This window comes from Mesorhizobium sp. B2-3-12 (assembly GCF_006442205.1).
Lineage (GTDB): Bacteria > Pseudomonadota > Alphaproteobacteria > Rhizobiales > Rhizobiaceae > Mesorhizobium.
Genome location: NZ_VFVR01000005.1, coordinates 171,121 through 227,055, shown reverse-complemented (window position 1 = coordinate 227,055; position 55,935 = coordinate 171,121). Strand labels below are relative to the sequence as shown.

The following is a 55,935-nucleotide window of genomic DNA, read 5'->3' as shown; positions in this document are numbered from 1 at the left end:
GCCACCGTCTATGCCTGGTCGTCGGCCGAGATCATCGGTTTCGGGCCGATCAAGGAGAACAACCGGCTGGAGCGCATGCTGTTCTGGCCGGACCGCAAGAGCATCGGTCTGAAACAGGTACAGGCGGCGCTGTCGGACAAGGATCCAGCGGCCACCGATCCGGTGCAGCTCGCCGGCAAGAGCGTCGCCATGCAGGGGCTCGGCGCGCTGGAATTCGTGCTTTACGGCGACGGTGCCGATACCTTGACGGGCAAGGACGAACCCTATCGCTGCGCCTATGGCGCGGCCGTTGCCGGCAACATCGAAACCATCGCCGCCGACGTCAGCGCGGCCTGGGACAAACCAGACGGCTTCGCGGCGCTCTGGGCCAATCCGGGGCCGCAAAATGCGCTCTATCGCGATGGCAACGAGGCAGTGACCGAACTCGTCGGCGTCTTCATCAACGAGCTGGAAATGGTCAGGGATGTTCGCCTCAAGGGCTTCCTGGGCGTCAGACCCGACGCCGACAAGCCAAAACAGGCGATCTACTGGCGTTCGCAAAACACCGCCAATGCGCTGGCTGGAAATCTGGCCGGCATCGATGCGCTGTTCCAGGTGTCGAAGCTTGGCGACGCGTTGCCCGAGGACGCGCGTTGGATGGCGGAATCGATCCATATCCAGCTGCTCAACGGCGTCGCCACCGCCAAGGCCGTCCAGGGTCCGGTCGACAAGGCGCTCGCCGATCCGGCGCTGCGCGAAAAATTCGAGCATTTCGCCCTGATCACCTCGAGCCTGTCGACCCTGATCGGCACCAGGCTGACCGCCGAATTCGGCCTGACCGCCGGCTTCTCGTCGCTGGATGGGGACTGAGCATGAAGAGATTGCTCATCGATCGCCGCGATTTCCTCAGGGCCGCCGGCATTGGCTTTGCCGCCGCGGTGACGCCCTCAGCCTGGGCGAACACGCTTGCGGCGGATGCAGTCTTCGCCACCGCCTTCGTCAAGCGCGACGGCAGTTTTGGCGCCGCCGTCCTCTCCGAGGCCGGCAAGCTCCTGCATGCGATCGACCTGCCCGATCGCGGCCATGACGTCACCTTCGATCCCATATCGAAGCGTTCGGTGGTTTTCGCCCGCCAGCCCGGCACCTTCGCCGTCGTTTTCGATCACACCGGGCGCGACGCCCCGCTGACCATAGCCAGCATCGCCGGCCGGCATTTCTTCGGCCATGGCGTGTTCTCGCCCGACGGCGCGTTGCTCTACGCCACCGAGAACGATTTCGACAACGCCGCCGGCGTCGTCGGCGTCTATGACACCAGGGCGAAATTCAAACGCATTGGCGAATTCCCGACTTATGGCATGGGGCCGCACGAACTTCTGCTCCTGGGCGACGGCAGGACGATCGCGGTCGCCAATGGCGGCATCGAGACCCATCCTGACTATGGCCGCGCCGAGCTCAACATCGCCACCATGAAACCTTCCTATGCGCTGGTCGACCGGATCACCGGGGATCTCATCGAAAAGCATGAACTGCCGGCCGCACTGCACCAGCTGTCGATCCGCCACATGGACACGGACCGATCCGGCACCGTCTGGTTCGGTTGCCAGTACCGGGGGCCGGGCACCGATCGTCCGCCGCTGGTCGGCCGTGCCGCGCGTGGCAAGGATCTGGCCTTGCTCGACATGCCCCGGGACGTGCTGTCAGGCTTCCGCAACTATATCGGCTCGGTCGCCGCCAACCCCGTTGCCGGCACCGTTGCCGTATCCTCGCCGGAGGGCAATTCGCTGGTCGTCATCGATGCGGGGAGCGGCCGGGTCGTGTCCTCCAATACGCTGGTCGACGTCTGCGGCGTGGCTCCCGACAGGGCCGGGTTCATGGCCACAACGGGCTCGGGCGAGATCATCGAAGGCGGTGGCGCCACGCGGTCGGAACCGGACTATGTCTGGGACAACCACATGCTGCGCATAGATGAGGCAGCATAAGCGTTCCTGCCGGCCAAACCGAAGCCGCTTAACAAATTGTGCACTATACCCTTGCGGTTGCGCGCCGTGGCGGGCACAGGAATGGTTTTTAGAACCGGTCGTTTCATGAAAGTTCTCGCCATCGACTGTGCCGCCAGCCTCTGCGCCGCCTGCGTCTACGACGCGGTGTCCGGGCGGGAGCTTGGCCGCTCGGTGCTTGATCTCGGCAAAGGCCATGCCGAGCACCTGATGGCCGTGATCGCCGATGCGATGAAGGCAGGTGGGTTGGCTTATCCCGATCTTGGCGCCATCGCCGTCTCCGTCGGCCCCGGCTCCTTCACTGGCCTGCGCGTCGGTGTCTCGACCGCGCGCGGCCTGGCATTGGCGCTCAAGGTCCCGGCAATCGGGGTAACGACGCTCGAAGCGCTGGCCGCCGAGGCGGCCGCCGCGTTTCCGGCACGCGCCGTGCTGGCGGCGCTCGACGCCGGGCGCGAGGAAATCCATGCCGCGCTTTATGATGAAATGTCAGTTTTGACTTACGGACCGGCCGTGGCCGCGCTTGCCAACGCGGCGGCCATGGCGTCGGAACATTCCGCGGTGCTCGCTGGTACGGCGGCGGCGCTGATTGCTCAATCGGCCGGCCGACCTTTCGACATTGGACCTCGGACGGCCACCGCCGACATTCTCACCTACGCCCGGCTTGCTGCCGCAAAGGGGCAGGGCGAAAGGCCGAAACCGCTCTATTTGCGCGGCGCGGACGCCAAGCCACAGGCTGGATTTATACTTTCGAGGCAAAAAAATTAATGCGCATACCTTTTCTCCAATCGCGCCGCCGGGACTACGCGCTCGAGCCGCTCAGGATCACCGATAGCCCTGCGGTCTCGGTGCTGCACCGCGAGGATTTTGTCCGCCCGTGGACCGACGGTGAGTTCGCCGCCTTGCTCGAACAGGACACGGTGTTCGGTTATGCCGCGCGTGAAACGGGGCAGGGCGCCAAGCCGCCTGTTGGCTTCGTCCTCGCCCGCCTGGCCGCGGGCGAGGGTGAAATCCTGACCGTCGCGGTGGCGCGGTCGCATCGCCGCCAGGGACTGGGCTGGCAGTTGATGGACGCGGTGTTGCGCGAACTGCATTCGCAGCGCGCCGAAGCCTTGTTCCTCGAGGTCGACGAGACCAATGCCGCGGCGATCGCCCTCTATCGTCGGCTTGGTTTTCGGGAAGTCGGCAAGCGCCCGGATTACTACAAGTCGCCCGATCGCGGGCCGACCGGCGCGCTTGTCATGCGCCGCGATCTTCGCTAGCGAGGGATCGGGTAGGGCCAGGACATATGATCGGAAAAATCAGGATTTTCCTGGCGCTGGGCCTCGTCGTCGCCGGCTCGCTGGTTCTCGTGCCGCTGCAGATCCTGTCGATGAAAACCGGCTGGTGGCCGGAAACCGTCATCCTCACGATCTGGCATCGGCTGATCATCCGGGCGCTCGGCATGCGTATCCACGTCAGGGGCGCACTCTCCGACAAACGCCCCTTGCTGGTGGCCTCGAACCACATCTCCTGGACCGACATCATGGTGCTGGGCTCTTTTGCCGATGTGAAATTCATCGCCCGGGCCGACATGGAAGGCTGGCCGCTGATCGGCATGCTGTCGAAATTGCAGCGCACCGTCTTCATCGAGCGCGAACGCAAGCGCTCCTCGGGCGACCAGGCGAGCGAGATCGCCAATCGCATGGCCAAGGGCGACGCCATGGTGCTGTTCGCCGAGGGGTCGACCGGTGACGGCAATGTCGTCCTGCCCTTCAAGAGCACGCTGTTCGGCGCCGCCTCGATGGCCATCTCGGAAGGTGCCGCGCAGGAAGTGTTCATCCAGCCCGTTGCGATCGCCTATACGCGCCTGCACGGCGTGCCGCTTGGCCGCCGCCACCGCCCGATCGCGGCCTGGATCGGCGACGAGGACCTGATGCCGCATCTCAAGGTGCTGATGGCCGAGGGTGCGCTCGACGTCGAGGTGCATTTCGGCGAACCGATCGCGTTTGCCAAGGGCTCCAACCGCAAGGAAACCTCCAGGCTGATGGAAGCCCGGGTGCGCGAGATGATGCAGGCCGCCCTCGCCGATCCGCTCCCGAGCCGCTAGCTCCCGGCCATGCGCCGGCCGACACATGCCGAGAATCGTCTGTTTTTTGTCACGGAAAGGCGTTAGAAGCCGCCGGATGGACTTGAACACGATTGAAAGCGACGACATCGGCACGGTGGCCGGACAGCCGGCGGTGCGCGCCACGGCGGCGAAGAAGGTCTTCATCAAGACCTATGGCTGCCAGATGAACGTCTATGATTCACAGCGCATGGCCGACGCGCTGGCCGCCGACGGCTATGCCGCGACCGATGCCATCGGCGAGGCCGATCTGGTGCTGCTCAACACCTGCCATATCAGGGAAAAAGCGGCCGAAAAGGTCTATTCCGAACTTGGCCGCATCCGTGACATGAAGGCCGAACGCGCAGAGGCAGGCCGCCAGATGCTGATCGGCGTCGCCGGCTGCGTGGCGCAGGCCGAGGGCGCTGAGATCATCCGGCGTTCGCCGGCCGTCGATCTGGTCATCGGTCCGCAGACCTATCACCGTCTGCCCGACGTGCTGGCCAGGGTTCGCGGCGGCGAAAAGATCGTCGAGACCGAATACGCCATCGAGGACAAGTTCGAACATCTGCCGCAACCCAAGCGCGCCGAGGTGATCAAGCGCGGCGTCACCGCCTTCCTCACCGTCCAGGAAGGCTGCGACAAGTTCTGCACCTTCTGCGTCGTGCCCTATACGAGGGGCTCGGAAGTGTCGCGGCCGGTGGCGCAGATCGTCGCCGAGGCCGAACGCCTTGTCGAGGCCGGGGTGCGCGAGGTGACGCTGCTTGGCCAGAACGTCAACGCCTGGCATGGCCAGGGCGATAATGGCGAGGAATGGGGCCTTGGCCGGCTGCTGTCCAGGCTCGCCGAAATCCCCGGCCTGGCGCGGCTGCGTTACACGACCAGCCATCCGCGCGACATGGACGACGAGCTGATCGCGGCGCATCGCGACCTGACGGCCCTGATGCCCTATCTGCATCTTCCGGTCCAATCCGGGTCGGATCGTATCCTGAAGGCCATGAACCGCAGGCATACGGCCAAGGACTATCTGGCGCTGCTCGACCGCATCCGCGCCGCCCGCCCCGATATCGCGCTGTCGGGCGACTTCATCGTCGGTTTCCCCGGCGAGACGGAGGCCGATTTCGAGGCGACCATGGATCTGGTGCGCCAGGTGAACTACGCGTCGGCCTTCTCGTTCAAATATTCGCCGCGTCCCGGCACGCCGGGCGCCGACATGCCCGATCACGTGCCGGAAGCGGTCAAGGATGAGCGCTTGCAGCGCCTCCAGGCCCTGCTGTTGAAACAACAGCAGGATTTCGGCTCGAGCCTGGTCGGTAGCACCATCGACACGCTGATCGAGAAGCCCGGCCGTCAGGCCGGCCAGAAGGTCGGCCGCTCGCCTTGGCTGCAGCCCGTTATTGTTGATGAAAACGCCGGTGAAATCGGTGACATTATCAAGGTGCGAATCACGAAGACGGGCTACAATAGCCTGTTCGCCGAATTGGCCTGATGGTCTCGGCAGATGAGGAGAGACGGTTGAGCGCAGCGGAGCTGAAGAATCTGCCCCCGGTACCGGCATCCGGGGCTTCTGACATGGCGCACATCGTTCTGACTTTCGACAACAACAAGCTTGCCAGCGCCCTTTACGGCCAGTTCGATGAAAACCTCGCCCGGCTCGAGCAGAAGCTGGGCGTCGATATCCGCTCGCGCGGCAACCAGCTGACCATCAAAGGATCGGCTTCCGCGGCCGAACAGGCGCGCCGTGCCTTGGACAATCTCTACGGCATCCTGCAGAAGGGCGTCGATATCGGCCAGTCCGATGTCGACGGCGCCGTGCGCATGGCGATCGCCGCCGATGATCAGCTCACGCTGCCGACGCTGGAGCGCAAGGGCAAGGTCTCCGCCGCCCAGATCGCCACCCGCAAGAAGACCATCTATGCCCGTTCGCTGAACCAGGACGCCTATATGCGGGCGCTGGAGCGGTCTGAACTGGTGTTCGGCATCGGTCCGGCCGGCACCGGCAAGACCTATCTGGCGGTGGCGCATGCGGCGATGCTGCTCGAGCGCGGCATGGTCGAGCGCATCATCCTGTCGCGGCCGGCCGTCGAGGCTGGCGAACGGCTGGGCTTCCTGCCGGGCGACATGAAGGAGAAGGTCGATCCCTATTTGCGCCCGCTTTATGACGCACTCTATGACATGATGCCGGCCGACAAGGTCGAGCGCGCCATTGCCGCCGAGGTGATCGAGATCGCGCCGCTCGCCTTCATGCGCGGCCGCACCCTGGCGCATGCCGCGGTGATCCTCGACGAGGCGCAGAACACCACGCCGATGCAGATGAAAATGTTTCTCACCCGTCTCGGCGAGAACTCGCGCATGATCGTCACCGGCGATCCCACCCAGATCGATCTTCCGCCAAGCACCAAATCGGGCCTGGTCGAAGCCTTGCGTGTCCTCGACGGGGTAGCGGGCGCGGTCACCGTGCGCTTCAACGATGTCGACGTCGTTCGCCATCCGCTGGTGGCCGAAATCGTCAGGGCCTATGACCGGGACGCCAAGCTGGCGCGTGGCCTCGGTGCCGAGAATTGATCTTGACGATGCGGCTTGATGCCTGAGAACAACACATCCGGCGGCGGGAGCCATCCGGTTCCCGTCGAGATCGATATATCGGTCGAAGCGGGCGACTGGCCCGACGAGGCAATCCTGACGCTGTTGGTCGATCGCGCGGTTGATGCCGCCTTTGCCGAGATCGGCGTGACGGGTCTTTCCGAACTCAGCATCGTTTTTTCCGACGACGCCCATATTCGCACGCTGAATGCCGCCTGGCGAGGCAAGGACAAACCCACCAACGTTCTGTCTTTCCCGGCTTTTCCGCCTGCAAAAGGCGGCCCACTGCCGCCGATGCTGGGCGACGTCGTGCTCGCCGCCGAAACCGTGGCGCGCGAGGCGGTACTGGAAGACAAGCCGATCGCGAACCATATCTCCCATCTCGTGATCCATGGCCTGCTGCATCTCATGGGCCATGATCACGAGACCGACGTCGAGGCCGAGGAAATGGAAGCCATCGAGCGCGCCGCGCTTGCAAGGCTTGCCATTCCCGATCCCTACGCGTAACTAAAAAAGACCAATTGACCGGACGACGATGAACGACAAACCAGAGACTGCCGCCCGCCCCGATGCCGGCAGTGCGATCAAGGCTTCCGACACGTCGGAAGAGGGATCAAGTCCGAGTACTATTACCTCTGGTGGTGCCAACGCCGGCAGCGCCGCCATCGAGCCGTCGCCTGCCGGTCCCTCCCTGTTCAACCGTGTGCTGGGCCTGTTCCGGCAACGCAACGGCACCAGCCTGCGCGAGGAGATCGCCGGCGCGCTCGCCGAGACGACGAGCGACGTCGAATCCTTTTCGCCCGGCGAGCGTGCCATGCTCAACAACATCCTGCGGCTGCGCGAGGTGCGCGTCGAGGACGTCATGGTGCCGCGTGCGGATATCGAAGCGACCGAGATCACCACGACGCTCGGCGATCTGCTTGGCATGTTCGAGCAATCCGGGCATTCCCGCATGCCGGTCTATTCCGAGACGCTCGACGACCCGCGCGGCATGGTCCATATCCGCGACGTGCTAGCCCACATCACCAAGCTGGCGCGCGTCAGGAAGGGCCGCACGACCCGCAAGACACCCATCGCCACGCAGCTGGATCTTGCCCAGGTCGATCTCGCGCGTACCATCGGCGAGCTCAACCTGATCCGCCAGGTCCTGTTCGTGCCGCCGTCGATGCTTGCCTCCGACCTGATGGCCCGCATGCAGACGACGCGCACGCAAATGGCCCTGGTCATCGATGAGTATGGCGGCACGGACGGCCTCGTCTCGCTCGAGGACATTGTCGAGATGGTGGTCGGCGACATCGAGGACGAGCACGACGAAGACGAGCCCATGATCACCCAGACCGGCGACGGCGTGTTCATCGTCGACGGCAAGGCCGAGATCGACGAGGTCGCCAAGATGATCGGCGAGGATTTCGCCGCCGGCGAGCATGGCGAATATGTCGACACCATTGGCGGCATGATCTTCAACACGCTCGGCCGCGTGCCGGCGCGCGGCGAGGTGGTTCAGGCCATTCCCGGCTTCGAATTCCATGTGCTGGACGCCGACCCGCGCCGCGTCAAGCGCGTGCGCATCGTGCAGAGCCAGAAGGGCGAGCGCCGCCGGCGCGCCACGGCGCGCACCGAACAGGCCTGAAAAGCCGCGGCGCCATGACGGTCGAGGATCCGTTCAAGCATCCGGTCCTCGGCTCTGGCGTGTTCTACCGGAACCCGCGTGCGGCGCTGGACTGGCTCGAGGCAGCCTTCGGCTTCGAGCGCAGCATGGTGGTCACCGATACCGATGGGAAAATGGTCCATGCCGAGATGCGGTTCGGGGACGGCTACATCATCGTCGATTCCGAATGGGCCGATTATGTCGCAAGCCCGGCATCGGTCGGCGGCAAGAACACGCAGTCGGTCTATATCAGGCTGAAAGACGGCCTGGACGCCCATTGCGAGCAGGCGCGGGCGGCGGGCGCCGCCATAATCCAGGAGCCGACGGACCAGTTCTATGGCGAGCGCCAGTATCGGGCGCGCGATCCCGAAGGCCATGTCTGGACTTTTTCCCAGACCTCGCGTTCGGTGTCCCGCGAAGAAGCCGAAAAAATGGCTGGCCTGCGCATAGAGGGCTGGCATCGGTAGGGCGGCGGAAAGCCGCGTTCATCGCGCGTTTGGAGCACGCGGCGCGGCCTGCTAAATCTTGGCTCCTGATTCGCGCGACTCGGAAATACGCATGGAGCGCCTTGCCGGCCGGATAATTCTGCTTTGGGGTTGGCCGCGTGCGCTGGTGGCGTTTCTCGCCGGGGCGCTGGCGGTGCTGGGCCAGGCGCCCTACGATTTCTTCGCCGCCTGTTTCATTTCGTTTCCGCTGCTGGTCTGGCTGCTCGACGGTGCGACCGGCGAAGCCTCCGGCAGCCTGTTGCGCCGCCTGCGGCCGGCTTTTGCCGTCGGCTGGTGGTTCGGCTTCGGCTATTTTCTCGCCGGGCTCTGGTGGATCGGCTCGGCGCTGCTGGTCGAGGCCGACGACTTTGCCTGGGCGCTTCCCTTCGCGGTGGTCGGCATTCCCTTCGCGCTCGCTTTTTTCTATGGCTTCGCAACCATGTTCGCCAGGCTGCTGTGGAGCAGCGATATCGGCCGTATCGCGGCCCTTGCCTTCGCTTTTGCGCTGGCGGAGTGGCTGCGCGGCTTCCTGTTCACCGGTTTTCCCTGGAATGCCATCGGCTACGCGGCGATGCCGGTACCGCTTTTGATGCAGAGCGTCTCGGTGACCGGCATGATCGGCATGAACGCGCTCGCGGTTTTCGTTTTCGCCCTGCCGGCGCTGCTGGCGGCGCGCCGGCATCTTCGGCTCGGCGCCGCACTGTTTGTCGTGCTCGCGGCCGCCCATGCCGGCTTTGGCTATGTCAGGCTCACCGCCCCGGCCGCGCCCGCGAGCCGCACACTCGATGTCCGCATCGTCCAACCGGCCGTCGACCTGTCGGAAAAGTGGGATGCCTCGGTGCGCGACCGCATCTTCGCCACCTTGCTGGGCCTGTCCGCCAAGGCGCCGGATCCGGGTCACGGGAAGCCGCAACTGATTCTCTGGCCGGAAACCTCGGTGCCGTTCCTCTTTACCGAGCGCCCCGACGCCCTGACGGCGCTGGGCGACATGCTGGGCGACGGCCAGATGCTGATCGCCGGCGTCGTGCGCGAGGAGGGCGGCTCGGCGGCCAGTGCCGACAGCCGCTATTACAATTCCGTGGTGGCGATCAACGACAAGGGCGAAATCGCCGATGCCGTGGACAAGGTCCATCTGGTGCCGTTCGGCGAATATCTGCCTTTTGCCGATCTGCTCGGCCGTTTCGGCATCGAACAGCTCGTCGCCGGGCCGATGAACTTCACGGCCGGCAACGAGCGTCACGCCATCACGCTGCCAAGCGGCATCCGTGCCCTGCCATTTATCTGTTATGAGGTGATCTTTCCCGATCTTGTGGCAGTTGACGCTACGTCATCGCAGCTTATTGTGAACGTTACCAATGATGCGTGGTTCGGCGACACGCCGGGACCGTATCAGCATTTCAGGCAGGCCCAGATTCGCGCGGTGGAGAACGGATTGCCTTTGTTGCGTGCCGCTAACAACGGCATCTCGGCCGTTGTCGACCCACATGGCCGCGTCGTCGATGCGCTGGCGATCGACGCGCGCGGAGCCATCGATGTGAAGGTGCCTGTTTCCGAACAGACGGTCGTTTCGTCCCGCCAGCGGCGCATTAACGGAATGCTGATCATGTTGCTGTTTGCGCTGGTAGGGGTCTTGTTGAACGTAAGGCAAAGGCTACGGGTGAATTGACAGTCGGCACATTAGAAACTCATACTGTACCGCCTGAAAATTTCTCGAAGCTGGTGGATCGTTCTGTTGGGGCAGTCGCCTCCGGCTTTGTTTGGGCGGGAAAAAATCACAAAGCCGAAAAAATTCGGCGAGGAAAAAATGACAGAAGAAAACAAGAAGAAACCGAATCCCATCGATATCCACGTTGGAAGCCGGGTCCGGCTTCGCCGCAATATGCTCGGAATGAGCCAAGAAAAGCTGGGCGAGAATCTCGGCATCACCTTTCAGCAGATCCAGAAATATGAAAAGGGCACCAATCGCGTCGGCGCCAGCCGCCTGCAGGCGATAGCCTCCATACTCGGCGTGCCCGTCGCCTTCTTTTTCGAGGATGCGCCGGGCCAGGAGCCGGTTGCCGGCCGCGGCTTTGCCGAAGACAGTTCCATGGCTTTCGCCGTCGAATTCTGCGGCAGCCCCGAAGGGCTTCAGCTCAATCGGGCTTTTGTCAAGATCGCCGACGTCAAGGTGCGTCGCAGGATCATCGACCTGGTGAAATCGCTGGCCGAGGACGATCTCGACTGATCCGCGATGCGCTTCGCACCGGCGGCGTGCGCCGCCGGTGGCACAAAATATCGCCTCCGACATTCAGGCCAGACCCGCGGCAACGCTTGACGAGCAGCGCTTTGCCCCGCTAACACGTGGCGCGCCAAATCGGCAGCCTGCCGATCGTTTTTCAAGAGGGGACACCCGTGACGCGGCAGAACTACTTCTTCACCTCGGAATCCGTTGCCGAGGGCCATCCCGACAAAGTCTGTGACCGGATCTCCGACGAAATCGTCGATCTGGTCTATCGTGAAGCCAAGAAGACCGGCATGGACCCGTGGAAAGTCCGTGTCGCCTGCGAGACGCTGGCGACCACCAACCGCGTCGTCATCGCCGGTGAAGTGCGCGTTCCCGAGACGCTCCTGAAGAAGGACAAGGCTGGCAACATCCTCAAGGATGCCGCCGGTCACCCGATCGTCAACCCGGCCAAGTTCAAATCCGTTGCCCGCAAGGCGATCCGCGAGATCGGCTACGAGCAGGCTGGCTTCCACTGGAAGACGGCCAAGATCGAGGTGCTGCTGCATGGCCAGTCGCCCGACATCGGCCAGGGCGTCGACAACGCCGCCGACCGCCAGGGCGAGGAAGGTGCCGGCGACCAGGGCATCATGTTCGGCTATGCCTGCCGCGAGACACCGGACCTGATGCCGGCGCCGATCTACTACAGCCACAAAATCCTCGAACTGCTGGCCGCCGCCCGTCACGAAAACAATGGCGAGGCCGGCAAGCTCGGGCCGGATGCCAAGAGCCAGGTCACCGTCCGCTACATCGACGGCAAGGCCGCCGAAGCGACGCAGATCGTGCTGTCGACCCAGCATCTCGATTCGAGCTGGGATTCCAAGAAGGTCCGCAAGGTCGTGGAACCCTATATCCGCGAGGCATTGGGCGACCTCAAGATCGCTGACGACTGCATGTGGTACATCAACCCGACCGGCAAGTTCGTCATCGGCGGTCCGGACGGCGACGCAGGCCTGACCGGCCGCAAGATCATCGTCGACACATATGGCGGTGCCGCACCGCATGGCGGCGGCGCCTTCTCCGGCAAGGACACCACCAAGGTCGACCGCTCGGCCGCCTACGCGGCGCGCTATCTGGCCAAGAATGTCGTGGCGGCGAAGCTTGCCGATCGCTGCACCATCCAGCTGTCCTACGCTATCGGCGTCGCACAGCCGCTGTCGGTCTATGTCGACCTGCACGGCACCGGCAAGGTCGACGAGGCAAAGCTCGAGGACGCGTTGCGCACCGTGATGGACCTGTCGCCGTCAGGCATTCGCCGTCACCTCGATCTCAACAAGCCGATCTACGCCAAGACGTCGTCCTACGGCCACTTCGGCCGCAAGGCCGGCCGCGACGGATCTTTCTCCTGGGAAAAGACCGATCTGGCCAAGGCGCTCAAGGATGCTGTCGCGGCCTGAGGGCGGCGGCAGGACTTGCGCCGCCGATGAGCGACGAGGACAGGCCAAGCCGTGCGACCGAAGCCTTCTTCGGTCGTCGGCGCGGCAAGCCCGTTCGCCCGCAGCAGGCGGCGGCGCTGGAAAGCGGGCTTGGCAAATATCGGCTCGATCTGACGGCCGAGGCGCCGCAAGACCTGCGCATCTTGTTTGAAGCCGAGGTTTCGGCGGTTCGGCTCGAGATCGGCTTTGGCGGCGGCGAACATCTTCTGCATCGCGCGACCGAGGCGCCGACGATAGGCTTCATCGGCGTCGAGCCCTTCGTTAACGGCATGGCCAAGATGATGATGGCCGTGCGAACAACGCCGCTGGCCAATCTCAGGGTCTACGACGACGACGCCACCCAGTTGCTCGACTGGCTGGCGCCAGCGTCGCTCGACGGCATCGATCTTCTCTATCCAGACCCCTGGCCGAAGAAGAAGCACTGGAAGCGGCGTTTCGTCAGCCCGGTCAATCTCGACCGTTTCGCGCGGGTCCTGAGGCCGGGCTCGAAATTCCGCTTCGCGTCCGATATCGACACTTATGTGAACTGGACCTTGCTGCATTGCCGGTCGCATGGCGCTTTTGCATGGCAGGCGGCGGAGGCGGCTGACTGGCATCGTCCCTATGAGGGCTGGCCAGGCACGCGTTACGAGGCGAAGGCCATTCGCGAAGGCCGGCCGCCGGCCTATCTTACTTTCGTCAGGACGTAAGCCGTCACGGCAGGTTCAGAAACGGCCGATCCTGTTGAACACGGCGGGATCCATGCCGAGCTTGCGCAGGTCGTCCGCGCGCGGCTTGCGCCCGGCTTCCACGGCGCGCGATGCGGCGACGGCGCTGCCAAAAGTGGTGAAGAGATCGCCCAAGGCGGAAAATATCCTGCGGTTGGTCATGGTTTCATCCTTTCGCGCGCCAGCGCGCGCCAATTCAATTCATTTGATGGCTAAGAAGTAAGAGCGCACCGCGGGCTCTTACAGGGGGATTGCCGCATGGCGGCCATGCGCCTGGAACAACCCTGGCGCCGCCAGGCTTTGCCCGGCCGGCACTGCGGGCTTGAAACACCGGCCGTGTTCGTCTATATCAGCCTCAAATTCTTGGTCGGTATGACGAAGAGTGGGTCCACCCGGTCCCGCTCTTTTTTATTACCTGCCGGGTGCATCGGACCGAAAAGTGCGAAGCGGTTTTCGGATGGCTCCGATGCGCAAACCAAAGAACATTGCGAAGCGAACGACAGGCAATCGATGACTGCAACGGCAAGCGAAGGTGACGACCGCATCATCCGCGAAAGCGGCATCGATGCGCGCATTGCGCTGATCGTCCAGCCGGTGCTGCGCGGAATCGGTTTTCGCCTCGTGCGTGTGCATCTGTCCGGCCAGAACGGGCTGACGCTGCAGATCATGGCCGAGCGTGAGGACGGCACCATGACCGTCGAGGACTGCGAAGAGGTCAGCCGCGCGGTGTCGCCGGCGCTCGACGTCGATGATCCGATCGAGAAGGCCTATCATCTCGAGGTTTCTTCGCCCGGTATCGACCGGCCGCTGGTCCGCAAGTCGGATTTCGTGACCTGGACCGGTCATCTGGTGAAGATGGAAACGTCGGTCATCGTCGCGGATCGCAAGCGGTTCAAGGGCAAGATCGCCGAGGCCGGTGACAACGACGTGCTGATCGAGCGCGACAAGGCGGCCTATGGCGAGGAGCCGACGGTGCGCGTGCCCTACGATGCCATTGCCGATGTCAGGCTGATCCTGACCGACGACCTCATTCGCGAAGCGTTGTCCAAGGACAACAGGGAGCGCAAGGAAGCCAAGAGACGCCGCGGTGAACCGGACGACGATGTGTCCGAGGGTGCCGAACCGGACGCCGCGGAAGAACACGAACAGGAAATTTGATTGAGCTGCCGGACCCGAAAGTCCGGCGAACAGGCTCGGGAGAAAGAACCATGGTTGTAAGCGCCAACAGACTTGAACTGCTGCAGATTGCCGACGCGGTCGCGCGTGAAAAGTCGATCGACAAGTCGATCGTCATCGCCGCCATGGCCGATGCGATCCAGAAGGCGGCGCGTTCGCGTTATGGCCAGGAGACCAACATCCGCGCCGACATCAACCCGAACACCGGTGAGATGAAGCTGCAGCGGCTGATGGAAGTGGTCGAAAAGGTCGACGATTACGCCACCCAGATCGCCATTTCCTCGGCACGCGAGCGCAATCCCGACGCCCAGCTCGGCGATTTCATCGCCGAACAGCTGCCGCCGATGGATTTCGGCCGCATCGCCGCCCAGTCGGCCAAGCAGGTCATCGTGCAGAAGGTGCGCGAGGCCGAGCGTGACCGCCAGTACGACGAATACAAGGACCGCATCGGCGAGATCGTCAATGGCACCGTCAAGCGCGTCGAATATGGCAACGTCATCGTGGATCTCGGTCGTGGTGAGGCGATCATCCGCCGCGACGAGCTGATTCCGCGCGAAAACTACAAATATGGCGATCGCGTCCGCGCCTATGTATACGATGTACGCCGTGAACAGCGCGGCCCGCAGATCTTCCTGTCGCGTACCCATCCGCAGTTCATGGCCAAGCTCTTCACCATGGAAGTGCCGGAGATCTATGACGGCATCATCGAGATCAAGTCGGTCGCCCGCGACCCGGGCTCGCGCGCCAAGATCGCCGTCATCTCGCGTGACAGCTCGATCGATCCGGTCGGCGCCTGCGTCGGTATGCGCGGCAGCCGCGTCCAGGCCGTCGTCGGCGAATTGCAGGGCGAAAAGATCGACATCATTCCGTGGTCGCCTTCGGCCGCCTCCTTCATCGTCAATGCGCTGCAGCCGGCGGAAGTCGCCAAGGTCGTGCTCGACGAGGACGCCGAGCGCATCGAAGTGGTGGTTCCCGATGATCAGCTGTCGCTGGCCATCGGCCGCCGCGGCCAGAACGTGCGCCTTGCCTCGCAGCTCACCGGCTGGGACATCGACATCCTGACCGAGGCCGAGGAATCCGAGCGCCGTCAGAAGGAATTCGTCGAGCGCTCGGCGCTGTTCATGGAAGCGCTCGATGTCGACGAGATGGTCGGCCAGGTGCTGGCCTCCGAAGGCTTCACCAGCGTCGAGGAAGTCGCCTATGTCGATGCCGGCGAAATCGCCTCGATCGACGGCTTCGATGAGGATACCGCCTCAGAAATCCAGACCCGCGCCCGTGAATATCTGGAGAAGATCGAAGCCGAGCATGACGAGAAGCGCAAGGCGCTCGGCGTTTCGGACGAACTGCGCGAAATCCCCGGCGTCACCACCGCCATGATGGTGACGCTCGGCGAGGATGGCGTGAAGACGATCGAGGATTTCGCCGGCTATGCCGCCGACGACCTCACCGGCTGGAAGGAACGCAAGGACGGCGAGACCAAGGTCTATCCGGGTGTGCTGGCCAACCACGGCGTTTCGCGCGCCGATGCCGAGCAGATGGTTCTGGCCGCTCGCCTCAAGGCCGGCTGGATCACCGAGGACGAGCTTGCGGCCGAAGAAGAACCGGCTGACGAAGCCGTTGGTGCGTGAGGTGAACCCGCATCGCACACAACCCGCCCTTGGACGAGATGAACGATCGCACCTGCATCGTCACCCGCAAACAGGCCGAACCGGATGAATTGATCCGGTTCGTCGTCGGTCCGGATTCGGCCGTCGTTCCCGATCTCAAGAGAAATCTGCCCGGCCGCGGTTGCTGGGTGAGTGCTGACCGCCTACATATTGAGAAGGCGGCGGCCAAGAACCTTTTTGCCCGCGCCTTCAAGGCACAGGTGGTTGTGCCGCCCGATCTTGGCGGCATGGTCGACGGGCTGCTTTCCAGGTCCGCTCTGGGTATGCTGGGTCTTGCCCGCAAGGCAGGGGCGATTTCCCTTGGCGCTACCAAGGTCGAGAGCGCGGTGCGCGGTGGACTGGCGCTTTTCGTGCTCCACGCGACCGAGGCGTCCGACGACGGCGTGCGCAAGATCAGCCAGGCGCGGCGGGCGACCGTCCATCTCGGCGGCCCTTCCATACTTGCCTACAAACTTTTCTCCGAGGCCGAGTTGAGCTTGGCATTGGGGGGTACAAATGTGATACATGCTGCCGTCCTCGCGGGAGACGCGGGTAAGGCGGTCCAGAAGCGCATGGTTGCGCTCGACCGATATCGGGGCGGTACCCCGGACGATCTTGCAATGCTTGCGGCCGTTGCTGACGAAGATGATGCCGCAGAGGATATGGAATGAGCGATACGAAATCGGGCGACGACAAGACGTTGAGTGTTACACCGAAGAAGACCTTGACGCTGAAGCGCCCCGGCATGGAACAGGGCACTGTGCGCCAGAACTTCTCGCACGGCCGTACCAAGTCGGTCGTGGTCGAGACCAAGAAGCGCAAGTTCTCCCTGCCCGGCGACAAGCCGGAGCCGGTTGCCGCTCCGCCCGCGCCCGTCTTCACGCCGAAGCCGGCGGTCGTGGCGGCACCTGTCGTGCAGGAAGCGCCCAAGGCGCCGCCCCCGCCGCCGCCTCCGGTCGAGCGCAGCGGCATGGTGCTGAACGAATTGTCGCGCAGCGAAATGGAAGCGCGCCGCAGGGCGCTCGAAGGCTCGAAGGTCCGCGAGGTCGAAGACCGTCAGCGCGCCGCCGAAGACGCCAAGCGCCGCGCCGAGGACGAAGAGCGCCGCAAGCGCGAACGCGAGGACTCCGCGCGCCGCCAGGCCGAGGAAGAGGCACGGCTGCAGACCGAGGCGGAATCGCGTCGTCGCGCCGAGGAAGAGGCACGCCGCCGCGCCCCGCAAGCCGCTGAGTTGGCGACCGCCGACGAGGAGGAAGAGGTCAAGCCGAAGCGGGCGACCGCCGGTGCGCCGGTGCGCCGCCTGGTCACGCCCGAAGTGGCGCGCCCGGCCAAGCCCACCAAGAGCGAGGAAGACCGCCGCCGTGGCAAGCTGACACTGAATTCCGCATTGTCCGACGAGGATGCGCGGGCCCGTTCGCTGTCGTCGATGCGTCGCCGCCAGGAAAAATTCAAGCGCGCGATGCATAACGAGCCGCGCGAGAAGGTCATGCGCGAAGTGATCCTGCCTGAGACCATCACCATCCAGGAACTGGCGCAGCGCATGTCCGAGCGTGCTGTCGACCTGGTCAAGTACTTCATGAAGCAGGGCCAGATCCTGAAGCCGGGCGACGTCATCGATGCCGACACGGCCGAACTGGTCGCTACCGAATTCGGCCACACGGTCCGCCGCGTCGCCGAATCCGACATCGAGGAAGGCCTGTTCAACATCGCCGACCGTCCGGAAGACCTCGTGTCGCGTCCGCCGGTCGTCACCATCATGGGCCACGTCGACCACGGCAAGACGTCGCTGCTCGATGCCATCCGCAACGCCAATGTCGTTTCCGGCGAGGCCGGTGGCATCACCCAGCATATCGGCGCCTATCAGGTCGAGAAGAATGGTCAGAAGATCACCTTCATCGACACGCCCGGTCACGCCGCCTTCACGGCCATGCGCGCCCGTGGCGCCCAGGCGACCGACATCGCCATCCTGGTGGTCGCGGCCGACGACAGCGTCATGCCGCAGACGATCGAATCCATCAGCCATGCCAAGGCGGCTGGCGTTCCGATCATCGTGGCGATCAACAAGATCGACAAGCATGACGCCGATCCGCAGAAAGTGCGCTCGGAACTCTTGCGCCACGAGGTCTTCGTCGAATCGATGGGCGGTGAAGTGCTGGACGTCGAAGTGTCGGCGACCAAGGGCACCAATCTCGACAAATTGCTCGAAGCGATCCTGCTGCAGGCTGAAATCCTCGACCTCAAGGCCAACCCCGACCGCACCGCCGAGGGCGTTGTCATCGAAGCGCAGCTCGACAAGGGCCGTGGTCCCGTCGCCACCGTGCTGGTGCAGACCGGCACCTTGATGCCGGGCGACATCCTCGTCGCCGGCAACGAATGGGGCCGTGTGCGCGCGCTGGTCAACGATCGCGGCGAGCAGATCAAGGAAGCGCCGCCGGCAATGCCGGTCGAGGTGCTCGGCTTGCAGGGAACACCGCAGGCCGGCGACCGCTTCGCCGTGGTCAACAACGAGGCCCGCGCCCGCGAGATCACCGAATATCGCCAGCGTCTGGCGCGTGAGAAGGCGGTGGCCAGGCATGCCGGCCAGCGCGGCTCGCTCGAACAGATGATGTCGCAGTTGCAGACGAGCGGGCTGAAGGAATTCCCGCTGGTCATCAAGGGCGACGTGCAGGGTTCGATCGAGGCGATCAACGCCGCGCTCGACAAGCTCGGCACCGACGAAGTGCGTGCGCGCATCGTTCATTCCGGCGCCGGCGCCATCACCGAAAGCGACGTCTCGCTGGCGGAAACGTCGGGTGCGGCGATCATCGGCTTCAACGTGCGCGCCAATGTGCAGGCGCGTGCCGCGGCCGCGGCCGCCGGCATCGAGATCCGCTACTACTCGATCATCTACAACCTCGTGGATGACGTGAAAGCGGCTCTGTCGGGCCTGCTCTCGCCGGAACGCCGCGAGACCTTCATCGGCAATGCCGAGATCCTCGAGATCTTCGACATCACCAAGGTCGGCAAGATCGCCGGCTGCCGTGTCACCGAAGGCAAGGTCGAGCGTGGCGCGGGCGTGCGCCTGATCCGCGACAACGTCGTCATCCACGAAGGCACGCTGAAGACCCTGAAGCGCTTCAAGGACGAGGTTTCGGAAGTCCCGGGCGGCCAGGAATGCGGTATGGCCTTCCAGAACTACGAAGACATGCGCGTCGGCGACGTCATCGAGTGCTTCCGCGTCGAGATGGTGACCCGCACACTCTGAGTTCGAGTGACTTGTCGATATCGGGCGGTGGTCGAAAGACCGCCGCCTCGGCGCTATTGAGAATGACCGTTTGAGACATGCGGCACGGTTCCATCCCGCGCCCCACGCTTTCAGGATTGAGAAAAATGCCCCGTTCCACGACTTCAAGCCCATCCCAGCGCATGCTGCGCGTCGGCGAACAGGTGCGCCACGCGCTCTCTGAAACCTTGCAGCGCGGCGAGATCATCGACCCGCTGATTGAAAATTCGGTCGTTTCGGTCTCGGAAGTGCGCATGTCGCCCGATCTCAAGATCGCCACCGCCTTTGTTTCTCCGCTCGGCGCCAAGGATGCCGACGCGGTGATCGAGGCACTGAACAAGCATGCCAAGTTCGTGCGCGGTCGCGTCTCCGGCGCGCTCAGGCAGATGAAGTACATGCCGGAATTCCGCTTCCGGCTGGATACCTCCTTCGACAATTTCGCCAGGATCAACGACCTGCTGAAGTCGCCCGAAGTGGCGCGCGACCTGGATAGCGACAACAAGGAAGAAGAATAATGGCGCGTCGCGGCAAGAAGAAGGGTCGGCCGATCTCCGGTTGGGTGGTGCTCGACAAGCCGGTCGGCATGGGTTCGACCGAAGCCGTCTCCAAGATCAAATGGCTGTTCCAGGCCGAAAAGGCCGGCCATGCCGGTACGCTCGACCCGCTTGCCTCCGGCATGCTGCCGATCGCGCTCGGCGAAGCCACCAAGACCGTGCCTTACGTGCAGGACGGCGCCAAGATCTACCGTTTCACCGTTGCCTGGGGACAGGAGCGTTCGACCGATGACCTCGAAGGCCCGGTGACGAAAGAGGCCGATCAGCGCCCATCGGAAGCCGATGTCCAGGCGCTGCTGGCGAAATACACCGGCGTCATCATGCAGACGCCGCCGCAATTCTCGGCCATCAAGATTGCGGGCGAGCGCGCCTACGATCTCGCCCGCGAAGGCGAGACGGTCGACATACCCGCGCGCGAGATCGAGATCGGCCGGCTCGATATTGTCGAGCACGGACCGGACCGGACGATTTTCGAGGTCGAATGCGGCAAGGGCACCTATGTGCGTTCGCTGGCCCGCGACATGGGCCGCGACCTTGGCTGCTTCGGCCATATCAGCGAACTGCGCCGGGTCGAGGTGGAGCCGTTCACGCCGGAGGACTTCGTCACCATCGCCGAACTCGAGGCCGCCCGCTTTGGCGCCACGGTCGATGAGGATGATGCGGAAGCGGCCGACGAAGCCGAGCCGGCTGACGCGGTGGCCAAGCCGATAGACTTCGACGCCATCGACGCGCTTCTTGTCGACACCTCGGCTGCTCTCGACTGCCTGCCGCAGATCGCCATCAGCGACGATGCCGCGACCAAGATCCGCCTCGGCAATCCGGTCATCATTCGTGGTCGCGACGCACCGGTGGAGGCCGAAGAGGCCTGCGCGACGTCACGCGGCAAGCTGGTCGCCATCGGCGCCATTGAGCAAGGCATGTTCAAGCCCAAGCGGGTCTTTGCCGGGTAATCGGTCCGGCCACCATCGCGGCACAGGAACAGAGTTTGCATAACTGCGGATAGTGAAGGGCGGTTCACGAAAGCTCGTTCTGCTTTTCTTGCGTGTACATTATGTGCATAATCCGATTATGACAGACCTCCTGGAAAAAGCCGTAGCCGTGGCCCGGGACCTTTCCCCGGCCATGCAAGATGAGATAGCTCGCGCCATGCTCATGCTTGCTGCCGAGGAGGCGGAGCCGGTGCTTCTGACGCCTGATGAACGTGCGGCTATTGCGATATCGCGATCGGCTGCCGCACGCGGCGAATTTGCGACTGATGATGAAGTGCGTGCTATGTGGGCCAAGTACGATCTGTGAAGGTTCGCTTCACCAGTCCGGCCCTCGCCGATCTGAAAAACCTCGTTGACTACATCAATATTCACTCCCCGCGAGGCGCCCATCGTGTCCGGCAACGCATCAAGCTTTTGTTGGAGCGGATCGAGGGTCAACCGTTCCTTGGCAAACGAACGGACGATCCGGCCATCCGCCGTCTCGCAACCATCCCTTACCCCTATCTGATTTTCTACGAAGTGGCCGGCGAAGAAATCATCGTTCATGCCGTACGTCACGGTGCCCGAGATCCATCGTCCATGCCAGGTCAATCATAGGCATTCGACTATACATGTTTACGGCAACAACCAGGTTTCGACGAGTGGTGGCATGGCAAAGGCCGAAACGGTGAAAAAAAGCGCGCCGGTGAAGACCAGGCGGCCGCCTGTCGGCGCCTCGCCCGGCACGCTGATCGCCGATCCGGCGGCGCGGCGCTCCGAATTGCGGCTGACGTTGATCTCGTCGCAGAAATTCAAGACGATCGAGAATGCCAGCATCGACGATGTCGAGGCCAATTGCCGGAAATGGCCCGTCATCTGGCTCGACTGCACCGGCCTCGCCAACATCCAACTGATCGAGGAAATCGGCCGCATCTTCAGCCTGCATCCGCTGGCGCTCGAGGACGTGGTCAACACCGGCCAGCGGCCGAAGGTCGACTTCTTCGAGGATCATGCCTTTGTCGTCATGCGCATGATCGACGACGTCACCTCGCATCGCTACGAGCAGATCGCTCTCTTCCTCGGCGAGAACTTCGTCGTCACCTTCCAGGAGCGCGAGGGCGATCCGTTCGATCCCGTGCGCAAGCGCATCGAGAGTTCGGCGCCCAACCGCTTGCGCACACGCGGCGCCGACTATCTCGCCTATGCGCTGATCGACGCCATCGTCGACAGCTATTTTCCGCCGATCGAGGCTGCCGGCGACCTGGTCGACAGCATCGAGGACCAGATGCTGCATTCCACACACAAGCACCAGATGCGGCAGCTGCACGAACTGCGGCGCGACGCCAATGTCCTTAAAGGCGTGCTGTGGCCGATGCGCGATGCACTTGCAACGCTGATCCGCAACGACGTGGCCTATGTCACGGCCGAGACCAAGGTCTTTCTCAACGACACGCTCGACCATTCGCTCAGGCTGATCGAGCTTGTCGAGACCCAGCGCGACATGCTGACCGGCCTGATCGAAATGCATCTGTCGCTGAGCCAGGCCCGCACCAACGACGTCATCTCCTATCTCACCATCGTCTCGGTCATCTTCATGCCGCTCACCTTCCTGGTCGGCATCTGGGGTATGAACTTCGACCCCGCGAGCTCGCCGTGGAACATGCCGGAGCTGAAGGCCTACTACGGCTACCCCTTGTCGCTGCTGTTCATGGCTGCGATCGCTGTCGGACTGATCGCATTCTTCAAATGGAAGAAATGGCTTTGACCGGGATAAACTCGCCATTTGAGCGTCAAAAGCCGGCTTGTGAATTGGGCTGGTGTTTTTCGCGGAATTGCACTATATGCGCCGCAGCATAGCGCCTTGATGCTTTGCATGCACGGCCCCTGCTGGACGACATCCCGGCTGTGGGCGACCCGTTTCCTCAAACAGATAAGGAAAAACACGATGTCGATTACTGCCGAGCGCAAACAGGAATTGATGACCGAATTCGCAACCGCCAAGGGCGATACCGGGTCTCCGGAAGTCCAGGTGGCCATCCTTTCCGAGCGCATCAAGAACCTGACCGACCATTTCAAGGACCACAAGAAGGATAACCATTCCCGCCGTGGTCTGCTCGCTCTCGTGTCCCAGCGCCGCAGCCTGCTTGATTATCTCAAGCGCAAGGACGACTCGCGCTATCAGACTCTGATCGAGAAGCTCGGTCTGCGCCGTTGACGAATTGACCGGCGGGCTTTCTTCGGAAAGTCCGCCGGTCGCGCATTCTGCCAGTCGGATAGGCTGGCTAGACCCGGTTTCGAGCGCGCAAAGGGCCACTCGAAACCGCCCATGGACGGTCATGGGGCAGGATTGCAGGACGCTCGCACGCGCTTGTCGCGCCCAAATCACCCGAGCTTCCCGTTGTCTTGCCCGTGGCTGCCCGAGAAAGGAAGCCAGGCAAAGGGCATCCGCGCACCGTGAAACGGCGCGGCCCTTGCCGCTTATTAAGGACAAGACATGTTCAATCACCACAAAGTGGAAATCGAATGGGGCGGCCGTCCGCTCATCCTGGAAACCGGCAAGATCGCGCGTCAGGCTGACGGCGCCGTGCTCGCGACCTATGGCGAGACCAAGGTCCTCGCCACCGTCGTTTCGATGAAGGAGCCGAAGCCCGGCCTCGACTTCTTTCCGCTGACCGTCAATTACCAGGAGAAGACCTATGCCGCCGGCAAGATCCCGGGCGGCTATTTCAAGCGCGAAGGCCGTCCGAGCGAAAAGGAAACGCTGGTTTCGCGCCTCATCGACCGCCCGATCCGCCCGCTCTTCGCCGCCGGTTACAAGAACGATACGCAGATCGTCGTCACCGTCGTCCAGCACGACCTTGAAAATGATCCGGACATCCTGTCGATCGTCGCCACCTCGGCGGCCCTGACGCTCTCCGGCGTTCCCTTCATGGGCCCGGTCGGCGGCGCGCGCGTCGGCTACATCAACGGCGAATACGTGCTGAACCCGCATGTCGACGAGATGCAGGAATCCAAGCTCGACCTCGTTGTCGCGGGCACCGCCGACGCCGTGCTGATGGTCGAGTCGGAAGCCAAGGAACTTGGCGAAGAGCTGATGCTCGGCGCCGTCATGTTCGGCCACAAGGGTTTCCAGCCGGTCATCGACGCCATCATCAAGCTGGCCGAAGTTGCAGCCAAGGAGCCGCGCGACTTCACCGCGCCGGACCATTCCGCGCTTGAAGCCGAGATGCTGAAGATCGTCGGCGACGAACTGAGCAATGCCTACAAGAACGTCGACAAGCAGAAGCGCTACGCCGCCGTCGACGCCGTCAAGGCGAAGGTCAAGGCCGCGTTTGCCCCGGCCGAGGGCGAAGACGCCAGGTACACCTCCGAGCAGATCGGCTCCGTGTTCAAGGAGCTCCAGGCCAAGGTCGTGCGCTGGAACATCCTCGACACCGGCGCGCGCATCGATGGCCGCGACCTGAAGACGGTTCGCAAGATCGTCTCCGAAGTCGGCGTCCTGCCGCGCACCCACGGTTCGGCGCTGTTCACCCGCGGCGAGACCCAGGCGCTGGTCGTTGCCACGCTCGGCACCGGCGAGGACGAGCAGTATGTCGATTCCCTGACCGGCATGTACAAGGAGAAGTTCCTCCTTCACTACAACTTCCCTCCCTACTCCGTCGGTGAGACCGGCCGCATGGGTTCGCCGGGCCGCCGCGAAATCGGCCATGGTAAGCTCGCCTGGCGCGCCATCCGTCCGATGCTGCCCTCCGCTGACCAGTTCCCCTACACGCTGCGCGTCGTCTCGGAGATCACCGAGTCCAACGGCTCGTCTTCGATGGCCACCGTCTGCGGTACCTCGCTGGCGCTGATGGATGCCGGCGTGCCGCTGGCCAAGCCGGTTGCCGGCATCGCCATGGGCCTGATCAAGGAAGGCGAGCGCTTCGCCGTGCTCTCCGACATCCTTGGCGACGAGGATCACCTCGGCGACATGGACTTCAAGGTCGCCGGCACCGAAGGCGGCATCACATCGCTGCAGATGGACATCAAGATCGATGGCATCACCGAGGAGATCATGAAGATCGCCCTTGGCCAGGCCAAGGACGGTCGCCTGCATATCCTCGGCGAAATGTCCCATGCCCTAACCGGCGCACGCCCCGAACTTGGTGAGTTCGCACCGCGCATCGAAGTCATGCACATCCCGACCGACAAGATCCGCGATGTGATTGGTTCGGGCGGCAAGGTCATCCGCGAGATCGTCGAGAAGACCGGCGCCAAGATCAACATCGAGGACGACGGCACGGTCAAGATCGCTTCATCGAACGCCAAGGAGATCGAGGCGGCCAAGAAGTGGATCCACACCATCGTCGCCGAGCCGGAAGTCGGCGAGATCTACGAAGGCACGGTCGTCAAGACCGCCGACTTCGGCGCTTTCGTCAATTTCTTCGGTCCGCGTGACGGTCTCGTCCACATCTCGCAGCTTGCCAACGACCGGGTCGCCAAGACCTCGGACGTCGTCAAGGAAGGCGACAAGGTCTGGGTCAAGCTGATGGGCTTCGACGAGCGCGGCAAGGTCCGCCTGTCGATGAAGGTCGTCGACCAGGCCACCGGCAAGGAACTCGCCCGCGACAGGAAGGCCGAAGGCGAAGAAAACGCCGCCTGAGCGATCCGACGGAATAATGAGGCGGGCGCGGCTTAGGTCGCGCCCGTTTTTGTTTATGGAGCACGGCTATGTCCGCTGAAGCGCTGAAGACGCTTTTTCACCCGTTCGAGGCCGAGGCTCTTTCCTTGCCGAGGAGGGGCGAGCGCGTTCTCTTTCTCGGCGCCGAACCCGGCCTGCGCTTGCCGCCGGCTTTCGAGGCTACGCTCAATCTCGTCCAGGGCTTCCGACCGTATTTCCGTGCGTTGCAGGCGGCGGGCTTCATGGTCACGCCGCAATCGGCTGGTGACGGTTTTGACGCCGCGTTGGTGCTCGCCGGCCGCCATCGCGGCCAGAACGAACTGCGCATCGCCGAGGCTATGGAGCGCGTGGCAGAGGGCGGATTGACCGTCATTGCCGGTGGCAAGGAGGATGGCATCGCCAGCCTGCGCAAGCGTGTCGGCGATCTTGCACAGCTTGATGACCACCTGCCGAAATATCACGGCACTGCCTTCTGGCTGCGCCGCCCGGCTGATATGCAGGTCGCCGCCGCGCTTCGCGCCGCCAATCCCGCCTTGCTGGTCGGGGACCGTTTCCACACCGCGCCCGGCATGTTCTCCTTCGATCGCGTCGATGCGGGTTCGAAACTGCTGGTCGACAACCTGCCCGGTGATCTGCGTGGCAGCGCAGCCGATTTCTGCGCCGGTTGGGGCTATGTGGCGGCGCAGATGGCCGCCCGTTCGCCGGGCCTGACGGGCCTCGATCTCTATGAGGCCGATTTCGACGCGCTGGAGGCGGCCAGGGGCAATCTCGGCGACACCGTTGCGCAAGGCTTCTTCTGGACGGATTTGCTCGCCGAGCCTGTCGAGCGCCGTTACGACGTCATCGCCATGAACCCGCCCTTCCATCGCAGCCGTGCGGCCGAGCCGGAGATCGGCGCCGGCATGATCCGCGCGGCGGCCAAGGCGTTGAAGCCCGGTGGCAGGCTGTTCATGGTTGCCAACCGGCAACTTCCTTACGAGCCGGTGCTGTCGACGGCTTTTGCCAGTCATGCGGAGCTTGCCCGCGACGGCATGTTCAAGGTGTTTGTCGCGCGCCGGTAGTCCCGGTGCTCGGGTGATCAATGCAGATTGGCGACACGCCTGGTGTCATCGGCGGCATGCTCGGCGCCAACGCTGATCTTGAGCGGCGCCGGTCGGCCGAACAGATAGCCCTGCACCACCTCGCAGCCGGCGGCCCGCAGCAGCGTCGCCTGGCTTTCGGTCTCGACGCCTTCGGCGATGATGCTGACGCCGAGCGCCCGCGAAAGCCCGACAATGGTCGACACGACCGCGCCGGAGCTGGCGTCGGTATCGATGCGACTGACGAAGGAACGGTCGATCTTCAGCTTGCCGAACGAGAAGTCGATCAGATAGCTGAGGTTGGAATAGCCGGTGCCGAAATCGTCGACGGCGACCGAGATGCCCATCTCGGCAAGCTCTTTCAGGATGGCGGCCGCGCGGTCGCGATCCTGCATCATCGCCGTCTCGGTGACTTCGAGCTCCAACCGTGACGGCTTGATGCCGGTGGTCCGCATCGTGTCGCGCACAAGGCCGACGAAGTCCTTGGTCATGAACTGGACCGGCGAGATGTTGACGGCGACGAAACAGTCGTCCGGCAGATGGCGGGCATCGCTGCAGGCCTTGCGCAGCACCCATTCGCCGATCGGGTTGATCATGCCGGTTTCCTCGGCGATCTGGATGAACTCCATCGGCGGGATCATGCCGCGTTCGGGATGCCTCCAGCGGATCAACGCCTCGTAGCCGACGATGCGGCCGGTCGGAAGGTCGAGCTGCGGCTGATAGTGCAGATCGAAATCACCGCGCTCGAAGGCGGCGTGCAGCTCGGATTCGACCCATTGGCGATGGTCGGCCACCCGTCCCATCTCGCTGTCGAACACCGACCAGTTGCCAACCCCGCTGGCACGCGCATTCTGCAGCGCCAGGTTGGAGCGCCGCAGGATGAGGACCGGATCGACACCGTCCTTGGGCATCGCCACGATGCCGACCGACAGGCTCACCGATTGCTGGTGGCTGCTGAGTTCATACGGCTCCATCATCTCTTCGATGAGCCTCTCGACCATGCTTTCCAGGGTTCCCTGAACCAGATGGTCCGGGAGCAGTACCGCGAACTCGCCGGCCCCGATGCGGCCGATCAGGGCGCGCGCGGGCACGCAGCCGTGCAGCCGCTTGGTGAAGGCGCGGATCAGTTCATCGCCCTGGGTATAGCCGATCGCGTCGTTGATCTGCTTGAACCGGTCGATGTCGATGTCGATCAGGAACACCGGTTCCCCGGTCCGGCTTGTCGCGCATGCCGCCTCGGCGATCTTGCCGACCATGGCCGGGCGCGCCAGCAGTCCGGTCAGTTTGTCGAAATGGGTTTCGTTGAAGACGAAATCCGCCGATTCATCGATGCCGGCGAAGAAGGACATTGCCGCCACCGATGCCGCCAGGGCGCAAAGCGCGGCCATGATCGCGACCATCATATCAGTCGATACGCCGGCAAACCCGTCGCCGAGGCCGTGCTTCAGGCCCCAGATGCCGAGGACGAAACTGCCAATGCCCGAACTTGCTATCGTGAGCAGTCGGAACACCGGCGTTCGCTTCGGGTTGCTGACGGCAGGCATGAAAAGGTCCCCAGATTGGCAACTCTATAGCGGAAATCTTCTTAAAATGAGTTTCCGCGAATGAATCCAATTTTACTGGAGAGGATTATTTTCTTTACTGGGAAAGGATCACTTGACGGGACCGCTCTTCAGTCGCGCCCGCCATCCGTCTGCTTCAACTCGTCGAGCGTCGGCATCGAGACGATATGATAGCCGGAATCGACATAGTGGATTTCGCCGGTGACACCGGAAGAGAGGTCGGACAGGAGATAGAGCGCGGAGCCGCCGACCTCGTCGATCGTCACCGTGCGGCGCAGCGGTGAGTTGCGCTGCTGGTAGGAGAACATGTGGCGGGCGTCCGAAATGCCGGCGCCAGCGAGTGTGCGTACCGGCCCCGCCGAGATGCCGTTGACGCGGATGCCGCGCGGGCCGTAGTCGTTGGCGAGGTAGCGCACGCTGGCCTCGAGACCGGCCTTGGCGACGCCCATGACATTGTAGTTCGGCATGACGCGGACCGAGCCGGCATAAGTCAGCGTGATCATCGAGCCGCCGCCAGTCATCAGCGGCGCGGCATTGCGCGCCACCTCGGTGAAGGAATAGCAGGAGATCACCATGGTGCGGATGAAATTGTCCCGGCTGGTGTCGGCGTAGAGGCCCTTCAACTCGTTCTTGTCGGAAAAGCCGATGGCATGGACGACGAAGTCCAGTCCGCCCCATTCCTTGCCAAGCGTCTCGAACGTGGCGGCGACCGAAGCGCTGTCCTCGACGTCACAGGGGACGACCAGCGCGGCGCCGAGCTTGTCGGCGAGCGGCTTCACCCGGCGGCCGAAAGCCTCGCCCTGATAGGTGAAGGCTAGCTCCGCCCCATGTTCGGACAATTTCCGCGCGATGCCCCAGGCGATCGAATGATCATTGGCGACACCCATGACAAGCCCACGCTTGCCCTTCATCAATCCGTCCATGGCCGGCGATCCTTATATAAAACTTGGCCTTATGCGGAATAGCGCTGGAAAACGAGCGTTGCGTTGGTGCCGCCGAAACCGAAGGAATTCGACAGAACCGTGTCGATCCTGGCGTCGTCGATGCGCTTGCGCACGATCGGCATGCCCTCGAATTCAGGGTCGAGCGTCTCGATATGGGCGCTTTCGCCGATGAAGCCGCCTTGCATCATCAGGATCGAATAGATGGATTCCTGCACGCCCGCCGCGCCAAGCGAATGGCCGGTCAGCGACTTCGTCGACGTGATGAACGGCATCTTCTCGCCGAACACTTCACGGATCGCGCCCATCTCCTTGGAATCTCCGACCGGCGTCGAGGTGCCGTGGGTATTGATGTAGTCGACCGGCGTGGAAACCGTTGCCAGCGCCTGGCGCATGCAGCGGACCGCGCCTTCGCCCGAGGGCGCCACCATGTCGTAGCCGTCGGAGGTCGCGCCATAGCCGACGATCTCGGCATAGATCTTGGCGCCGCGCGCCTTGGCATGCTCCAGCTCTTCCAGCACAAGCACGCCGGCGCCGCCGGCAATGACGAAGCCGTCGCGATTGGCGTCATAGGCGCGCGAAGCCGTCGACGCCTTGTCGTTGAATTTCGACGACATGGCGCCCATGGCGTCGAACAGGTCCGACATCGTCCAGTCGAGATCCTCGTGGCCGCCGGCAAATACCATGTCCTGCTTGCCCCACTGGATCAGCTCGTAGCCATTGCCGATGCAATGCGCCGAGGTCGAGCAGGCCGACGAAATCGAATAGTTGACGCCATGGATCTTGAACCAGGTCGCCAAGGTTGCCGAGGCCGTCGACGACATCGCTTTCGGCACCGCGAAGGGACCGATGCGCTTGGGGCTGCCGTTCTTGAGCGTGGTTTCGGCCGCCTCGACGATGGTGCGGGTGGAGGGGCCGCCCGAACCCATGACGATGCCGGTGCGCTCGTTGGTGATATCGCTCTCGCCGAGGCCCGCATCCGCGATCGCCTGGTCCATGGCGACGTGGTTCCACGCCGCGCCCTGGCTCAGGAACCGCATCGCGCGGCGGTCGATCATGGCGGTAGGATCGAGCGTCGGCGCGCCCCAGACCTGGCAGCGGAAGCCATGCTCGGCGAAGGAATCGGAAAAGCTGATGCCGGATCTGGCGTCATGCAGCGAGGTCTGCACCTCGTTGGCATTGTTGCCGATCGACGACACGATGCCGAGGCCTGTGACTACGACACGTCTCATTCGCAACTCCTTCCAGGGATGCTGGCCAGTGGGCGGGCCAGGGCTGCGGTCAAGCGACCGCCGACTGCTTTGACAGACCGACCTTCAGGTCCGTCGCCGCGTATATGGGCTCGCCATCCGCCTTCATCCAGCCATCGGCGATGCCGAGCACCAGCCGGCCGCGCATCACACGCTTGAAATCCACGCCATACTCGACCTTCTTGACCGATGGCGTGACCATGCCCTTGAACTTGACCTCTCCGGTCGACAGCGCCATCCCCTTGCCGGGTTCGCCAAGCCAGCCGAGATAGAAGCCGGTCAATTGCCACAGGGCGTCCAGGCCGAGGCACCCGGGCATGATCGGATTGCCGATGAAATGGCAGGCAAAGAACCACAGGTCGGGCTTGATATCGAATTCCGCGCGAATGAAACCCTTGTCGAAGGCGCCGCCGGTCTCGCTGACCTCTGTGATACGGTCGAACATCAGCATCGGCGGGTAGGGCAACTGGGCATTGCCCTCTCCGAACAGCTCGCCGCGGGCGCAGGCCAGCAATTCTTCGTAGTCGTAGCTGGATTTCGAACCCGCCATCAATTTCTCCCCATATCGTCCGGGCGGTAGCGCGCCCTTGTCGTTGGTGTCCTAACACAATCTGTTTCAGGCCGGAAACCGGCGTTTGCGCTTAACCCGCCAGTCTGCCCGGGTCAATGCGCGCTATTGATCGCATTCGGGCGACAGAATATATGTCAACAGGGGTCCGGTTTCGGCAGACATTCATTTTTTGCCACTCTGGGCGTGTCTTGAAGCGGGACTGTGAGCTTGGAAGACCAGATGGACCGGGGCTGCCGGAAGGAAAATGTCGCTGTGGACAAGCGGGTACGTGAAGCCGGCCTGAGGCCGACGCGTCAGCGCATTGCGCTGGCCGACCTGCTTTTCGCCAAGGGCGACCGCCATTTGTCGGCCGAGGAACTGCACGAGGAGGCGCTGGCCGCCGGCGTTCCGGTGTCGCTGGCCACCGTATACAACGCGCTTCACCAGTTTACCCAGGCCGGGCTGCTGCGCATCCTGGCCGTCGAGGGGTCCAAGACCTATTTCGACACCAACACCTCCGACCACCACCATTTCTACATCGAAGGCGAAAACCGGATCTTCGACATCGCCAACGGCCCGGTCACGGTCACCAACCTGCCGGATCCGCCCGAAGGCATGGAAATCGCCAATGTCGATATCGTGGTGAGGCTGCGTCCCAAGCGTCCGGAATGACCGGCGGGGCCGGCACGATTGGCGAGACCGTGGTCACCGGCCAAGCCAGGGTAATCGGCTTGCGATGAAATCCCTCAGCCTGATAGTCCGGTTCGAATGGGCCATCCTGGCGGTTGCCGCAATCGTTTTCTATGGCGCGACGGGCGTTTCCTGGTGGCTCTTCGCGGTGCTCATCCTGGCGCCGGACCTGTCGATGCTGGGTTATCTCGGTGGACCTCGCATCGGCGCCTTTGCCTACAACGCCTTGCACATTCTGGTCGCACCGCTGCTGCTGTTGCTTGCCGGGCATCTCGCCGGCAATGCGGCCTGCAGCGCCGTCGCGCTGATCTGGATCGCCCATATCGCGATCGACCGTGCACTGGGCTACGGCTTAAAACTGTCAACAGGTTTTCAGGACACTCATCTTGGCCGGATCGGCCACAATCGCGAGACGCTCAGTCCTTGACCCGCTCGCCGGGATAAGCGCCCCAGACGACAGACTGGGCGAGCCAGCCAGTGTGGCCGTCGAGCGTCATTTCACACCATTGGCCGTCGCAGGACTTGATCGTTCCCATCACGCCGGGTTCGACGATCGCCACCACCCTGGCATCCTTGTCGGCGCTCTTCAGAAGATTGATCTGGCCCCCCTTGCCGCGCTGCCAGGGCGCGATGATCGCGGTGCGCCGGCCCGAAAGCAGCGACTGGTTGATCCATCCTTCCGAACCGTCGGCATCGCGCACGCGCCGCCACGTATCGAACTCCTGGATGACTTCCATCGGCAGGCCGGCCTTCATATACATCCAATCGACGGAATAGTTGGCGCCGGGGCCGACGCGCGAGTTGACGCGGCCGGATTTCAGGCTGACGAATCGCGGCAGCGGCAGGCCGCTCGGTCCGAGCGTGATCGCGCTCTGGGCAGGGGCCGCCGCGCTCTGCGCGCCGGCAAGCGGAGAATAGAGGAGAGCGCCGAGAAATGCTGCGCTGATGGCCAGGCGAAGCGACGCGAAACCAGACACTTTCGTTCCTTTCGGCGCCGGCCCGATGGCTGCGGCACCCCTTTTTCTTTGTCTTCGGCGGCACCGCTTGTTACATGGATAAATCGGCTACCGCGACCGGCTTCCAGTTTCGCCGGTCTTGGTTAAAGAGGTCTCAACGAGGGAAACAATGGCAGGCAAAAAGAAGCCTCTCGTGGTCATCACGCGAAAGCTGCCCGACCCGGTCGAGACCCGCATGCGCGAACTGTTCGACGCAAGGCTGAATGTCGAGGACCGGCCGATGACGCAGCCCGAACTGGTCGCCGCGGTCAAGGAAGCCGACGTGCTGGTGCCCACCGTGACCGACCAGATCGATGCCGCATTGATCGCCCAGGCCGGCGACAACCTCAAGCTGATTGCCAATTTCGGCAACGGCGTCGACAAGATCGACGTGGCGGCGGCGGCCAAGAGAGGCATCACCGTCACCAACACGCCCAACGTGCTCACCGAAGATACCGCCGACATGACCATGGCGCTGATGCTGGCTGTGCCGCGCCGGCTGGCAGAAGGCGCCAACGTGCTGACGGGCGACAAGAAATGGGCCGGCTGGTCGCCGACCTGGATGCTTGGCCGGCGCATCTGGGGCAAACGGCTCGGCATTGTCGGCATGGGCCGTATCGGCACGGCCGTTGCCAGGCGGGCCAAGGCCTTTGGCCTGTCGATCCACTACCACAACCGGCACCGCGTGCTGCCGGCCGTCGAGGATGGGCTGGAGGCGACCTATTGGGAGAGTCTCGACCAGATGCTGGCCCGCATGGACATCATCTCGGTCAATTGTCCGTCGACACCCGCCACCTTCCATCTTCTGTCGGCGCGGCGGCTGGCGCTGCTGCAGCCCACCGCCTATATCGTCAACACCGCCCGCGGCGACATCATCGACGAGGAAGCGCTGGTCAAGCTGATCCAGGACGGCAAGATCGCCGGTGCCGGCCTCGACGTTTACGAGCATGAGCCGGCCCTGAACGCCAAGCTCTTGAAGCTCGCCGCCAGGAACAAGGTCGTGCTCCTGCCGCATATGGGTTCGGCCACGCTTGAGGGCCGCATCGACATGGGCGAGAAGGTCATCATCAACATCCGCGCCTTCGTCGATGGCCATCGCCCGCCGGACCGCGTGCTGCCGCTCAGAACCTGAGAACCGTCCAGGCGCAGGCTCGCCATTCAATGTCACGCGAAGCTTACGAGATCGTTTTGCGCATGGTGATGGACGTCGGCCTGTCATAGCCCTCATGCGCCGTCCGTTCTGTCTCATGAAAGCCGAGCCGGGCAAAGGCGGCATGATTGGCGGTGAGTTCGATCCTTGTCTCGAGCTCGATGGCGGCCTTGCCGCGGCCGCGGGCCAGATCTTCGGCCGCTTGCATCAGCCGCCGGCCAATCCCTTGCCCCTGGCGGTCCGGGGCGACGGCGAGCTTGCCGACATAAAAACCGTCAGCCTTTTCGCGAGCAAAAAGGCAGCCGACGATCCTGTCGCCGTCGAGTGAGGCCGGTCTCCCGCAGGGCCTTGGCGCGCAGCGCATCGACTGTGAGCAGCTGAGCCGAGGATGGCGGGTCGATGATGCCGTCCATGAAGGCGAAGGCCTGCAGGATCAGGGCAAGCACCTCACCCCAGCGGTCGAAATCGGCGGGGATCCGCGTGATCGAAACTTCGGATTGTTCCAAGATCAGCGTCTCTTGTAGCGGATCGTCTCGAAACGGGCGGCTAGCGCGTCGTAAAGCAGCAGCCGGCCGACCAGCGGCTCGCCTATGCCGGTGATCAGCTTGATCGCCTCCATCGCCTGCAGCGTGCCGACGACCCCGGTCAGCGCGCCGAGCACGCCGGCCTCGGCGCAGGACGGCACCAGGCCCGGCGGCGGGGCTTCGGGAAACAGATCCCGATAGCTCGGGTTTGGCTTGCCGTCGCCGCCGTTTTCGAAAGGTTTCAGCACGGTCACCGAGCCATCGAAACGTCCGACGGCCGCATGGACCAGCGGCTTTCCTTGGGTGGCGCATGCGTCGGCCACCACATAACGCGTCTCGAAATTGTCGGACCCGTCGACGACGATATCGTACTTGGCGACGAGGGCTGGGGCGTTCTCCGCGGTCAGCCGGGATGTGTGCGTTTCGACTGATATGTTGGGATTGATGCGGGCGATCGCCGCCTTGGCGCTCTGGGTTTTCAGCATGCCGATCGTATCGGTGCCATGGATGACCTGGCGCTGCAGGTTGGACAGCGAAACCGTGTCGTCGTCGATGACGCCGAGCGTACCGACGCCGGCGGCGGCGAGATATTCAAGCACCGGCGCCCCCAGCCCGCCGGCGCCGATCACCAGGACCCGGGCCTGCTTCAGCTTCTGCTGACCCGCGCCGCCGACTTCCGGCAGCACGATATGGCGGGCATAGCGTTCGATCTCGTCGGCGGTCAGGGCGGCAGCGGTCATGTCAGGACCATATAGCGACGGAAAAACCTTGTCAGGCCACTTCGGTTGGCCCAACCGTGCCGTGGTCGACCGTCAGGAACTGGGCGCGGCCCTCCAGGCTGGAAAACAGCGCCGCATCGGTCCCCGTCATGAAGGCCTGGCAGTTCAACTCTTCGAGGATCGAGAACAATGCCGCGCGCCGGCCGGCATCGAGATGCGCCGCGATCTCGTCGAGTAGCAGGATCGGCGTCAGGCCGGACATTTCGCCGGTCAGCCGGGCATGCGACAGCACGATGCCGACCAGCAATGCCTTTTGTTCGCCGGTCGAGCAGAGTTCCGCCGGCATCCCCTTGGGCCGATGCCGGACCAAGAGATCGGAGCGATGCGGACCTTCCAGGGTGCGTCCGGCGGCGCGGTCACGGTCACGCCCATCGGCAAGCGCCCGCCGGAACCGCTCCTCGACGTCGACCGCCGGCGCGGCGGCGATCTCTGCCTCGAGATCGCCTGAAAGACCGATATCAGCCTGCGGAAACGGCCCGCTGTCGGGCAGCCTGTCGATCATGGCGGTGAGCAGCCGCACCATCTCGGCGCGTGCCGCGGCGATCGCCACGCCGGTCTCGGCCATCTGTGTCTCGATCGCCTCGAACCAACCGGCATCACGGGAGCCTTCCGTCAGCAAACGGTTACGGCCGCGCATTGCCTTCTCATAGTCGAGCGCCCGCTGGCCATGTCCGGGATCGATCGCCAGCACCAGCCGGTCGAGAAAGCGCCGGCGGTCCGCGGCCGGTCCGGTGAACAACGAATCCATCGCCGGCGTCAGCCACACGACCCGCAGCCACTCCAGCATGTCCTCGGCCCGCGCGGCGGCGCCGTTTATCCGCACCCGCCTGCCGCCCTCCGCCGTGTCGCCGCCGGAAATGCCGGTGCCGATCTCGACCTCGCCGTCAGCCCCGTCGAGCCGGGCATGCAGGGCAAAACCGCCATCGCCACCCTCACGGGCAACATCCACGTAAGGCGCGCGGCGCAAGCCGCGCCCCGGCGTCAGAAATGAGATCGCTTCGAGCAGATTGGTCTTGCCGGCACCATTGTCGCCGGAAAACACCACGGCGCCCGGCGCGACATCAATCGCCAGGGTCGCGTAGTTGCGAAAATTGGTAAGCGTAAGCTTACTTATATGGGTTTGTGCCGGCAACCGCTATCCGCCTGTGGAAGTCACCGCAACCGCGACGTTCGCTGCCGGCCCTATTGGAGCCAACGCCGCCGGCTATACCCGCATCGGCATCAGCACGTAAAGTGCGGTTTCGTCGGCCATGTCGTGGATCAGCGTCGGCGAGCCGGCATCGGCCAGCATGAATTTGGCTTCCGTGCCGGTCAGTTGCGCGGCGACATCGAGCAGATATTTGGCGTTGAAGCCGATCTCGATCGGATCCGCCGAATAATCCGCCGCCAGTTCCTCCGTGGCGCTGCCGGAATCCGGATTGTTGACCGCGAGCGTCACCTGGCCCTCGCTGATAGAGAGCTTCACCGCGCGGCCCCTTTCGGAGGAGATGGTCGAGACACGGTCGACCGCGGCGGCGAAGGTCTGGCGGTCGAGGATCAGCTTCTTGTCGTTGCCGGTCGGAATGACCCGCTGATAGTCGGGGAAAGTGCCGTCGATCAGCTTCGAGGTCAGGACGACGCTGCCGATGGTGAAGCGGATCTTGGTGTCGGACAGTTCGGTGGTCACGGCGATATCGGGATCGTCGACCAGCTTCTGCAGTTCGCTCACCGTCTTGCGCGGAATGATGATGCCCGGCATGCCCTCGGAGCCAGCCGGCGCGTCGATCTCGGCGCGTGCCAGGCGGTGGCCGTCGGTCGCCACCGAACGCAGCTTCAGCTTGCCGCCGACTTCATGCGTGTGCAGGTAGATGCCGTTGAGATAGTAGCGCGTCTCCTCGGTGGAGATGGCGAATTGCGTCTTCTCGATCAGCCCCTTCAGCGCCACCGAATCGAGGCGGAAGATGTGCGAGAAGGATCCGGCCGAAAGCTCGGGGAAGTCGGATTGCGGCAGGCACTGCAAGCGGAAGCTCGAACGACCCGACGTCACCGTCATGGCGTTGCCGTCCTCGTCCGTCTTCAGCATCACTTCGGCGCCGTCGGAGAGCTTGCGCACGATGTCGTAGAGCAGGTGCGCTGGAACCGTCGTCGCTCCGCCGCGCTCGACCTTGGCCGGCGTCGCTTCCGTCACCTCCAGGTCGAGGTCGGTGGCCTTCATTTCGAGGCTGGCGCCTTCGGCGCTGAGCAGCACGTTGGACAGGATCGGTATGGTGTTGCGCCGTTCGACCACGCGGTGGACATGGTTGAGCGACTTCAGGAGATTTGACCGTTCCAGGATAACACGCATGACGAAACAGGCTCGCTTGAATGAATGAACGGGTCTCCGGCTGCCGGCGCCCCGCGAAAGCTCTGAACAGGCTTCAGAATCTACGCAAACTGACAGGAAAAAACCAGTGAACGCAAGCCCGCGCCACCGGTTCGGGCCGGTTACGCGGGCTTTCTGGGGATAAAGCTGGCCAACCCCCCAAGCGGGCGGTTTCTGGCCGGTCAGGCTTGGTCGTTGATCAGCCTTCTCAGCAATTCCAGTTCCTGCGCCAGCGTGTTGTCATTGCCGGAAAGGTCCTCGATCTTGCGCACGGCGTGCAGCACCGTCGTGTGGTCGCGGCCGCCGAAACGGCGCCCGATTTCGGGCAGGGAGCGCGGCGTCATCACCTTCGACAGGTACATGGCGACCTGCCGCGGCTTGACGATGGTGCGCGTGCGCCGATTGGACAGCAATTCCGTCTTCGAGACGTTGTAGTGGCGCGCGACGATGCGCTGGATGTCCTCGATGCGGACCCGCTTAGGCTCGCCCGTGCGATAGATATGGCCGAGGATCTCGTCGATGCGGTCGATGGTGATCTGCGGCTCGAACGACTGGCGGAACAGGAGCTGGTTGAAGGCGCCTTCCAGTTCACGTCCGCTGCCGGTCACGGTGCGGGCGACGTGGTTGAGGATCTCTTCGGAAATGTCGAGCGATGCATCGTCGATCCTGGCCGTGGCCAGCCGCAGTTTGAGCATGCCGAGCCGCATGGCGAAATCGGGCGCCGACATTTCGAGCGCGACGCCGCCATTGAGGCGCGAACGGACCCGCGGTTCGAGCGATTCCAGTTCCGATGGCGGCCGGTCCGCGGCGACGACGACCTGCTTGGCGCTGTCGAGCAGCATGTTGATCAGATGGCAGAATTCATGCTGGATCGACTTGCCCTGCAGGAACTGCATGTCGTCGATGATCAGGAGGTCGATGTCGCGCAGCTGCTCCTTGAGCGTCAATGCGTTGTTGTCGCGGATCGCGGTGGCGAAGCGCCACATGAAATACTCGGCGGTGAGATAGACGACGCGTGACTTCGGATTCTGCTTCAGCGATTCCGCCGCGATGGCCTGCAAGAGGTGCGTCTTGCCGAGCCCGACGGTGGCATGCAGGAAAAGCGGATTGAAGCGCACCGCGCTCGACTGCGATTCCGCCACGGCCTTGGCGGCGGCGAAGGCCACGCGGTTCGAGGGGCCTTCGATGAAGGAGCCGAACGTGTAGCGCGGATCAAGCGGCGATCCCAGCACATTGTGGCGGAACTCGCTCTCGACCGGCACGCCCGGACGCGGCAAGGGTGACCGCTCCACCCTGCCTGGGCTGACCGTGCCGGCGGCCAGCGCCGTCTGCGTCTGCCGCGTCATCTTGCGCGCTGGCGCCAATTCCGGTTCGGCCTGGCTGCGCCCTTGGCGGGTTGCCGTGCGCACGACGATCTCGATCTTGAGAAGCTCGGGATCCTCGTGCTTCCACAGCTCGGAAATCAGATCGTGATAGTGGCCGTTGATCCACGAGCGCAGGAACGCGGTGGGCACGGAGATGCGGACAATGCCCTTGGACGCTTCCGCGACCTTCATGCGTCCGAACCAGCTGGAATAGACTTCGGTACCCAGGCGCGCCTTCAACTGGGCCTTGACCCGGTCGAATTTCTGTTCCGCGTCGCTGGAGACCGCCATCTCGTTTGCTCCGATCAAAGTTCCAGGAAATGGGAGGTCGCCCGTAAGCTCCCTTTCGATGCCGCTCTGCATGATCGAGTTCCTTGCCTTTCTGTACCTGTTCTTCGCTGGGGATGCGCCTCCTGCATCCTTTTCCAGCGACCGTGTCTTCGCCACGATGCCCGTTGCCGCCGCCGGCAATGAACACCGCCCACTATCCAAGGGAAACCGGTGCCGGCCCATGAAAGCCAGTCCGCGTTGGGTATGTCAGGGCAATACAACACCGTCCGGCGAAAGAGCGCCGGCGCGCCGTCCTACCTGCCATGTCTAGTTACGCCAGTCCCCTACCGTATCGAAAAAGAGCAAACCATACCCGTTCGCGGACTTGATCCACGTCGCAAATCCCGCCAATTTAAGCTGGCCGCGTAAGGCTGGGTTAAGGGCCAGAGGCCCGTCCCTTTCGATAGATCGACATTACCGAAATCGCTGTGGATAGGGCAAGGCCACGTCTAACCAATTTTTAAGGAATCTGGTTACCTCGGGCGGGTTGGAGCGCCATGCCGCAGCGGCATATTTTGACAAAGCCATTGTGATTCAAACCCTTTTCCGACGAATATGAAAAAGCCGGACCGGCGCGAAATTTTCTGAAATAATTCTCTTGACAGCCAGTTGTCCTCCCGTCCCCTTGGCGCGTTGTGGACAAGTTGTGGATGACTATCGCTAAGCATATGAAAAATATGGGTTATTTATGCGGGGCGGGATTCTTTTAGGCGACGCTTTTCAAGCGTGCCGACCATCCGCGGGCATGCATGTGCCGGCAAAGCATTTCGAAGTCTGGAATCTGCATTTGCAGCTGCTTGCGGCTATTCTTTTTAAGTACTTGCCGGCAAACGAAAAAACCCGGCGCGATCGGCCGGGCTTCAAAGAAGACAAGTCTAGAACGGCGATGTCAGGCCGACAGCACCTTGAGGCGCTGGGCGAGGCGCGACACCTTGCGGGATGCCGTGTTCTTGTGGATCACGCCTTTGGTCGCGGCGCGCATCAATTCCGGCTCGGCGGCCTTGAAGGCTGCCTGCGCGGCGGCCTTGTCGCCCGAGGCGAGTGCCTCCTCGACCTGGCGGACATAGGTGCGCACGCGCGAGCGGCGGTTCTTGTTGATCGCCGCGCGGCGGGCGATCTTGCGCGTTGCCTTTTTGGCCGAGGATGTGTTGGCCATGATGCCTCTCTTCTGATCTGGTCGGCGCACGCGGCGTGCCGCAGGGCGCAAAAAACAAACGGGCAGCCACGGGGCCGCCTCGGTTGGTGCGGCTTATAGTTCAGCTTTTCCGGCGCGTCAACGCCGCCTGGCGTTCTTTTTGGCCGACGCCACGGGTTTCGGGCGCCGGCCCGCAATGCGCTACCGGTTGATGAAATTCGGCTTCCGTTTTTCGGCGAAGGCCGCCATCCCTTCTTTCTGGTCCTCGAGCGCGAAAAGCGAGTGGAACAGGCGCCGTTCGAAGCGCAATCCCTCGGACAGCGTCGTCTCATAGGCCCGGTTGACCGCTTCCTTGGTCATCATCACCGAGGGCAGCGAGAAGTCGGCGATCCTGGTCGCCGCCTTGACGGCCTCCTCGATCAGTTCGCCGGCAGGCACGACACGCGATACCAGGCCCGAACGTTCGGCTTCGGCGGCATCCATCATCCGTCCGGTCAGGCACATGTCCATCGCCTTCGATTTGCCGACGAACCGGGTCAGGCGTTGCGACCCGCCCATGCCGGGAATGACGCCGAGCGTGATCTCGGGCTGGCCGAATTTGGCCGTGTCGGCGGCAATGATGAAATCGCACATCATGGCGAGTTCGCAGCCGCCGCCGAGCGCATAACCGGCTACCGCCGCGATGACAGGCTTTCGGGTCCGCGTCAGTTCTTCCCAACCGACGAAGAAGTCCTGCACATAGGCGTCCACATAGGAGATTGCCTGCATCTCCTTGATATCGGCGCCGGCGGCGAAAGCCTTATCGGAGCCGGTGATGACCATCGCGCCGATGCCGGCGTCGTCGCTGAAATCCTTCGCCGCCGCCACCACCTCGGCCATCACCCGCGAATTGAGGGCGTTGAGCGCCTTTGGCCGGTTCAGCGTGACGAGGCCGACCTTGCCGCGCCTCTCGGTGATGATCGTCTCATAGGCCATTGGCTGCTTCTCCTTGCTCGACCCCGGTCTAGCTCAGCTCTGACACGTCCGGCAATAGAAGGTCGAGCGTCCGCTCTGCACGATGCGCTCGACATGGCCGCCGCAGCCGGGCTTTGGGCAAGGCTCACCCTCGCGGTCGTAGACGGCGAAGGAATGCTGGAAATAACCCAGCGATCCGTCGGTGTGCACATAGTCGCGCAGCGAAGACCCGCCGGCAGCTATGGCATCCGCAATGACCGAGCGGATCGCCGAGGCGAGACGTTCGCTTTGCTCCCTGGCCTTCTTGCCTGGCCTGGCGATGGTGCCTGCCTCGCGCAGCGGTGACAGGCTGGCACGCCAGAGCGCCTCCGAGACATATATATTGCCCAGGCCGGCGATCAGCCTCTGGTCGAGAAGTGCTGCCTTGAGCGGCGATCTGCGGCCTTTCAGCAGCGAGGCAAGCAGAGTGCCGTCCAGCACATTGCCGGTGGGCTCGACGCCCAGGCCGGCGAGCATCGGATGCGTTTCCGGCGGCTCTTGCGCAAACAGCATGAAACCGAAGCGGCGCGGGTCGTTGAAGATGACGCGGGACCGCGCGCCCGTCGCGGAAACGACGTGGAACACGACATGATCGTGCGCCGCGCTCTTCGAGCGCTCATGGTGGAACACGCCCGGTGTTTCGCTGTCGTCGCCGGTGTCGATGCGAAACGAGCCCGACATGCCGAGATGGCAGATCAGCACCGGACCATCCTGCGTATGCATGGTCAGATATTTGGCCCGGCGGCCAAGCGCCGTGATCGTCCTGCCCGTCAGTTGCTCCGAAAACCGTTCGGGGAAGGGGAAGCGCAGATCCGGCCGTCTCATCTCGACCTTGGCCAGATGGGCACCTTCCAGGACCGGTTGCAGGCCGCGCCGGACGGTTTCCACTTCGGGCAGTTCAGGCATGGCCGCCGATCGTCGCATGGAAGGACGTGCCGTTGCGGCCGCGCGCCAGCGAGAGGTGCTCGGCAACGGTCTCGCCGATATCGGCGAATGTCGCCCTCAGCCCTATGTCGCCGCCTTTGAGGCCGGGCCCGGTGCCGATCACCGGAATGCGTTCGCGCGTATGATCGGTGCCGCGCCAGGTCGGATCATTGCCGTGATCGGCGGTCAGGATGAGAAGATCGCCCTGCTTCAGCTTCGCGAACGCCTCGGGCAGCCTCCGGTCGAAGGCCTCGAGCGCGGCGGCATAGCCGGCGACGTCGCGGCGATGGCCGAATTCGGTGTCGAAATCGACGAAATTGGCAAAGACGAGATCACCGTCCTCGGCCTCGTCCATCGCAACGAGTGCCTGGTCGAACATGGCCATGTTGCCTGGGGCCTTGCGCACTTGCGAAATTCCGCGATGGGCGAAGATGTCGCCGATCTTGCCGACGGCGATGACGCGGCTGCCGCGCCCCGTCAGCCGGTCGAGCAATGTCGGCTCGGGTGGCGGCACGGCATAGTCGCGGCGGTTGTAGGTCCGCTCGAAGGTGGCCGATGTCTCGCCGACGAACGGACGCGCGATCACCCGTCCGATCCTCAATGGGTCGACCAGCCGGCGCACCACCTGGCAGAATTCATAGAGCCGCTCCAGGCCGAAATGGGCCTCATGCGCCGCGATTTGCAGGACGGAATCGACCGACGTGTAGCAAATCGGCTTGCCGGTGCGGATGTGTTCCTCGCCGAACCGCTCGATGATCTCGGTACCCGGCGCATGGCAATTGCCGAGGATGCCCGGCACCTTGCCCTCGCGGATGATCGCCTCGGTCAGGTCGGCCGGGAAGGCGGGAACTGTGTCCGGGAAGTAACCCCAGTCGAAGCGTACCGGCAGGCCTGCGATCTCCCAGTGGCCGGAAGGCGTGTCCTTGCCGCTCGAAATCTCCTGCGCCGCGCCATGGAATGCATTGGCGAGCAGGTCCGTCCCGAAATGCGTAAAACCCAGTCCTGTCGCCGTCTCGGCCGCCTTGCCAAGTCCCAGCGATGCCATGTGGGGGACGAACAGTGGTCCTTGACGAAGCCCTTCGCGATCCGCGCGCCCTTCCGCGCAAGCTTCGGCGATGTGCGCCAGCGTGTTGGCGCCGGCGTCGCCATAGCGTTCGGCGTCGGCCGCGCCGCCTATGCCGAAGGAATCCAGGACAAAGAGAAAAGCACGCGCCATCGGGTCATTTGTTGCCAGTGTGGACGCCCAGACATAGGGTTCCACGGCGGCCTTGGCAATTCGGAAACCAAACGGCGGTACAGGCACAAGGATCAAGGGTCGCGACGAGTTGGGCATGGCCAGGGGCGAAACAAAGGGCAAGGCGATCCTGTCATGAAAGCTTCGCTCAAGGCGTGGACTGCCGTCATGGCTTTGACCGGCGCGTTCTGGTGTGGACCGGCCTGGGCGGACTGGCGCGATGACATCGGCACATTTCGCATCGGCATCGTCGCCGAGCCCGGCGCGGGCAACACCGTTCCGGGGCTGGCCGTATTGACCCAGGCCTTTACCAATGCGCTCGGCATGAAGGTCGAATTCGTCGTAGCCCGCGACTACGCGGCACTCATCGAGGGACAGGCCAATGCGCGGATCGAATACGCCATCTATTCGGCGACCGCCTACGCCACGGCATTGCAACGCTGCGGATGCATCGAGCCGCTCGTGGCTCCGGTCGATGCCGACGGCGCGGCCGGTATTCGCTCCGTATTGCTGACCAGGGACGGCAAACTGCCCCGCCTGGCTGACATCGAGACCCGCCGGATCGCCATGGCGCCGCCGGACAGCGTCGGCGGTTCGCTTCTGCCCTTGGCCGGGTTGGCCGCCGAACACGTCGGAATCGCGGAGGATGCACCGTTTCTGGTCCATGCCCCATCGGCATCGGCGGCCGAAACCATGCTCATCAACGGTGGGGCCGACGCCATGTTCGGCTGGGTGAAGGCAGCGGCCGACGGCCAGCCGCGGCTGCCCGGGGGCACCCAGGCAAGGCTCGAGGCATCAGGCCTTTCGGCGTCGGCGCTTCAGGTCGTGTGGATGTCGGGTCTGCTGAGATACGGTCCCCACGCGGTGCGCAGCGATCTCGATCCGGAAGCCAAGCGCCGGCTGACCGTGTTCCTCACCAACCTCAAATCGACGATGCCGGATATCTACGACCTTCTGGAATCGAAGCATGGCGGCGGCTTCATGCCCGTGGTTCCCAAGGACTACGCGGCGGCGGAGGCCGTCGTGCGGATGGTGTCGGTCGAGGGTGGGCGGCAATAAGTCCTTCAGCAGTCGCTGCAAGGGATCGTGACGCTTCTGCGGGGACGCAGGTAATAGGTTTCGCTCATTGTCATGCCTTTGGCGAGCGTCTCGACAAACCCGAGCTTCTGTTGACTGTCGGTCGTCCAGCTGACGATCGGCTTGTAGGCCAGGGTGCTGTCGACGCGGACGAGGAATGTCCCGGCAACCTTGAGCGCTGTCGGAACCGTGGTTGCGGTGCCGGCGGTGGCTCCGACGCTGTAGGTGCCGTTGACCACCTTGCGCGACCACACCACGTTCACCTTTGGCGTGGCATCGGTGGTGATCTGTATGGCCGTGATGGTGATGTCCGGCACCGAGCGGCTATAGGGTTGAAGGGTCAACGTGCCGATCTTCATGATGGCATCGAGGTCCGCCTTGGCGATGGTCGGCTGTTGCGTGACGAGATCGGCGACCATGCTGCCGATGCGGCTGACCTTCTTGCTCGTCTCGATGGCCTGTGAGGCCTCCATGGTCATGAAATACATGATCAGCAGGATCGGCGCTATGAGCGCGAACTCGACCGCCGCGACACCACGGCGATTGGACCAGAACCGGACTGATCTGCCCCAGAGCCCTGCAGTTCCCAGATGTGCCCCCGCACGCATCATGCTCATTGCCTTTTTTCTTGTTGTTGCTTCCGTGATGATTTCAATTGTCGAACGGCTCGTTCTGCCAGGTCACCGAAGCGAAATGCAGGGTCTTGTTGCCTCCCATCGACTGCGCCATCAGGTTGGTCATGATGGGCCATTTGTAGAAAACCCTCAGCATGTTCCTCGACTCCGCCGCACCCCACGTGACGGCAAAGGGAACATCGGAGCCGCTCTTCGTCAGCTGGATGTTACCCCCCTGAATCCTGAAGCCGGCCAGGGCGGCGTCGGCGAATGTCGTGTATTGGCGAAGATCGACGCTCAACTGATTGGGACAATCCTGGGAGACGATGATTTCCAGCTTGTTGCAGATCATGTTCTTCAAATTGTCTCCGGCGACGTCGGTTGCCGTCAACTGCCCGGTGCGCAGCCGCCGCGCGACATCGTCGGTGATGTTGGCCATCACCTCCTGGCTGGCAAACGAGATGCAGCTCTCGAGGATGGCGAATACGAGAAGCGCGAACGGCATCGCGAGCAGCGCGAACTCCAGCGCCGTGGCGCCGCGCCGGTCGCGCACGAAGCGTCTGAAAGACCTGGCGCGCTCCACCTTGCACTGATCTGTCGAGCCGAATTCCATGCTCATGCGATGTTCCTGCCATCCTGGACGGTGCTGACAGATGCACTACCGCAAACCAATTGAGGTCCGGTTTGAATGATCGTTAAAGTCGGCGCGGGTGTCTTAACCCGGCGGTAACCGGGGGCGATGGCGCGCTCCGGTGCCGCCTATTTGCTGACGCTCATCTCGGCTTCGGACGATTTCTCCGCGTCGCTCTTATAGGAGCTTTCGCAATAGGGCGTGCACGACATGGTCTGGACATCCGCGCGCCGGTAAATGCGAACCGACGAGGCTGCCTGGCGGACCACGGTAACCTGTGCGTCGACGATCGGGCTACCCTCCTGGTCGAGAACGACGAGATTGGTGACACCAAAACCCTTGCCGGTGAGCACGATCGTCGAGGCATCTTGGACGGAAGCGTCGGCGATTGCCGGGTTGCCCACGACGATCGTGTCGGCGGCGCGCGACAGTTTCACGATCTTGGCTTGATTCATCGTGACCTCGATGTCGGCGCCAGCCCTGGCGGGCGTGATCAAGCTGGCGGCGCCAAGAAGCGCGGCTATCAGGATTGAGGATCTCGGCACGGCCATCAAGGCGCTCCACGCAAGCGGACTGTTCAACGGAACATGAACGAGATTGGTGAACCAACGGTTAAGTCGGCTCGCCGGCGCCCGGTATAGCGGCCGGCAAGGCTGCCCGCATGAGCGGATCCGAGCAGGTGTGGCAAGCGTACCCAAGCCCTTGCCGTTTGCGGCATTGACTTGTGATAAAGCATGTTAGCCAGCGCTTAGTGTGGAGTTAACCACGCACTCGGTTCGAGCCGGGAAAGGAATCGGTAAGGCTGTTTATTAAGCCGATCGAAAGAGCTTCTCCCTAGGTTGGCAGCATCCGATCAACCATCGCAGAAGTTGACGGAAGTGCTGTAACACGTGGAGTAGGAGCTCTCGAATGTCTAATCTTTTTGCACGCTTCGTGAAGGACGAATCCGGCGCGACCGCTATCGAATATGGTCTGATCGCCGCTCTCATCGCGCTCGCCATCATCACCGGCGCCGGCTTGCTCGGCAATGCCATCAACAACAGGTTCGTTGTTATCGCCAACAGCTTGAATAGCTCTGGCAGCTGATCTGCCTATTGCTGATCGCTTCAATCGCGTTTGAACAGGGGCCGCCATGTAGCGGCCCCTGTTTATGTTGGCGCCGTCTATGCCGGCATGTCGTGGCGCCGCAAAAAACTGTTGGCTTTTCGCGACCCCCTCATCAATCGTTAATCGCGCCAGCCTAGGTTGGATGCCGAGGAATTCGGAAACTATCGCCGATGCTTGAAGCCCTGATCTTCGTCGTCTTCCCTTTCTGCATGCTGTTTGCGGCGATCTCCGACATGCTGTCGATGACGATCGCCAATCGCGTGTCGGTGTTGCTTGTCGTCGTCTTCGCGCTGGTGGCGCCGCTGACGGGCATGGAGTGGGCGGCCTATGGCGGACATTTTGCCGCCGGCGCCATCGTCCTGGCCGTGACGTTCGGGCTGTTTGCCCTGGGTGGCATGGGCGGTGGCGACGCCAAGCTGCTGGCCGCGACCGCCGTATGGATGGGCCTTAACGTGCATCTCGTCCAATATCTTGTCATCTCGACGCTCATCGGCGGCCTCCTGACAATCGCGATCCTGCTTTACCGGAAATCGCCGCTGGCGCTTTTCACCGGACGCAATCCATTCCTGCGCTATTTCGCGGAAGAGTCAGCCGGTGTTCCCTATGGGATCGCGCTCGGTCTGGGTGGGCTGCTGACCTACCCCGATTCCCCTCTGATGGTGTGGGCGCTGGCAAGGCTGGCAAGCTGACACGACTACTATCCGCTATCCATCGACGTGCCCGGCCTCGAAAGGAGCCGGACAGACGTTTTGACGCCATCGTCGATCGATCGTTCTAATTTATGTAAACCTTAAATTAATCACGATCGTAAGCATTACATTAACCTTGTTTTGACGATTGCCGCTGCAAAGTCCGGCTTGGCTACGTGGTTTGCCAAGGGCGAGGGTTCGGACAGATGCCAGCATCCCGATTGATTATTCTGAGCGTGGCGGTGGCCGCGGCGGGTGGTGCTGGCTATGTGGCGAAGAACATGGTCGCCGCCCCGCCGCCACAGATCGTCGTCGATTCCGGACCCCAAGCCCCCGCCGTGGCCTTGCAGGACGTGCTCGTGCTCTCGGGCGATGTCGCGATGGGCACCGCACTCGAGAACAACATCGCCTGGCAATCCTGGCCGGCTGACGGCATCAACGCGAATTTCATCACCAAGGCCACCGCTCCCGACGCTTTGGAGAAACTGAAGGGGTCGGTCGCCCGCGTGGCGATGTACGCGGGCGAGCCTGTCCGGCGCTCCAAGCTGATCGGAGAGGGACAAAGCTTCATGTCGTCCATCCTGCCTTCGGGCATGCGGGCGGTCGCAACGACAATATCGGCGGACACCTCGGCCGGCGGCTTCATCCTTCCAAACGATTTCGTCGACGTCATCATGACCCGCAGGGCCGATGCCAGCAGCGGCGGCGGCGGCTTCAGCACCGAGACCATCCTGAAGAATATCCGCGTCCTGGCAATCGACCAGACCATCCAGGAAGACGAGGAAGGCAAGAAGACCAGGGTGGGCCAGACCGCCACGCTGGAGCTGACGCCCAAGCAGGCGGAGATCATCACCGTTGCCCAGCAGATGGCGGATCGCCTGACGCTGGCGCTGCGGGCGATCACGGACACCCAGGAAAAGAATGTGGGCGAGGCCGACTATCTCGTTTCCGGCAATGGCCGCCGGGGAACGGTGAGGCTGATCAAGTCGGGCGAAGTCTCCGAAGTAGGAGCGAGGAAATGAGGCTAAGCGCTAAACTGCCGGCAATCGTCGCCATGGCATTCGGCCTGCTGCTTGTCGGAGCGAATGTGCAGGGCGTCGAAGCGAAGAGCACGCAGGTGTCGGCAACGACAGCCACCCAGCGCGTCAAGCTTGGCCTCAACAAGTCTGTGGTCATAGACCTGCCGAGTGATGCCTACGACATTCTTGTCGCCAATCCCTCCGTCGCCGACGCCGTGACCCGCACCGCAAGGCGTATCTATCTCTTTGGCAAATCGGTCGGCGAGACCAACATCTTCGTCTTCGGGCCGAACGGCGAACAGATCGCCAGCCTGGACCTGGCCATCGAGCGCGACGTTGCCGGCCTTGAGGATTATATCAGGCGCTTCCTTCCGACATCGGCCGTCAAGGTTGAACTGCTGAATGACAACGTGGTTCTGACCGGCACTGTCGATACCCCCTTGGATGCCAAGCGTGCCGAACAGCTGGCAAATATGTTTGTGTCCGGCGGTGAAGCGACGACGGGACAATATTCGCAGACGGCTGCCGGCGGCTCGGCCCAGAGCGGTGTCGACATCAACAACCCGGACCAGGAGCGCCGCGTCAGCCAGATCGTCAATCTGCTGCAGATCATCGGGGACGACCAGGTCACGCTGAAGGTGACGGTGGCTGAAGTCAGTCGCTCCGTCATGAAACAGCTCGGCGTCAACATGATCGGCAGCGGCGGCAGCAACGGCATCAGCTACGGCGCGCTCAGTGACCCTTTCATGGGCCTCGGCAAGCCGCTCTCGAACGCGGGCTTGAGTCTCAGCTCGTCGGGGCTGCAAGCGTATATCAACGCAATGGAGCAGTCCGGGGTCATGAAGACCTTGGCCGAGCCGACCTTGACCGCCGTGTCCGGTGAGAAGGCAACCTTCAAGGTCGGCGGTGAATACAATATGGTGAGCGGGGTCTCGGCCAATGTGTCCACTGACAACCAGACCGGTCTGAAGAACTATAGTATTGACAAGATCGAGTACGGCATTGGCCTGGAATTCCAGCCGGTGGTTCTGTCGCCCGGCCGCATAAGCCTGAAAGTCAGAACTTCGGTTTCCGAACCGACAACCGAGGGCTCCGTGTCCGCCTCCACGGACAATCAGAGCATTGGTATGAATGCTTTGTCACTACGCAAACGCCTTGCCGACACCACGGTTGAACTGCCCTCGGGCGGCTCCATGATGATCGCCGGCCTGGTTCGCGACGATGTCAGGCAAGCCGTCAACGGCTTGCCTGGCTTGACAAAGATCCCAGTACTCGGCGCGCTCTTCCGCAGCAGGGATTTCGTGCGCAACGAGACCGAACTCGTCATCATCATCACACCCTATCTGGTGAAGCCGGTGGCGCGCAATGATCTGGCCAAGCCGGACGACAATTTCAACCCTCCGAGCGACGGCGCTGGCATGTTCCTTGGGCGTGTCAATCGCGTCTACGGCACCATGCAGACCGACAGGCCCAACGGCCGCTATCACGGCGTTGTCGGCTTCATCTACAAGTGAACGGGAAAGCGGACATGTCTCAGTCAGCATTGAAGGCAAGGACCATGGCGATGCGCTCCGGCCGTTCCAGGACAAGCCTGCGGGCCTTTCCGATCATGGCGGTGGCGCTGTCGGCTCTGCTGGCCGGTTGTGCCCAGCGCGACAGCGTTACCGTCGGCGCCATCCCGGATGACTATCGCACCAATCATCCGATCGTCATCGCGGAGAAGAACCAGAAGATCGATCTTCCCGTCGGCGCCGGCGACCGCGGCATGACCGGCTCGCAGCGCGACACGCTTTTGGGTTTCCTCGACGGCTATGACAAGAGCGCCGCTGCGACATTGACGATCCAGATTCCAAGCGGATCGGCCAACGAGGTCGCAGCGACGGCGGCCGGCCGCGATTTCGCTCGGCTCGCGGCCGCCTCGGGCATCAAACGTTCCCGGATCGTCGTGACTTCCTATCAGGCTGGGTCGAGCGAGGCATCAGCCCCGGTTCGCGTGTCCTATATCGCGGTGAGGGCGCAGACCGACAAATGTGGACGCTGGCCCGCTGACCTGGTGGAGACGTCTGAGAACAAACACTACGCCGATTTCGGCTGCTCCTATCAGAACAATCTTGCCGCCCAGATGGCCAATCCGGCCGATCTTCTCGGACCGCGCAAGTCCACCACTATCGATGCGGCAAATCGCAGCAACGCCATCGGTGTCTACCAGGACAGAGGCATTTCGGATGAATTCCTCGGCAGCTCGGATGTGACTTACTAAGCCGCCGCCCCCGGAAAGAAGCGACGTCAGGAACAGGCCACGGAAAGAGCATGACCATGAGCAACCTTGCCTATGACGCCACCGTGGAAGGCGGTGATACCTCGCCGCAGGACGTCGCCGCGATGCAGGCGTTGCGGCCGGTTCCGCGCATTTCGATCCAGGCATTCTGCGAGACCGAGGGTGTTGCCAATCCGGTCCAGCGCGCCGGCGAGGACCGTCGCATGACCAAGGCCCATCTCAAGGTCCATATGGGCGGCGTCCCCACGGCGATCGAGTTCTACCAGTCGGCTCCGACACCGAACCTGATCCTGCTGGAATCGCGCAGCGAGCCCAAGCAATTGCTGGAGCAGCTCGCCCAGCTTTCGGAATATTGCGATCCATCCTCGAAAGTGGTGGTGATCGGTCACTACAACGATGTTGGCCTCTATCGCGAACTTATCCGCTCCGGCATCTCCGAATATGTCATCGCGCCGGTGTCGATGGCGGACGTCGTCAGCGTCGTCTCGTCGATCTTCGTCGACCCGGAAGCCGAACCGCTCGGCCGCTCGATCGCCTTCGTCGGCGCCAAGGGCGGCGTCGGGTCTTCCACCATCGCCCACAATGTCGCCTGGGCAATGTCCTCCCTGTTCAAATCCGAGGTCGTCGTCGCCGACCTCGATCTCGCCTTCGGGACCGCCAACATCAATTTCGACCAGGATCCGGCCCAGGGCATCGCCGAGGCGGTGTTTTCGCCCGAGCGCATCGACGAGGTCTATCTTGACCGGCTGCTGACCCAATGCGCCGAGCACCTGTCGCTGCTCGCGGCACCCTCGACGCTGGAACGCGTCTACGACTTCGATCCCGATGCCTTCGCGCAGCTTGTCGACACCGCGCAGCGCAGCGTGCCGCTGCTCGTGCTCGATGTCCCGCATATCTGGACGGGATGGGCCAAGAACACGCTGGTCAAGGCCGACGAGATCGTCATCACGGCGACGCCGGAACTGGCCAATCTGCGCAACACCAAGAATCTGATCGACATGTTCAAGCGGCTTCGCCCGAACGACCCGCCGCCCAAATTGATCATCAACCAGGCCGGCGTGCCCAAACGGCCGGAAATCTCGCCATCCGATTTCGCCGAACCGCTTGGCCTGACACCGATGTCGGTCATCGGCTTTGATCCCGTGCTGTTCGGCAATGCCGCCAACAACGGGCGCATGCTTGGCGAGATGGATGCCAAGAACGCGGTTGTGGCCACGATCAACGAGATTGCTCACGTGCTGACCGGCCGCAGCGAAATCAGGGCGAAGAAAAAGGCCGGCCTGGGCAGTCTGCTCGGCAAGCTCTCGCGCAACAAGAAATGACGTAATGGGGTCGGTAGTCGGTCATGTTCGGTAAAAGAGGCAACGACGACGGCAACCGGTTCAAGCCGGAATTTCGCCAGCCGGCACCTGCGCCGACACCGGCCGCGCCGGCCGTCGCGGTGTCGGCGGACACAGCGGTTCTTGCCCGGCCGGCGACAACGCCGCAGCCAAGCGCACCTGTCCCGCCGCCGGCCAGGCGCGCGGTCGAGGCGCCACCCATGGCGCCGGAACCGCGGAGAGGCCGCGAGAAGAGCGAAACCTATTACGACACCAAGAGCCAGGTTTTCTCGGCTCTCATCGATACGATCGACCTGTCGCAGCTCGCCAAGCTCGATCCCGAAAGCGCGCGCGAGGAAATCCGCGACATCGTCAACGACATCATCGCGATCAAGAACTTCGCGATGTCGATCGCCGAACAGGAAGAACTGCTCGAGGACATCTGCAATGACGTGCTTGGCTATGGACCACTCGAGCCCTTGCTCGCGCGCGACGACATCGCCGACATCATGGTCAACGGGTCCAAGAACGTCTACATCGAAGTCAACGGCAAGGTCGAGCAGACCGGCATCCGCTTCCGCGACAACCAGCAACTGCTCAACATCTGCCAGCGCATCGTCAGCCAGGTCGGCCGCCGGGTCGACGAATCCAGCCCGATCTGCGACGCCCGTCTTCCCGACGGGTCGCGCGTCAACGTCATCGCGCCGCCGCTGGCCATCGACGGCACCGCGCTTACCATCCGCAAGTTCAAGAAGGACAAGCTGACGCTCGATCAGCTGGTCAAATTTGGCGCCATCTCCCCACAGGGAGCCGAAGTTCTCAAGATCATCGGCCGTGTCCGCTGCAATATCGTCATTTCGGGCGGCACCGGCTCGGGCAAGACGACATTGCTCAACTGCCTGACCAACTACATCGACCGTGATGAGCGCATCATCACCTGTGAGGACTCGGCCGAACTGCAACTGCAGCAGCCGCATGTCGTGCGCCTGGAAACGCGTCCGCCCAACCTCGAGGGCGAGGGCGAGGTGACGATGCGCGACCTGGTCAAGAACTGCCTGCGCATGCGGCCCGAGCGCATCATCGTCGGCGAAGTGCGCGGACCCGAGGTCTTCGACCTTTTGCAGGCGATGAACACCGGCCATGACGGCTCGATGGGAACGATCCACTCCAACAGCCCGCGCGAATGCCTGAACCGTATCGAATCCATGATCGCCATGGGCGGCTATTCGCTGCCGCAGCGAACCGTGCGTGAAATCGTCGTCGGCTCCATCGACGTGATCATCCAGGCGGCACGTCTGCGCGATGGATCGCGCCGCATCACCCATATCACCGAAGTGCTCGGGATGGAGGGCGACGTCATCATCACCCAGGATATCGTCCTCTACAACATCAAGGGCGAGGACGCCAACGGCCGGCTGCTGGGAGAACACGTCTCGACCGGCATCGGCCGGCCGCATTTCTGGGAGCGGGCACGCTACTATGGCGAGGAGCAGCGCCTCGCCATAGCGCTCGAGGCCATGGAGAAACGTGCTGACTGATGTACTCGCGGGCGTGAAGGTTCTGGTCGATGTTTGGAATTGACGGCACCGTATTGGCGTTTGTCGTGCTCGCCGGCTTCAGCGCCGGCGCGGTCGCCTATGCATTCCTGTTCAACCAGATCAGCAACGAGAAACAGGCCGGCAAGCGGCTGGAGACGATCAAGGCCGCCGAGACGGACCGTTCCATCGTCAAGGCCACCCGCGACCGGGCTGCGGATGCCGCCAAGCGCCGTAAATCGGTGCAGGATTCCCTGAAGGACCTCGACGAGAAGCAGAAGACCAAGGATAGCGCTGTCAAGAAGCCGCCGCTGAAAGCCCAGCTTCGCCAGGCTGGAATGAAGGTCCCGATCGAGCGTTTCTATATTTATTCGGCCATATGCGGCCTCGCGCTGACAGTCGCAGCCTTCATGGCCGGCGCGCCGATGATCGTCTTGCCCGGTGTGCTGCTCGCCGGAGCGCTCGGTCTGCCGCGCTGGTTCGTCTCTTTTCGTCGTACCCGCCGCGTCAAGGCATTCCTCAACGAATTTCCCAACGCCCTCGACATCATCGTGCGGGCGGTCAAGTCCGGCCTGCCGCTGAACGACGCCGTGCGCCTGATCGCCAATGAATCCCCTGAGCCGGTGAAGACCGAGTTTCGCCGGATCGTCGATTCGCAGCAGATGGGCCTGTCGATCCCCGACGCGACCTTGCGCATGCCCGAAACCATGCCATGCACCGAGGCGAGTTTCTTCGGCATCGTCATCCAGATCCAGTCGCAGGCCGGCGGCAATCTCTCCGAGGCGCTGGGCAACCTTTCGCGCGTTTTGCGCGACCGCAAGAAGATGAAAGCCAAGGTCGCGGCACTGTCGATGGAGGCCAAAGCATCGGCCGCCATCATCGGCGCCTTGCCTTTCATCGTCGCCTTTCTCGTCTATCTCTCCAGTCCCAACTATTTGATGCCGCTGTTCGTGACCAGCGTCGGCCATTTGATACTCGGTTTCTCCGCCGTCTGGATGCTGATCGGCATCTTCGTGATGCGCAAGATGATGAACTTTGAAGTCTAGGGCGCGGCATGACCGAACAAGTCATAAAATCACTGACGGACCCCAGCTTCCTGATTGCGCTGCTGGTTGCTATCGCCGTGTTCGCGACCGTCTTTACGCTGCTGCCGGCGCTTGGCGGAAACCAGCTCAAGTCGCGAATGAAATCGGTCGCGCTGGAGCGTGACGAGCTTCGCGCCAAGCAGCGCGCCCGGCTTGTGACCGAGGCCGATCGCCGCCGCAAGGGTCTGCGCGAGCAGCAGTCGGTCGGCATGCGCAATATTGTCGACCGGCTCGACCTGCGGCGTGCATTGGCCGACGAGGCCACCTTGCAAAAGCTCAAGGTTGCCGGCTTTCGCGGGCAGAATCCGCTGACGCGGTTTCTGTTCTTCCGTCTGGTGCTTCCTTTTGTCGGCTTCGCGCTCGGTCTGGTTTATATTTTCGTGCTCGGGGGATTGCCCGACAAGCCGTTGGTCATCCGGCTGTTCGTCTGCGTCCTGGTTGCCTATGGCGGCTTCTACGCGCCGGTCCTCTACGTCAACAACCGCGCGACCAAGCGCAAGCAGTCGATCCAGATGGCATGGCCGGATGCGCTCGACCTGCTGCTGATCTGCGTGGAATCCGGCATGTCGGTGGAAGCGGCGCTGCGCAAGGTCGCCGACGAGATCGGCGCGCAATCGGTGGCCCTGGCGGAAGAATTCATCCTCACCAATGCCGAGCTCTCCTATCTGCAGGAACGCAAGCAGGCTTACGAGAACCTGGCCAGCCGCACGGGGCTGGAATCGGTCAAGTCGGTGTCGCAGGCCCTCGTCCAGGCCGAGCGCTACGGTACGCCGGTGGCGCACGCGTTGCGCGTGCTTGCCGCGGAAAGCCGCGACATGCGCATGAACGCCGCCGAGAAAAAGGCCGCCGCCCTGCCGCCCAAGCTCACCGTGCCGATGATCCTGTTTTTCCTGCCGGTGCTGTTCGCCATCATTCTGGGGCCGGCGGGCATCCAGGTCAGCCAGCGCGGCATCTTTGGCGATCATTCCAGCTCGGGCGCGTCGACCAGCCAGTAGACCGACACGGAAACCCATTCGTGGAAACGAAAAGCCGCGCTGCAACCGAGCGCGGCTTTTTACGATTCGCGGTACGCTGCGGCGATCAGTTGGTGGCTGTTTTCGCCGGTTTGGCCTTGTCCTGATCCTTGAGCTGGCTCCAGGCGTTCTGCTGGGCCAGCATCTGCCTGAGATAGGCGATGTTGGCCTGTGCCTGTTCGGGCGAGAGTTCCTGCGAGGCGATCTTCTCGGCTTCGTCGAAACGGCCCTGCAACCCGACGACGAGCGCCAGGTTCTGGCGCACCCGGCTGTCGGCATTCGG

The 55,935-nt window shown here is 63.1% G+C and carries 57 protein-coding genes and 1 pseudogene (2 of these 58 cut by a window edge); 39 read left to right on the top strand and 19 right to left on the bottom strand.

Features of this window, described 5'->3' with window-relative positions; translation table 11 throughout:
- The 14 genes from FJ948_RS16905 to FJ948_RS16840 form a co-directional block, all read left to right on the top strand.
- Positions 1-849, top strand: partial view of an imelysin family protein gene (locus FJ948_RS16905; protein WP_140706283.1) — the 3' portion only. Its footprint begins 231 nt before the window's first position; 849 of the gene's 1,080 nt are visible here — the last part of the coding sequence; its start codon lies beyond the left edge, outside the window; the stop codon is at positions 847-849.
- Positions 850-851: 2 nt separating this feature from the next.
- A complete protein-coding gene (locus tag FJ948_RS16900; protein WP_140706281.1) occupies positions 852-1,958 on the top strand; it encodes a DUF1513 domain-containing protein in 1,107 nt (368 codons plus the stop codon).
- A gap of 105 nt (positions 1,959-2,063) precedes the next feature.
- A complete protein-coding gene (tsaB, locus tag FJ948_RS16895) occupies positions 2,064-2,741 on the top strand; it encodes a tRNA (adenosine(37)-N6)-threonylcarbamoyltransferase complex dimerization subunit type 1 TsaB (protein WP_140706279.1) in 678 nt (225 codons plus the stop codon).
- Positions 2,741-3,235: a ribosomal protein S18-alanine N-acetyltransferase gene (gene rimI, locus FJ948_RS16890; protein ID WP_140706277.1), complete on the top strand. Its 495-nt coding sequence runs from the start codon at positions 2,741-2,743 to the stop codon at positions 3,233-3,235. Before tsaB ends, rimI begins: the two co-directional genes overlap by 1 nt.
- A gap of 26 nt (positions 3,236-3,261) precedes the next feature.
- On the top strand, positions 3,262-4,062 hold the full coding sequence (locus tag FJ948_RS16885; RefSeq protein WP_140706275.1) for a 1-acyl-sn-glycerol-3-phosphate acyltransferase: 801 nt from the start codon (positions 3,262-3,264) through the stop codon (positions 4,060-4,062).
- Positions 4,063-4,138: 76 nt separating this feature from the next.
- Positions 4,139-5,548, top strand: a complete 1,410-nt coding sequence (miaB, locus tag FJ948_RS16880; RefSeq protein ID WP_140706274.1) for a tRNA (N6-isopentenyl adenosine(37)-C2)-methylthiotransferase MiaB — start codon at positions 4,139-4,141, stop codon at positions 5,546-5,548.
- 83 nt (positions 5,549-5,631) lie between these two features.
- Positions 5,632-6,624, top strand: a complete 993-nt coding sequence (locus FJ948_RS16875) for a PhoH family protein (RefSeq protein ID WP_224536181.1) — start codon at positions 5,632-5,634, stop codon at positions 6,622-6,624.
- Between the two features lie 18 nt (positions 6,625-6,642).
- A complete protein-coding gene (ybeY, locus tag FJ948_RS16870) occupies positions 6,643-7,149 on the top strand; it encodes an rRNA maturation RNase YbeY (protein ID WP_140706272.1) in 507 nt (168 codons plus the stop codon).
- Between the two features lie 28 nt (positions 7,150-7,177).
- Positions 7,178-8,272, top strand: a complete 1,095-nt coding sequence (locus tag FJ948_RS16865) for a hemolysin family protein (protein WP_140706270.1) — start codon at positions 7,178-7,180, stop codon at positions 8,270-8,272.
- Positions 8,273-8,286: 14 nt separating this feature from the next.
- Complete coding sequence (locus FJ948_RS16860; protein ID WP_140706268.1) at positions 8,287-8,757, top strand: VOC family protein; 471 nt, start codon at positions 8,287-8,289, stop codon at positions 8,755-8,757.
- A 91-nt stretch (positions 8,758-8,848) separates the two neighbouring features.
- Positions 8,849-10,441 carry an apolipoprotein N-acyltransferase gene (lnt, locus tag FJ948_RS16855; protein WP_140706266.1) on the top strand — a complete coding sequence of 531 codons (1,593 nt, stop codon included), beginning with the start codon at positions 8,849-8,851 and terminating at the stop codon, positions 10,439-10,441.
- A gap of 138 nt (positions 10,442-10,579) precedes the next feature.
- Positions 10,580-10,999 carry a helix-turn-helix transcriptional regulator gene (locus FJ948_RS16850; protein WP_140706264.1) on the top strand — a complete coding sequence of 140 codons (420 nt, stop codon included), beginning with the start codon at positions 10,580-10,582 and terminating at the stop codon, positions 10,997-10,999.
- A 167-nt stretch (positions 11,000-11,166) separates the two neighbouring features.
- The gene (metK, locus tag FJ948_RS16845; RefSeq protein WP_140706262.1) at positions 11,167-12,432 is read left to right on the top strand and encodes a methionine adenosyltransferase; all 1,266 of its coding nucleotides are present in this window, start codon (positions 11,167-11,169) and stop codon (positions 12,430-12,432) included.
- A 26-nt stretch (positions 12,433-12,458) separates the two neighbouring features.
- Entirely contained in the window at positions 12,459-13,160 is a 702-nt protein-coding gene (locus tag FJ948_RS16840) for a tRNA (guanosine(46)-N(7))-methyltransferase TrmB (RefSeq protein ID WP_140706260.1), read from the top strand.
- 15 nt (positions 13,161-13,175) lie between these two features.
- On the opposite strand, the gene FJ948_RS16835 is transcribed toward FJ948_RS16840, so the two are convergent.
- Positions 13,176-13,340 carry a hypothetical protein gene (locus tag FJ948_RS16835; RefSeq protein WP_140706258.1) on the bottom strand — a complete coding sequence of 55 codons (165 nt, stop codon included), beginning with the start codon at positions 13,338-13,340 and terminating at the stop codon, positions 13,176-13,178.
- 348 nt (positions 13,341-13,688) lie between these two features.
- On the opposite strand from FJ948_RS16835, the gene rimP reads away from it, so the two are divergent.
- From rimP to FJ948_RS16775, 12 genes are all read left to right on the top strand, one after another.
- Positions 13,689-14,336: a ribosome maturation factor RimP gene (gene rimP / locus FJ948_RS16830; protein WP_140706256.1), complete on the top strand. Its 648-nt coding sequence runs from the start codon at positions 13,689-13,691 to the stop codon at positions 14,334-14,336.
- Positions 14,337-14,386: 50 nt separating this feature from the next.
- Positions 14,387-15,982, top strand: a complete 1,596-nt coding sequence (gene nusA / locus FJ948_RS16825) for a transcription termination factor NusA (RefSeq protein ID WP_140706254.1) — start codon at positions 14,387-14,389, stop codon at positions 15,980-15,982.
- Between the two features lie 38 nt (positions 15,983-16,020).
- Positions 16,021-16,671, top strand: a complete 651-nt coding sequence (locus FJ948_RS16820) for an RNA-binding protein (RefSeq protein WP_140706252.1) — start codon at positions 16,021-16,023, stop codon at positions 16,669-16,671.
- Positions 16,668-19,244 (top strand): translation initiation factor IF-2, encoded by a 2,577-nt coding sequence (gene infB, locus FJ948_RS16815; protein ID WP_140706251.1) that lies wholly within the window; start codon positions 16,668-16,670, stop codon positions 19,242-19,244. The genes FJ948_RS16820 and infB overlap by 4 nt, the downstream gene beginning before the upstream one ends.
- 125 nt (positions 19,245-19,369) lie before the next feature.
- Complete coding sequence (gene rbfA / locus FJ948_RS16810; protein WP_140706249.1) at positions 19,370-19,777, top strand: 30S ribosome-binding factor RbfA; 408 nt, start codon at positions 19,370-19,372, stop codon at positions 19,775-19,777.
- On the top strand, positions 19,777-20,766 hold the full coding sequence (truB, locus tag FJ948_RS16805; RefSeq protein ID WP_140706247.1) for a tRNA pseudouridine(55) synthase TruB: 990 nt from the start codon (positions 19,777-19,779) through the stop codon (positions 20,764-20,766). Before rbfA ends, truB begins: the two co-directional genes overlap by 1 nt.
- A gap of 118 nt (positions 20,767-20,884) precedes the next feature.
- Positions 20,885-21,112: a hypothetical protein gene (locus FJ948_RS16800; protein WP_140706245.1), complete on the top strand. Its 228-nt coding sequence runs from the start codon at positions 20,885-20,887 to the stop codon at positions 21,110-21,112.
- A complete protein-coding gene (locus FJ948_RS16795; protein WP_140706243.1) occupies positions 21,109-21,402 on the top strand; it encodes a type II toxin-antitoxin system RelE/ParE family toxin in 294 nt (97 codons plus the stop codon). Before FJ948_RS16800 ends, FJ948_RS16795 begins: the two co-directional genes overlap by 4 nt.
- Before the next feature lie 52 nt (positions 21,403-21,454).
- Positions 21,455-22,549, top strand: coding sequence for a magnesium/cobalt transporter CorA (corA, locus tag FJ948_RS16790; RefSeq protein WP_140706241.1), 1,095 nt, complete (start codon positions 21,455-21,457; stop codon positions 22,547-22,549).
- A gap of 108 nt (positions 22,550-22,657) precedes the next feature.
- Positions 22,658-22,999, top strand: coding sequence for a 30S ribosomal protein S15 (gene rpsO / locus FJ948_RS16785; protein ID WP_281405365.1), 342 nt, complete (start codon positions 22,658-22,660; stop codon positions 22,997-22,999).
- 279 nt (positions 23,000-23,278) lie between these two features.
- Positions 23,279-25,426, top strand: a complete 2,148-nt coding sequence (gene pnp / locus FJ948_RS16780) for a polyribonucleotide nucleotidyltransferase (RefSeq protein ID WP_140706239.1) — start codon at positions 23,279-23,281, stop codon at positions 25,424-25,426.
- A 68-nt stretch (positions 25,427-25,494) separates the two neighbouring features.
- Positions 25,495-26,505 (top strand): class I SAM-dependent methyltransferase, encoded by a 1,011-nt coding sequence (locus tag FJ948_RS16775; RefSeq protein ID WP_140706237.1) that lies wholly within the window; start codon positions 25,495-25,497, stop codon positions 26,503-26,505.
- Between the two features lie 17 nt (positions 26,506-26,522).
- Here FJ948_RS16775 and FJ948_RS16770 read toward each other — a convergent pair whose 3' ends face one another.
- The 4 genes from FJ948_RS16770 to fabA form a co-directional block, all read right to left on the bottom strand.
- A complete protein-coding gene (locus tag FJ948_RS16770; RefSeq protein ID WP_140706234.1) occupies positions 26,523-28,067 on the bottom strand; it encodes a bifunctional diguanylate cyclase/phosphodiesterase in 1,545 nt (514 codons plus the stop codon).
- 128 nt (positions 28,068-28,195) lie between these two features.
- Positions 28,196-29,008: an enoyl-ACP reductase FabI gene (gene fabI / locus FJ948_RS16765; protein WP_140706232.1), complete on the bottom strand. Its 813-nt coding sequence runs from the start codon at positions 29,006-29,008 to the stop codon at positions 28,196-28,198.
- A 29-nt stretch (positions 29,009-29,037) separates the two neighbouring features.
- Positions 29,038-30,258: a beta-ketoacyl-ACP synthase I gene (fabB, locus tag FJ948_RS16760; RefSeq protein WP_140706230.1), complete on the bottom strand. Its 1,221-nt coding sequence runs from the start codon at positions 30,256-30,258 to the stop codon at positions 29,038-29,040.
- A gap of 49 nt (positions 30,259-30,307) precedes the next feature.
- Positions 30,308-30,826 (bottom strand): 3-hydroxyacyl-[acyl-carrier-protein] dehydratase FabA, encoded by a 519-nt coding sequence (gene fabA, locus FJ948_RS16755; RefSeq protein WP_127276870.1) that lies wholly within the window; start codon positions 30,824-30,826, stop codon positions 30,308-30,310.
- A gap of 240 nt (positions 30,827-31,066) precedes the next feature.
- Here fabA and irrA point away from each other — a divergent pair, with 240 nt between their 5' ends.
- Both irrA and FJ948_RS16745 read left to right on the top strand, forming a co-directional pair.
- Positions 31,067-31,498, top strand: a complete 432-nt coding sequence (irrA, locus tag FJ948_RS16750) for an iron response transcriptional regulator IrrA (RefSeq protein WP_181173697.1) — start codon at positions 31,067-31,069, stop codon at positions 31,496-31,498.
- A 64-nt stretch (positions 31,499-31,562) separates the two neighbouring features.
- A complete protein-coding gene (locus FJ948_RS16745) occupies positions 31,563-31,943 on the top strand; it encodes a DUF4260 domain-containing protein (protein WP_140706226.1) in 381 nt (126 codons plus the stop codon).
- Here the strand turns inward: FJ948_RS16745 and FJ948_RS16740 are convergent.
- Positions 31,933-32,493: an SH3 domain-containing protein gene (locus FJ948_RS16740; RefSeq protein ID WP_140706224.1), complete on the bottom strand. Its 561-nt coding sequence runs from the start codon at positions 32,491-32,493 to the stop codon at positions 31,933-31,935. The two genes, FJ948_RS16745 and FJ948_RS16740, sit on opposite strands and share 11 nt — an antisense overlap.
- A gap of 148 nt (positions 32,494-32,641) precedes the next feature.
- Between FJ948_RS16740 and FJ948_RS16735 the strand changes: the two genes are divergently transcribed.
- Positions 32,642-33,643, top strand: coding sequence for a D-glycerate dehydrogenase (locus FJ948_RS16735; RefSeq protein ID WP_140706222.1), 1,002 nt, complete (start codon positions 32,642-32,644; stop codon positions 33,641-33,643).
- A 43-nt stretch (positions 33,644-33,686) separates the two neighbouring features.
- On the opposite strand, the pseudogene FJ948_RS16730 reads toward FJ948_RS16735, so the two are convergent.
- The 9 genes and pseudogenes from FJ948_RS16730 to FJ948_RS16690 form a co-directional block, all read right to left on the bottom strand.
- Positions 33,687-34,167: pseudogene (locus tag FJ948_RS16730) on the bottom strand (GNAT family N-acetyltransferase).
- Between the two features lie 2 nt (positions 34,168-34,169).
- On the bottom strand, positions 34,170-34,925 hold the full coding sequence (locus FJ948_RS16725; protein ID WP_140706220.1) for a molybdopterin-synthase adenylyltransferase MoeB: 756 nt from the start codon (positions 34,923-34,925) through the stop codon (positions 34,170-34,172).
- A 31-nt stretch (positions 34,926-34,956) separates the two neighbouring features.
- On the bottom strand, positions 34,957-36,096 hold the full coding sequence (gene recF, locus FJ948_RS16720) for a DNA replication/repair protein RecF (protein WP_140706218.1): 1,140 nt from the start codon (positions 36,094-36,096) through the stop codon (positions 34,957-34,959).
- A 72-nt stretch (positions 36,097-36,168) separates the two neighbouring features.
- A complete protein-coding gene (gene dnaN, locus FJ948_RS16715; protein WP_140706216.1) occupies positions 36,169-37,287 on the bottom strand; it encodes a DNA polymerase III subunit beta in 1,119 nt (372 codons plus the stop codon).
- A 200-nt stretch (positions 37,288-37,487) separates the two neighbouring features.
- Positions 37,488-39,032 carry a chromosomal replication initiator protein DnaA gene (dnaA, locus tag FJ948_RS16710; RefSeq protein ID WP_140706214.1) on the bottom strand — a complete coding sequence of 515 codons (1,545 nt, stop codon included), beginning with the start codon at positions 39,030-39,032 and terminating at the stop codon, positions 37,488-37,490.
- Between the two features lie 856 nt (positions 39,033-39,888).
- Positions 39,889-40,155: a 30S ribosomal protein S20 gene (gene rpsT, locus FJ948_RS16705; protein ID WP_027026587.1), complete on the bottom strand. Its 267-nt coding sequence runs from the start codon at positions 40,153-40,155 to the stop codon at positions 39,889-39,891.
- A gap of 180 nt (positions 40,156-40,335) precedes the next feature.
- Entirely contained in the window at positions 40,336-41,109 is a 774-nt protein-coding gene (locus FJ948_RS16700; RefSeq protein ID WP_140706212.1) for an enoyl-CoA hydratase, read from the bottom strand.
- Positions 41,110-41,142: 33 nt separating this feature from the next.
- Positions 41,143-42,033, bottom strand: a complete 891-nt coding sequence (gene mutM / locus FJ948_RS16695; RefSeq protein WP_140706210.1) for a bifunctional DNA-formamidopyrimidine glycosylase/DNA-(apurinic or apyrimidinic site) lyase — start codon at positions 42,031-42,033, stop codon at positions 41,143-41,145.
- Complete coding sequence (locus tag FJ948_RS16690) at positions 42,026-43,267, bottom strand: phosphopentomutase (protein WP_140706208.1); 1,242 nt, start codon at positions 43,265-43,267, stop codon at positions 42,026-42,028. The genes mutM and FJ948_RS16690 overlap by 8 nt, the downstream gene beginning before the upstream one ends.
- Before the next feature lie 153 nt (positions 43,268-43,420).
- Here FJ948_RS16690 and FJ948_RS16685 point away from each other — a divergent pair, with 153 nt between their 5' ends.
- Positions 43,421-44,344 (top strand): phosphate/phosphite/phosphonate ABC transporter substrate-binding protein, encoded by a 924-nt coding sequence (locus FJ948_RS16685; RefSeq protein WP_140706206.1) that lies wholly within the window; start codon positions 43,421-43,423, stop codon positions 44,342-44,344.
- 5 nt (positions 44,345-44,349) lie between these two features.
- Here FJ948_RS16685 and FJ948_RS16680 read toward each other — a convergent pair whose 3' ends face one another.
- The 3 genes from FJ948_RS16680 to FJ948_RS16670 form a co-directional block, all read right to left on the bottom strand.
- Positions 44,350-44,973, bottom strand: coding sequence for a TadE/TadG family type IV pilus assembly protein (locus tag FJ948_RS16680; protein ID WP_140706593.1), 624 nt, complete (start codon positions 44,971-44,973; stop codon positions 44,350-44,352).
- 40 nt (positions 44,974-45,013) lie between these two features.
- Positions 45,014-45,595, bottom strand: coding sequence for a TadE/TadG family type IV pilus assembly protein (locus tag FJ948_RS16675; protein ID WP_140706204.1), 582 nt, complete (start codon positions 45,593-45,595; stop codon positions 45,014-45,016).
- A gap of 140 nt (positions 45,596-45,735) precedes the next feature.
- Positions 45,736-46,158, bottom strand: a complete 423-nt coding sequence (locus tag FJ948_RS16670; RefSeq protein WP_140706202.1) for a pilus assembly protein N-terminal domain-containing protein — start codon at positions 46,156-46,158, stop codon at positions 45,736-45,738.
- 358 nt (positions 46,159-46,516) lie between these two features.
- Between FJ948_RS16670 and FJ948_RS16665 the strand changes: the two genes are divergently transcribed.
- The 9 genes from FJ948_RS16665 to FJ948_RS16625 all read left to right on the top strand — a co-directional run bounded on the left by FJ948_RS16665 (position 46,517) and on the right by FJ948_RS16625 (position 55,634).
- Positions 46,517-46,693, top strand: a complete 177-nt coding sequence (locus FJ948_RS16665) for a Flp family type IVb pilin (RefSeq protein ID WP_140706200.1) — start codon at positions 46,517-46,519, stop codon at positions 46,691-46,693.
- A gap of 191 nt (positions 46,694-46,884) precedes the next feature.
- Positions 46,885-47,403 carry a prepilin peptidase gene (locus tag FJ948_RS16660; RefSeq protein ID WP_140706198.1) on the top strand — a complete coding sequence of 173 codons (519 nt, stop codon included), beginning with the start codon at positions 46,885-46,887 and terminating at the stop codon, positions 47,401-47,403.
- Between the two features lie 206 nt (positions 47,404-47,609).
- Positions 47,610-48,425 (top strand): Flp pilus assembly protein CpaB, encoded by an 816-nt coding sequence (gene cpaB, locus FJ948_RS16655; protein ID WP_140706197.1) that lies wholly within the window; start codon positions 47,610-47,612, stop codon positions 48,423-48,425.
- The gene (locus tag FJ948_RS16650) at positions 48,422-49,936 is read left to right on the top strand and encodes a type II and III secretion system protein family protein (RefSeq protein ID WP_140706195.1); all 1,515 of its coding nucleotides are present in this window, start codon (positions 48,422-48,424) and stop codon (positions 49,934-49,936) included. Before cpaB ends, FJ948_RS16650 begins: the two co-directional genes overlap by 4 nt.
- A gap of 14 nt (positions 49,937-49,950) precedes the next feature.
- Positions 49,951-50,682 carry a CpaD family pilus assembly protein gene (locus FJ948_RS16645; protein WP_140706193.1) on the top strand — a complete coding sequence of 244 codons (732 nt, stop codon included), beginning with the start codon at positions 49,951-49,953 and terminating at the stop codon, positions 50,680-50,682.
- A gap of 50 nt (positions 50,683-50,732) precedes the next feature.
- Positions 50,733-52,022: a CpaE family protein gene (locus FJ948_RS16640; protein ID WP_140706191.1), complete on the top strand. Its 1,290-nt coding sequence runs from the start codon at positions 50,733-50,735 to the stop codon at positions 52,020-52,022.
- A 23-nt stretch (positions 52,023-52,045) separates the two neighbouring features.
- Positions 52,046-53,557, top strand: a complete 1,512-nt coding sequence (locus tag FJ948_RS16635) for a CpaF family protein (protein ID WP_140706189.1) — start codon at positions 52,046-52,048, stop codon at positions 53,555-53,557.
- Positions 53,558-53,586: 29 nt separating this feature from the next.
- Positions 53,587-54,600 carry a type II secretion system F family protein gene (locus FJ948_RS16630; protein WP_140706187.1) on the top strand — a complete coding sequence of 338 codons (1,014 nt, stop codon included), beginning with the start codon at positions 53,587-53,589 and terminating at the stop codon, positions 54,598-54,600.
- An 8-nt stretch (positions 54,601-54,608) separates the two neighbouring features.
- The gene (locus FJ948_RS16625) at positions 54,609-55,634 is read left to right on the top strand and encodes a type II secretion system F family protein (RefSeq protein ID WP_140706185.1); all 1,026 of its coding nucleotides are present in this window, start codon (positions 54,609-54,611) and stop codon (positions 55,632-55,634) included.
- A gap of 85 nt (positions 55,635-55,719) precedes the next feature.
- Here FJ948_RS16625 and FJ948_RS16620 read toward each other — a convergent pair whose 3' ends face one another.
- Positions 55,720-55,935 carry the final stretch of a tetratricopeptide repeat protein gene (locus FJ948_RS16620; RefSeq protein WP_140706183.1) on the bottom strand. 615 nt of this gene lie beyond the right edge of the window, so 216 of the gene's 831 nt are visible here — the last part of the coding sequence; its start codon lies off the right edge, out of view — the gene reads right to left on this strand; its stop codon occupies positions 55,720-55,722.

Bases quoted from the DNA above. Each gene is read 5' to 3' on its own strand.
- FJ948_RS16900 (WP_140706281.1), top strand. From the start codon at position 852: ATGAAGAGATTGCTCATCGATCGCCGCGATTTCCTCAGGGCCGCCGGC.
- tsaB (WP_140706279.1), top strand. From the start codon at position 2,064: ATGAAAGTTCTCGCCATCGACTGTGCCGCCAGCCTCTGCGCCGCCTGC.
- rimI (WP_140706277.1), top strand. From the start codon at position 2,741: ATGCGCATACCTTTTCTCCAATCGCGCCGCCGGGACTACGCGCTCGAG.
- FJ948_RS16885 (WP_140706275.1), top strand. From the start codon at position 3,262: ATGATCGGAAAAATCAGGATTTTCCTGGCGCTGGGCCTCGTCGTCGCC.
- miaB (WP_140706274.1), top strand. From the start codon at position 4,139: ATGGACTTGAACACGATTGAAAGCGACGACATCGGCACGGTGGCCGGA.
- FJ948_RS16875 (WP_224536181.1), top strand. From the start codon at position 5,632: ATGGCGCACATCGTTCTGACTTTCGACAACAACAAGCTTGCCAGCGCC.
- ybeY (WP_140706272.1), top strand. From the start codon at position 6,643: ATGCCTGAGAACAACACATCCGGCGGCGGGAGCCATCCGGTTCCCGTC.
- FJ948_RS16865 (WP_140706270.1), top strand. From the start codon at position 7,178: ATGAACGACAAACCAGAGACTGCCGCCCGCCCCGATGCCGGCAGTGCG.
- FJ948_RS16860 (WP_140706268.1), top strand. From the start codon at position 8,287: ATGACGGTCGAGGATCCGTTCAAGCATCCGGTCCTCGGCTCTGGCGTG.
- lnt (WP_140706266.1), top strand. From the start codon at position 8,849: ATGGAGCGCCTTGCCGGCCGGATAATTCTGCTTTGGGGTTGGCCGCGT.
- FJ948_RS16850 (WP_140706264.1), top strand. From the start codon at position 10,580: ATGACAGAAGAAAACAAGAAGAAACCGAATCCCATCGATATCCACGTT.
- FJ948_RS16840 (WP_140706260.1), top strand. From the start codon at position 12,459: ATGAGCGACGAGGACAGGCCAAGCCGTGCGACCGAAGCCTTCTTCGGT.
- FJ948_RS16835 (WP_140706258.1), bottom strand. From the start codon at position 13,340: ATGACCAACCGCAGGATATTTTCCGCCTTGGGCGATCTCTTCACCACT.
- rimP (WP_140706256.1), top strand. From the start codon at position 13,689: ATGACTGCAACGGCAAGCGAAGGTGACGACCGCATCATCCGCGAAAGC.
- nusA (WP_140706254.1), top strand. From the start codon at position 14,387: ATGGTTGTAAGCGCCAACAGACTTGAACTGCTGCAGATTGCCGACGCG.
- FJ948_RS16820 (WP_140706252.1), top strand. From the start codon at position 16,021: ATGAACGATCGCACCTGCATCGTCACCCGCAAACAGGCCGAACCGGAT.
- infB (WP_140706251.1), top strand. From the start codon at position 16,668: ATGAGCGATACGAAATCGGGCGACGACAAGACGTTGAGTGTTACACCG.
- rbfA (WP_140706249.1), top strand. From the start codon at position 19,370: ATGCCCCGTTCCACGACTTCAAGCCCATCCCAGCGCATGCTGCGCGTC.
- truB (WP_140706247.1), top strand. From the start codon at position 19,777: ATGGCGCGTCGCGGCAAGAAGAAGGGTCGGCCGATCTCCGGTTGGGTG.
- FJ948_RS16800 (WP_140706245.1), top strand. From the start codon at position 20,885: ATGACAGACCTCCTGGAAAAAGCCGTAGCCGTGGCCCGGGACCTTTCC.
- corA (WP_140706241.1), top strand. From the start codon at position 21,455: ATGGCAAAGGCCGAAACGGTGAAAAAAAGCGCGCCGGTGAAGACCAGG.
- rpsO (WP_281405365.1), top strand. From the start codon at position 22,658: ATGCACGGCCCCTGCTGGACGACATCCCGGCTGTGGGCGACCCGTTTC.
- pnp (WP_140706239.1), top strand. From the start codon at position 23,279: ATGTTCAATCACCACAAAGTGGAAATCGAATGGGGCGGCCGTCCGCTC.
- FJ948_RS16775 (WP_140706237.1), top strand. From the start codon at position 25,495: ATGTCCGCTGAAGCGCTGAAGACGCTTTTTCACCCGTTCGAGGCCGAG.
- FJ948_RS16770 (WP_140706234.1), bottom strand. From the start codon at position 28,067: ATGCCTGCCGTCAGCAACCCGAAGCGAACGCCGGTGTTCCGACTGCTC.
- fabI (WP_140706232.1), bottom strand. From the start codon at position 29,008: ATGGACGGATTGATGAAGGGCAAGCGTGGGCTTGTCATGGGTGTCGCC.
- fabB (WP_140706230.1), bottom strand. From the start codon at position 30,258: ATGAGACGTGTCGTAGTCACAGGCCTCGGCATCGTGTCGTCGATCGGC.
- fabA (WP_127276870.1), bottom strand. From the start codon at position 30,826: ATGGCGGGTTCGAAATCCAGCTACGACTACGAAGAATTGCTGGCCTGC.
- irrA (WP_181173697.1), top strand. From the start codon at position 31,067: ATGGACCGGGGCTGCCGGAAGGAAAATGTCGCTGTGGACAAGCGGGTA.
- FJ948_RS16745 (WP_140706226.1), top strand. From the start codon at position 31,563: ATGAAATCCCTCAGCCTGATAGTCCGGTTCGAATGGGCCATCCTGGCG.
- FJ948_RS16735 (WP_140706222.1), top strand. From the start codon at position 32,642: ATGGCAGGCAAAAAGAAGCCTCTCGTGGTCATCACGCGAAAGCTGCCC.
- FJ948_RS16725 (WP_140706220.1), bottom strand. From the start codon at position 34,925: ATGACCGCTGCCGCCCTGACCGCCGACGAGATCGAACGCTATGCCCGC.
- dnaN (WP_140706216.1), bottom strand. From the start codon at position 37,287: ATGCGTGTTATCCTGGAACGGTCAAATCTCCTGAAGTCGCTCAACCAT.
- dnaA (WP_140706214.1), bottom strand. From the start codon at position 39,032: ATGCAGAGCGGCATCGAAAGGGAGCTTACGGGCGACCTCCCATTTCCT.
- rpsT (WP_027026587.1), bottom strand. From the start codon at position 40,155: ATGGCCAACACATCCTCGGCCAAAAAGGCAACGCGCAAGATCGCCCGC.
- FJ948_RS16700 (WP_140706212.1), bottom strand. From the start codon at position 41,109: ATGGCCTATGAGACGATCATCACCGAGAGGCGCGGCAAGGTCGGCCTC.
- mutM (WP_140706210.1), bottom strand. From the start codon at position 42,033: ATGCCTGAACTGCCCGAAGTGGAAACCGTCCGGCGCGGCCTGCAACCG.
- FJ948_RS16690 (WP_140706208.1), bottom strand. From the start codon at position 43,267: ATGGCGCGTGCTTTTCTCTTTGTCCTGGATTCCTTCGGCATAGGCGGC.
- FJ948_RS16685 (WP_140706206.1), top strand. From the start codon at position 43,421: ATGAAAGCTTCGCTCAAGGCGTGGACTGCCGTCATGGCTTTGACCGGC.
- FJ948_RS16680 (WP_140706593.1), bottom strand. From the start codon at position 44,973: ATGATGCGTGCGGGGGCACATCTGGGAACTGCAGGGCTCTGGGGCAGA.
- FJ948_RS16675 (WP_140706204.1), bottom strand. From the start codon at position 45,595: ATGAGCATGGAATTCGGCTCGACAGATCAGTGCAAGGTGGAGCGCGCC.
- FJ948_RS16670 (WP_140706202.1), bottom strand. From the start codon at position 46,158: ATGGCCGTGCCGAGATCCTCAATCCTGATAGCCGCGCTTCTTGGCGCC.
- FJ948_RS16665 (WP_140706200.1), top strand. From the start codon at position 46,517: ATGTCTAATCTTTTTGCACGCTTCGTGAAGGACGAATCCGGCGCGACC.
- FJ948_RS16660 (WP_140706198.1), top strand. From the start codon at position 46,885: ATGCTTGAAGCCCTGATCTTCGTCGTCTTCCCTTTCTGCATGCTGTTT.
- cpaB (WP_140706197.1), top strand. From the start codon at position 47,610: ATGCCAGCATCCCGATTGATTATTCTGAGCGTGGCGGTGGCCGCGGCG.
- FJ948_RS16650 (WP_140706195.1), top strand. From the start codon at position 48,422: ATGAGGCTAAGCGCTAAACTGCCGGCAATCGTCGCCATGGCATTCGGC.
- FJ948_RS16645 (WP_140706193.1), top strand. From the start codon at position 49,951: ATGTCTCAGTCAGCATTGAAGGCAAGGACCATGGCGATGCGCTCCGGC.
- FJ948_RS16640 (WP_140706191.1), top strand. From the start codon at position 50,733: ATGACCATGAGCAACCTTGCCTATGACGCCACCGTGGAAGGCGGTGAT.
- FJ948_RS16635 (WP_140706189.1), top strand. From the start codon at position 52,046: ATGTTCGGTAAAAGAGGCAACGACGACGGCAACCGGTTCAAGCCGGAA.
- FJ948_RS16630 (WP_140706187.1), top strand. From the start codon at position 53,587: ATGTTTGGAATTGACGGCACCGTATTGGCGTTTGTCGTGCTCGCCGGC.
- FJ948_RS16625 (WP_140706185.1), top strand. From the start codon at position 54,609: ATGACCGAACAAGTCATAAAATCACTGACGGACCCCAGCTTCCTGATT.